The sequence below is a fragment of the Citrobacter sp. W9 genome (assembly GCF_026719375.1).
Classification (GTDB): domain Bacteria; phylum Pseudomonadota; class Gammaproteobacteria; order Enterobacterales; family Enterobacteriaceae; genus Citrobacter; species Citrobacter werkmanii.
The window spans coordinates 57,672-112,574 of sequence record NZ_JAPPTE010000016.1 but is presented as its reverse complement, the minus strand read 5'-3'; the positions used below and the strand labels follow the sequence as shown (position 1 = coordinate 112,574).

General features: G+C 51.7%; 67 protein-coding genes and 2 pseudogenes (2 of these 69 running past the window's edge). 19 read left to right on the top strand and 50 right to left on the bottom strand.

All coding sequences use genetic code 11. The features are described from left to right. Positions 1 to 132 carry the final stretch of a YjcB family protein gene (locus OOJ59_RS20395; protein WP_038636276.1) on the top strand. The gene continues 150 nt to the left of window position 1, outside the view, so only the last 132 of its 282 coding nucleotides appear in the window; its start codon lies beyond the left edge, outside the window; the stop codon is at positions 130 to 132. A 65-nt stretch (positions 133 to 197) separates the two neighbouring features. Here OOJ59_RS20395 and ssb1 read toward each other — a convergent pair whose 3' ends face one another. Next, positions 198 to 722 carry a single-stranded DNA-binding protein SSB1 gene (gene ssb1, locus OOJ59_RS20390; protein WP_003826621.1) on the bottom strand — a complete coding sequence of 175 codons (525 nt, stop codon included), beginning with the start codon at positions 720 to 722 and terminating at the stop codon, positions 198 to 200. 251 nt (positions 723 to 973) lie between these two features. Here ssb1 and uvrA point away from each other — a divergent pair, with 251 nt between their 5' ends. Then, positions 974 to 3,796 (top strand): excinuclease ABC subunit UvrA, encoded by a 2,823-nt coding sequence (uvrA, locus tag OOJ59_RS20385; protein WP_038636273.1) that lies wholly within the window; start codon positions 974 to 976, stop codon positions 3,794 to 3,796. An 85-nt stretch (positions 3,797 to 3,881) separates the two neighbouring features. Here uvrA and OOJ59_RS20380 read toward each other — a convergent pair whose 3' ends face one another. The 5 genes from OOJ59_RS20380 to dnaB form a co-directional block, all read right to left on the bottom strand. Continuing rightward, positions 3,882 to 4,238, bottom strand: coding sequence for an MmcQ/YjbR family DNA-binding protein (locus OOJ59_RS20380; protein ID WP_038636271.1), 357 nt, complete (start codon positions 4,236 to 4,238; stop codon positions 3,882 to 3,884). A gap of 126 nt (positions 4,239 to 4,364) precedes the next feature. Next, positions 4,365 to 5,078, bottom strand: a complete 714-nt coding sequence (gene aphA, locus OOJ59_RS20375; RefSeq protein WP_038636269.1) for an acid phosphatase AphA — start codon at positions 5,076 to 5,078, stop codon at positions 4,365 to 4,367. 245 nt (positions 5,079 to 5,323) lie between these two features. Then, positions 5,324 to 6,517: an aromatic amino acid transaminase gene (tyrB, locus tag OOJ59_RS20370; protein ID WP_038636267.1), complete on the bottom strand. Its 1,194-nt coding sequence runs from the start codon at positions 6,515 to 6,517 to the stop codon at positions 5,324 to 5,326. A 134-nt stretch (positions 6,518 to 6,651) separates the two neighbouring features. Beyond that, positions 6,652 to 7,731 (bottom strand): alanine racemase, encoded by a 1,080-nt coding sequence (alr, locus tag OOJ59_RS20365; protein ID WP_085049635.1) that lies wholly within the window; start codon positions 7,729 to 7,731, stop codon positions 6,652 to 6,654. A gap of 145 nt (positions 7,732 to 7,876) precedes the next feature. Then, positions 7,877 to 9,292: a replicative DNA helicase gene (gene dnaB / locus OOJ59_RS20360; protein WP_160956214.1), complete on the bottom strand. Its 1,416-nt coding sequence runs from the start codon at positions 9,290 to 9,292 to the stop codon at positions 7,877 to 7,879. A 64-nt stretch (positions 9,293 to 9,356) separates the two neighbouring features. Here dnaB and OOJ59_RS20355 point away from each other — a divergent pair, with 64 nt between their 5' ends. Further along, positions 9,357 to 10,340 carry a quinone oxidoreductase gene (locus OOJ59_RS20355; RefSeq protein ID WP_038642960.1) on the top strand — a complete coding sequence of 328 codons (984 nt, stop codon included), beginning with the start codon at positions 9,357 to 9,359 and terminating at the stop codon, positions 10,338 to 10,340. A gap of 164 nt (positions 10,341 to 10,504) precedes the next feature. On the opposite strand, the gene pspG is transcribed toward OOJ59_RS20355, so the two are convergent. Further along, positions 10,505 to 10,747 (bottom strand): envelope stress response protein PspG, encoded by a 243-nt coding sequence (pspG, locus tag OOJ59_RS20350; protein ID WP_016155352.1) that lies wholly within the window; start codon positions 10,745 to 10,747, stop codon positions 10,505 to 10,507. 134 nt (positions 10,748 to 10,881) lie between these two features. Further along, complete coding sequence (dusA, locus tag OOJ59_RS20345) at positions 10,882 to 11,919, bottom strand: tRNA dihydrouridine(20/20a) synthase DusA (RefSeq protein ID WP_085049634.1); 1,038 nt, start codon at positions 11,917 to 11,919, stop codon at positions 10,882 to 10,884. 87 nt (positions 11,920 to 12,006) lie between these two features. Between dusA and OOJ59_RS20340 the strand changes: the two genes are divergently transcribed. Next, positions 12,007 to 13,101, top strand: a complete 1,095-nt coding sequence (locus OOJ59_RS20340) for a tyrosine-type recombinase/integrase (RefSeq protein ID WP_047722298.1) — start codon at positions 12,007 to 12,009, stop codon at positions 13,099 to 13,101. A 31-nt stretch (positions 13,102 to 13,132) separates the two neighbouring features. Here OOJ59_RS20340 and OOJ59_RS20335 read toward each other — a convergent pair whose 3' ends face one another. Beyond that, entirely contained in the window at positions 13,133 to 13,522 is a 390-nt protein-coding gene (locus tag OOJ59_RS20335; RefSeq protein WP_268063477.1) for a HumD family translesion DNA polymerase, read from the bottom strand. 78 nt (positions 13,523 to 13,600) lie between these two features. On the opposite strand from OOJ59_RS20335, the gene OOJ59_RS20330 reads away from it, so the two are divergent. The 3 genes from OOJ59_RS20330 (at position 13,601) to OOJ59_RS20320 (ending at position 14,956) form a co-directional block, all read left to right on the top strand. After that, on the top strand, positions 13,601 to 13,843 hold the full coding sequence (locus tag OOJ59_RS20330; protein WP_187258585.1) for a DinI-like family protein: 243 nt from the start codon (positions 13,601 to 13,603) through the stop codon (positions 13,841 to 13,843). Between the two features lie 256 nt (positions 13,844 to 14,099). Next, on the top strand, positions 14,100 to 14,567 hold the full coding sequence (locus OOJ59_RS20325; RefSeq protein ID WP_061892489.1) for a Panacea domain-containing protein: 468 nt from the start codon (positions 14,100 to 14,102) through the stop codon (positions 14,565 to 14,567). 8 nt (positions 14,568 to 14,575) lie between these two features. Then, a complete protein-coding gene (locus OOJ59_RS20320; protein ID WP_097455877.1) occupies positions 14,576 to 14,956 on the top strand; it encodes a hypothetical protein in 381 nt (126 codons plus the stop codon). 159 nt (positions 14,957 to 15,115) lie between these two features. Here the strand turns inward: OOJ59_RS20320 and OOJ59_RS20315 are convergent, their stop codons facing one another. The 37 genes and pseudogenes from OOJ59_RS20315 to OOJ59_RS20135 form a co-directional block, all read right to left on the bottom strand. Next, entirely contained in the window at positions 15,116 to 16,489 is a 1,374-nt protein-coding gene (locus tag OOJ59_RS20315; RefSeq protein WP_268063476.1) for a phage tail fiber protein, read from the bottom strand. Between the two features lie 9 nt (positions 16,490 to 16,498). Next, positions 16,499 to 17,443, bottom strand: coding sequence for a DUF6453 family protein (locus tag OOJ59_RS20310; RefSeq protein ID WP_268063475.1), 945 nt, complete (start codon positions 17,441 to 17,443; stop codon positions 16,499 to 16,501). Positions 17,444 to 17,445: 2 nt separating this feature from the next. Then, a complete protein-coding gene (locus tag OOJ59_RS20305; RefSeq protein WP_268063474.1) occupies positions 17,446 to 20,655 on the bottom strand; it encodes a host specificity protein J in 3,210 nt (1,069 codons plus the stop codon). Positions 20,656 to 20,710: 55 nt separating this feature from the next. After that, complete coding sequence (locus tag OOJ59_RS20300; protein ID WP_044700334.1) at positions 20,711 to 21,313, bottom strand: tail assembly protein; 603 nt, start codon at positions 21,311 to 21,313, stop codon at positions 20,711 to 20,713. A gap of 56 nt (positions 21,314 to 21,369) precedes the next feature. Further along, positions 21,370 to 21,705: a hypothetical protein gene (locus tag OOJ59_RS20295; protein WP_086539093.1), complete on the bottom strand. Its 336-nt coding sequence runs from the start codon at positions 21,703 to 21,705 to the stop codon at positions 21,370 to 21,372. A 29-nt stretch (positions 21,706 to 21,734) separates the two neighbouring features. Then, complete coding sequence (locus OOJ59_RS20290; RefSeq protein ID WP_142972625.1) at positions 21,735 to 22,445, bottom strand: C40 family peptidase; 711 nt, start codon at positions 22,443 to 22,445, stop codon at positions 21,735 to 21,737. 1 nt (position 22,446) lies between these two features. Then, positions 22,447 to 23,202, bottom strand: coding sequence for a phage minor tail protein L (locus OOJ59_RS20285; RefSeq protein ID WP_044700338.1), 756 nt, complete (start codon positions 23,200 to 23,202; stop codon positions 22,447 to 22,449). Then, positions 23,199 to 23,546 (bottom strand): phage tail protein, encoded by a 348-nt coding sequence (locus OOJ59_RS20280; protein WP_268063473.1) that lies wholly within the window; start codon positions 23,544 to 23,546, stop codon positions 23,199 to 23,201. The genes OOJ59_RS20285 and OOJ59_RS20280 overlap by 4 nt, the downstream gene beginning before the upstream one ends. 3 nt (positions 23,547 to 23,549) lie before the next feature. Beyond that, positions 23,550 to 26,693, bottom strand: coding sequence for a phage tail tape measure protein (locus OOJ59_RS20275; protein ID WP_268063472.1), 3,144 nt, complete (start codon positions 26,691 to 26,693; stop codon positions 23,550 to 23,552). Further along, positions 26,686 to 27,057 (bottom strand): annotated as a pseudogene (locus tag OOJ59_RS20270) (phage tail assembly protein T); the annotation flags it as partial. The pseudogene OOJ59_RS20270 and the gene OOJ59_RS20275, both read right to left, overlap by 8 nt. Then, positions 27,000 to 27,431, bottom strand: a complete 432-nt coding sequence (gene gpG / locus OOJ59_RS20265; protein ID WP_047499062.1) for a phage tail assembly chaperone G — start codon at positions 27,429 to 27,431, stop codon at positions 27,000 to 27,002. The gene gpG and the pseudogene OOJ59_RS20270, both read right to left, overlap by 58 nt. Positions 27,432 to 27,441: 10 nt before the next feature. Further along, on the bottom strand, positions 27,442 to 28,185 hold the full coding sequence (locus OOJ59_RS20260) for a phage tail protein (RefSeq protein WP_047499060.1): 744 nt from the start codon (positions 28,183 to 28,185) through the stop codon (positions 27,442 to 27,444). A 9-nt stretch (positions 28,186 to 28,194) separates the two neighbouring features. After that, positions 28,195 to 28,596: a phage minor tail U family protein gene (locus OOJ59_RS20255; RefSeq protein WP_071681331.1), complete on the bottom strand. Its 402-nt coding sequence runs from the start codon at positions 28,594 to 28,596 to the stop codon at positions 28,195 to 28,197. Beyond that, the gene (locus tag OOJ59_RS20250; RefSeq protein WP_159137318.1) at positions 28,593 to 29,171 is read right to left on the bottom strand and encodes a phage tail protein; all 579 of its coding nucleotides are present in this window, start codon (positions 29,169 to 29,171) and stop codon (positions 28,593 to 28,595) included. Before OOJ59_RS20250 ends, OOJ59_RS20255 begins: the two co-directional genes overlap by 4 nt. 9 nt (positions 29,172 to 29,180) lie before the next feature. Further along, the gene (locus OOJ59_RS20245) at positions 29,181 to 29,456 is read right to left on the bottom strand and encodes an ATP-binding protein (protein WP_268063470.1); all 276 of its coding nucleotides are present in this window, start codon (positions 29,454 to 29,456) and stop codon (positions 29,181 to 29,183) included. Further along, entirely contained in the window at positions 29,449 to 29,775 is a 327-nt protein-coding gene (locus OOJ59_RS20240) for a DUF2190 family protein (RefSeq protein WP_047499162.1), read from the bottom strand. Before OOJ59_RS20240 ends, OOJ59_RS20245 begins: the two co-directional genes overlap by 8 nt. A 91-nt stretch (positions 29,776 to 29,866) precedes the next feature. Beyond that, complete coding sequence (locus OOJ59_RS20235) at positions 29,867 to 31,909, bottom strand: ClpP-like prohead protease/major capsid protein fusion protein (protein ID WP_181626625.1); 2,043 nt, start codon at positions 31,907 to 31,909, stop codon at positions 29,867 to 29,869. Next, on the bottom strand, positions 31,836 to 33,344 hold the full coding sequence (locus tag OOJ59_RS20230; RefSeq protein WP_044700357.1) for a phage portal protein: 1,509 nt from the start codon (positions 33,342 to 33,344) through the stop codon (positions 31,836 to 31,838). Before OOJ59_RS20230 ends, OOJ59_RS20235 begins: the two co-directional genes overlap by 74 nt. Next, positions 33,341 to 33,556, bottom strand: a complete 216-nt coding sequence (locus tag OOJ59_RS20225; RefSeq protein WP_001082414.1) for a hypothetical protein — start codon at positions 33,554 to 33,556, stop codon at positions 33,341 to 33,343. Before OOJ59_RS20225 ends, OOJ59_RS20230 begins: the two co-directional genes overlap by 4 nt. Further along, the gene (locus OOJ59_RS20220; RefSeq protein WP_136346106.1) at positions 33,553 to 35,655 is read right to left on the bottom strand and encodes a phage terminase large subunit family protein; all 2,103 of its coding nucleotides are present in this window, start codon (positions 35,653 to 35,655) and stop codon (positions 33,553 to 33,555) included. The genes OOJ59_RS20225 and OOJ59_RS20220 overlap by 4 nt, the downstream gene beginning before the upstream one ends. Further along, a complete protein-coding gene (locus tag OOJ59_RS20215) occupies positions 35,655 to 36,143 on the bottom strand; it encodes a DUF1441 family protein (RefSeq protein WP_044700360.1) in 489 nt (162 codons plus the stop codon). The genes OOJ59_RS20220 and OOJ59_RS20215 overlap by 1 nt, the downstream gene beginning before the upstream one ends. Positions 36,144 to 36,393: 250 nt before the next feature. Then, entirely contained in the window at positions 36,394 to 36,597 is a 204-nt protein-coding gene (locus tag OOJ59_RS20210; protein ID WP_044703081.1) for a hypothetical protein, read from the bottom strand. A 473-nt stretch (positions 36,598 to 37,070) separates the two neighbouring features. Then, positions 37,071 to 37,586 (bottom strand): DUF2514 domain-containing protein, encoded by a 516-nt coding sequence (locus OOJ59_RS20205; protein WP_213760569.1) that lies wholly within the window; start codon positions 37,584 to 37,586, stop codon positions 37,071 to 37,073. Continuing rightward, positions 37,583 to 38,131 (bottom strand): lysozyme, encoded by a 549-nt coding sequence (locus tag OOJ59_RS20200; protein ID WP_268063469.1) that lies wholly within the window; start codon positions 38,129 to 38,131, stop codon positions 37,583 to 37,585. Before OOJ59_RS20200 ends, OOJ59_RS20205 begins: the two co-directional genes overlap by 4 nt. After that, on the bottom strand, positions 38,103 to 38,381 hold the full coding sequence (locus tag OOJ59_RS20195; protein WP_016150433.1) for a phage holin: 279 nt from the start codon (positions 38,379 to 38,381) through the stop codon (positions 38,103 to 38,105). The genes OOJ59_RS20200 and OOJ59_RS20195 overlap by 29 nt, the downstream gene beginning before the upstream one ends. Positions 38,382 to 38,546: 165 nt before the next feature. Further along, entirely contained in the window at positions 38,547 to 38,786 is a 240-nt protein-coding gene (locus tag OOJ59_RS20190) for a hypothetical protein (RefSeq protein WP_149608276.1), read from the bottom strand. 200 nt (positions 38,787 to 38,986) lie between these two features. Beyond that, the gene (locus OOJ59_RS20185) at positions 38,987 to 39,676 is read right to left on the bottom strand and encodes a bacteriophage antitermination protein Q (RefSeq protein WP_268063468.1); all 690 of its coding nucleotides are present in this window, start codon (positions 39,674 to 39,676) and stop codon (positions 38,987 to 38,989) included. A gap of 21 nt (positions 39,677 to 39,697) precedes the next feature. Further along, the gene (locus OOJ59_RS20180; RefSeq protein WP_268063467.1) at positions 39,698 to 40,753 is read right to left on the bottom strand and encodes a DUF968 domain-containing protein; all 1,056 of its coding nucleotides are present in this window, start codon (positions 40,751 to 40,753) and stop codon (positions 39,698 to 39,700) included. Positions 40,754 to 40,763: 10 nt separating this feature from the next. Next, entirely contained in the window at positions 40,764 to 41,285 is a 522-nt protein-coding gene (locus OOJ59_RS20175; protein ID WP_268063466.1) for a hypothetical protein, read from the bottom strand. Next, the gene (locus OOJ59_RS20170; RefSeq protein ID WP_201286187.1) at positions 41,282 to 42,103 is read right to left on the bottom strand and encodes an antA/AntB antirepressor family protein; all 822 of its coding nucleotides are present in this window, start codon (positions 42,101 to 42,103) and stop codon (positions 41,282 to 41,284) included. The genes OOJ59_RS20175 and OOJ59_RS20170 overlap by 4 nt, the downstream gene beginning before the upstream one ends. Continuing rightward, complete coding sequence (locus OOJ59_RS20165; RefSeq protein WP_163208392.1) at positions 42,100 to 42,471, bottom strand: KilA-N domain-containing protein; 372 nt, start codon at positions 42,469 to 42,471, stop codon at positions 42,100 to 42,102. Before OOJ59_RS20165 ends, OOJ59_RS20170 begins: the two co-directional genes overlap by 4 nt. Before the next feature lie 86 nt (positions 42,472 to 42,557). Next, positions 42,558 to 42,956, bottom strand: coding sequence for a RusA family crossover junction endodeoxyribonuclease (locus OOJ59_RS20160; protein WP_268063465.1), 399 nt, complete (start codon positions 42,954 to 42,956; stop codon positions 42,558 to 42,560). Then, a complete protein-coding gene (locus OOJ59_RS20155; RefSeq protein WP_268063464.1) occupies positions 42,953 to 44,272 on the bottom strand; it encodes a phage N-6-adenine-methyltransferase in 1,320 nt (439 codons plus the stop codon). The genes OOJ59_RS20160 and OOJ59_RS20155 overlap by 4 nt, the downstream gene beginning before the upstream one ends. Beyond that, a complete protein-coding gene (locus OOJ59_RS20150) occupies positions 44,269 to 45,126 on the bottom strand; it encodes a conserved phage C-terminal domain-containing protein (RefSeq protein ID WP_121540626.1) in 858 nt (285 codons plus the stop codon). Before OOJ59_RS20150 ends, OOJ59_RS20155 begins: the two co-directional genes overlap by 4 nt. Then, entirely contained in the window at positions 45,116 to 45,295 is a 180-nt protein-coding gene (locus OOJ59_RS20145) for a DUF4222 domain-containing protein (RefSeq protein ID WP_003034732.1), read from the bottom strand. The genes OOJ59_RS20150 and OOJ59_RS20145 overlap by 11 nt, the downstream gene beginning before the upstream one ends. A 172-nt stretch (positions 45,296 to 45,467) precedes the next feature. Next, positions 45,468 to 46,019: a YmfL family putative regulatory protein gene (locus OOJ59_RS20140; protein WP_268063463.1), complete on the bottom strand. Its 552-nt coding sequence runs from the start codon at positions 46,017 to 46,019 to the stop codon at positions 45,468 to 45,470. Between the two features lie 28 nt (positions 46,020 to 46,047). Continuing rightward, entirely contained in the window at positions 46,048 to 46,245 is a 198-nt protein-coding gene (locus OOJ59_RS20135) for a Cro/CI family transcriptional regulator (protein ID WP_049015425.1), read from the bottom strand. 99 nt (positions 46,246 to 46,344) lie between these two features. On the opposite strand from OOJ59_RS20135, the gene OOJ59_RS20130 reads away from it, so the two are divergent. The 11 genes from OOJ59_RS20130 (at position 46,345) to OOJ59_RS20080 (ending at position 52,527) form a co-directional block, all read left to right on the top strand. After that, entirely contained in the window at positions 46,345 to 47,001 is a 657-nt protein-coding gene (locus tag OOJ59_RS20130; protein ID WP_071684310.1) for a LexA family protein, read from the top strand. Positions 47,002 to 47,585: 584 nt separating this feature from the next. Further along, positions 47,586 to 47,957: a hypothetical protein gene (locus tag OOJ59_RS20125; protein WP_001515608.1), complete on the top strand. Its 372-nt coding sequence runs from the start codon at positions 47,586 to 47,588 to the stop codon at positions 47,955 to 47,957. A 56-nt stretch (positions 47,958 to 48,013) separates the two neighbouring features. After that, on the top strand, positions 48,014 to 48,841 hold the full coding sequence (locus OOJ59_RS20120) for a YfdQ family protein (protein ID WP_268063462.1): 828 nt from the start codon (positions 48,014 to 48,016) through the stop codon (positions 48,839 to 48,841). A 128-nt stretch (positions 48,842 to 48,969) separates the two neighbouring features. Next, the gene (locus OOJ59_RS20115; protein WP_268063461.1) at positions 48,970 to 49,509 is read left to right on the top strand and encodes an HD family hydrolase; all 540 of its coding nucleotides are present in this window, start codon (positions 48,970 to 48,972) and stop codon (positions 49,507 to 49,509) included. Further along, a complete protein-coding gene (locus OOJ59_RS20110; RefSeq protein WP_268063460.1) occupies positions 49,497 to 49,673 on the top strand; it encodes a hypothetical protein in 177 nt (58 codons plus the stop codon). Before OOJ59_RS20115 ends, OOJ59_RS20110 begins: the two co-directional genes overlap by 13 nt. Further along, on the top strand, positions 49,670 to 49,924 hold the full coding sequence (locus OOJ59_RS20105) for a hypothetical protein (RefSeq protein WP_268063459.1): 255 nt from the start codon (positions 49,670 to 49,672) through the stop codon (positions 49,922 to 49,924). The genes OOJ59_RS20110 and OOJ59_RS20105 overlap by 4 nt, the downstream gene beginning before the upstream one ends. Next, positions 49,921 to 50,784 carry a DNA adenine methylase gene (locus tag OOJ59_RS20100; RefSeq protein ID WP_268063458.1) on the top strand — a complete coding sequence of 288 codons (864 nt, stop codon included), beginning with the start codon at positions 49,921 to 49,923 and terminating at the stop codon, positions 50,782 to 50,784. Before OOJ59_RS20105 ends, OOJ59_RS20100 begins: the two co-directional genes overlap by 4 nt. Position 50,785: 1 nt before the next feature. Continuing rightward, positions 50,786 to 51,205 (top strand): HNH endonuclease, encoded by a 420-nt coding sequence (locus OOJ59_RS20095; RefSeq protein WP_268063457.1) that lies wholly within the window; start codon positions 50,786 to 50,788, stop codon positions 51,203 to 51,205. After that, entirely contained in the window at positions 51,202 to 51,642 is a 441-nt protein-coding gene (locus OOJ59_RS20090; protein ID WP_268063456.1) for a hypothetical protein, read from the top strand. The genes OOJ59_RS20095 and OOJ59_RS20090 overlap by 4 nt, the downstream gene beginning before the upstream one ends. 1 nt (position 51,643) lies before the next feature. Further along, a complete protein-coding gene (locus tag OOJ59_RS20085; protein ID WP_163183993.1) occupies positions 51,644 to 52,216 on the top strand; it encodes a 3'-5' exonuclease in 573 nt (190 codons plus the stop codon). Between the two features lie 38 nt (positions 52,217 to 52,254). Beyond that, positions 52,255 to 52,527, top strand: coding sequence for a pyocin activator PrtN family protein (locus tag OOJ59_RS20080; RefSeq protein WP_161403133.1), 273 nt, complete (start codon positions 52,255 to 52,257; stop codon positions 52,525 to 52,527). Between the two features lie 35 nt (positions 52,528 to 52,562). On the opposite strand, the gene OOJ59_RS20075 is transcribed toward OOJ59_RS20080, so the two are convergent. From OOJ59_RS20075 to OOJ59_RS20060, 4 genes and pseudogenes are all read right to left on the bottom strand, one after another. After that, on the bottom strand, positions 52,563 to 53,003 hold the full coding sequence (locus OOJ59_RS20075) for a type II toxin-antitoxin system YafO family toxin (protein ID WP_161403134.1): 441 nt from the start codon (positions 53,001 to 53,003) through the stop codon (positions 52,563 to 52,565). Positions 53,004 to 53,011: 8 nt separating this feature from the next. Beyond that, positions 53,012 to 53,581 (bottom strand): hypothetical protein, encoded by a 570-nt coding sequence (locus OOJ59_RS20070; protein WP_161403135.1) that lies wholly within the window; start codon positions 53,579 to 53,581, stop codon positions 53,012 to 53,014. 232 nt (positions 53,582 to 53,813) lie between these two features. Beyond that, a pseudogene (locus OOJ59_RS20065) lies at positions 53,814 to 53,888 on the bottom strand (hypothetical protein); the annotation flags it as partial. Positions 53,889 to 53,994: 106 nt separating this feature from the next. Further along, on the bottom strand, positions 53,995 to 54,483 hold the full coding sequence (locus OOJ59_RS20060; RefSeq protein WP_038636260.1) for a cupin domain-containing protein: 489 nt from the start codon (positions 54,481 to 54,483) through the stop codon (positions 53,995 to 53,997). Between the two features lie 114 nt (positions 54,484 to 54,597). Between OOJ59_RS20060 and zur the strand changes: the two genes are divergently transcribed. After that, a protein-coding gene (gene zur / locus OOJ59_RS20055) for a zinc uptake transcriptional repressor Zur (protein ID WP_038636258.1) crosses the window boundary here: on the top strand, positions 54,598 to 54,903 show its 5' portion. Its footprint extends 213 nt past the window's final position; only the first 306 of its 519 coding nucleotides appear in the window; the start codon lies at positions 54,598 to 54,600; the stop codon falls past the right edge of the window.

Sequence of the window (54,903 nt, the reverse complement as noted above, 5' to 3'; positions counted from 1 at the left end):
GCCTGCTGGTTTGCAACCGGGCTGCTCGGCATAACCCTGGTGGATATGTCCGCAATCTGGAAGAACATTGAAAACGTGATGGTTGAAGTGATGAGCCACACACCGCCAGACTGGCCGATGGTGTTGAACTGATAAAAAATTACATATGGCTACCCCTGTTATGAGGTAGCCATAATTTTTCGTATAAAGCAGAAAAATTAGAACGGAATATCGTCGTCGAAATCCATCGGCGGCTCGTTAGACGGCGCTGCCGGAGCTGACTGCTGCGGGCGAGACTGCGCGCCGCCGCTGAACTGATTGCCACCCTGCGGCTGCTGAGGCTGACCCCAACCGCCCTGCTGCTGACCGCCGCCTGCCGGAGCACCACCACCCTGACGGCCACCCAGCATTTGCATGGTGCCGCCAACGTTAACCACAACTTCAGTGGTGTACTTTTCTACGCCGGACTGATCGGTCCATTTGCGGGTACGCAGCTGGCCTTCGATATAGACCTGAGAACCTTTACGCAGATATTCGCTGGCTACTTCCGCCAGTTTGCCGAACAGCACGACACGGTGCCATTCAGTCTGCTCTTTCATTTCGCCGGTCGCTTTATCACGCCAGGATTCGGAAGTAGCCAGCGTAATGTTGGCAACTGCGCCACCATTCGGCATATAGCGTACTTCCGGGTCCTGGCCCAGATTACCGACGAGAATCACCTTGTTTACGCCTCTGCTGGCCATGATCGTGTCTCCTGAAAAACGTTACTGAATAAGTGTAAGCGCGGGATTGTAGCATTTCCAATAGCGCTTTTACTACGTTGCGAGATCGATTCCAGTAAACAACCCCGGATAGACATTGTTGCACAGACACCTGCGTTTTGCATTCCAATACTGTATATCCATTCAGGTCAGGTTGTGTCATAATTAACCGTTTGTGATCGCCGGTAGCACCATGCAGCCAGGCAAAAAAGCGTTTAATCCGGGAAAGATGAATGGATAAGATCGAAGTTCGGGGCGCCCGCACCCATAATCTCAAAAACATCAACCTCGTCATCCCGCGCGACAAGCTGATTGTCGTCACCGGGCTTTCGGGCTCAGGCAAATCTTCGCTCGCTTTCGACACCTTGTATGCCGAAGGACAGCGTCGTTACGTTGAATCCCTTTCCGCGTACGCGCGTCAGTTTCTGTCACTGATGGAAAAGCCGGATGTCGACCACATTGAGGGGTTGTCTCCCGCCATCTCAATCGAGCAAAAATCGACATCCCATAACCCGCGATCCACGGTAGGTACGATTACCGAAATTCACGACTATCTGCGCCTGCTGTTTGCCCGCGTTGGCGAACCGCGCTGCCCGGATCACGACGTTCCCCTGGCGGCGCAGACCGTGAGTCAGATGGTGGACAACGTCCTGTCGCAGCCGGAAGGCAAGCGTCTGATGCTGCTGGCGCCGATAATTAAAGAGCGTAAAGGCGAACACACCAAAACGCTGGAAAACCTGGCAGGCCAGGGCTATATCCGCGCCCGTATCGACGGGGAAGTGTGCGACCTGTCCGATCCGCCCAAGCTTGAGCTGCAAAAGAAACACACCATTGAAGTGGTAATTGACCGCTTTAAAGTACGTGACGATCTCACCCAGCGCCTGGCGGAATCGTTTGAAACCGCGCTGGAACTGTCCGGCGGTACGGCAGTGGTTGCCGATATGGACGACCCGAAAGCGGAAGAGCTGCTGTTCTCTGCCAACTTCGCCTGCCCGATCTGCGGCTACAGCATGCGCGAACTGGAACCGCGTCTGTTTTCATTCAACAACCCGGCGGGCGCATGCCCGACCTGTGACGGCCTCGGCGTACAACAGTATTTCGATCCTGACCGGGTGATTCAAAACCCGGAACTGTCGCTGGCCGGTGGCGCTATCCGCGGCTGGGATCGCCGCAACTTCTACTACTTCCAGATGCTTAAGTCACTGGCGGAACACTATAAATTCGACGTCGAAGCCCCATGGGCCAGCCTGAACCCCGCCGTGCATAAAGTGGTGCTGTACGGTTCCGGTAAAGAGAATATCGAATTTAAATACATGAACGATCGCGGCGATACGTCCGTACGTCGCCATCCGTTCGAAGGCGTATTGCACAATATGGAGCGCCGTTATAAAGAGACGGAATCCAGCGCGGTACGCGAGGAATTAGCCAAATTCATCAGCAACCGCCCGTGCGCCAGCTGTGAAGGGACGCGTTTGCGCCGGGAAGCCCGCCACGTATTTGTTGAAAATACGCCGCTGCCCGCAATTTCCGACATGAGCATCGGTCATGCGATGGATTTCTTCAACAACCTGAAGCTTGCCGGTCAGCGAGCGAAGATTGCAGAGAAAATTCTTAAAGAGATTGGCGATCGTCTGAAATTCCTGGTCAACGTCGGCCTCAACTACCTGACGCTGTCGCGTTCAGCGGAAACGCTCTCCGGCGGCGAAGCCCAGCGTATTCGTCTGGCAAGCCAGATCGGCGCGGGTCTGGTCGGCGTGATGTACGTCCTGGATGAACCGTCTATTGGTCTGCATCAGCGCGATAACGAACGTCTGTTGGGCACGCTCATCCATCTGCGTAATCTGGGTAATACCGTGATTGTGGTCGAGCACGATGAAGATGCGATTCGCGCCGCTGACCACGTTATCGATATCGGCCCGGGCGCTGGCGTTCACGGCGGCCAGGTGGTTGCCGAAGGGACGCTCGACGACATCATGGCGGTGCCTGAGTCGCTGACCGGCCAGTACATGAGCGGTAAGCGTAAAATTGAAGTACCGAAACAGCGCGTGGCGGCCGATCCGGAAAAAGTGCTGAAGCTTACCGGCGCGCGCGGCAACAACCTGAAAGATGTCACCCTGACGCTGCCGGTTGGCCTGTTCACCTGCATTACCGGGGTTTCTGGTTCGGGTAAATCGACGCTGATCAACGACACGCTGTTCCCGATTGCGCAGACAGCGCTGAACGGCGCCACGCTGGCTGAACCTGCACCGTACCGCGATGTTCAGGGCCTGGAACATTTCGACAAAGTGATCGACATTGACCAAAGCCCGATTGGTCGTACTCCGCGATCCAACCCGGCAACCTACACCGGTGTGTTTACGCCGGTGCGCGAACTGTTTGCTGGCGTACCAGAGTCCCGCGCGCGCGGTTACACGCCGGGTCGTTTCAGCTTTAACGTTCGCGGCGGACGCTGTGAAGCCTGTCAGGGCGACGGCGTGATCAAAGTTGAAATGCACTTCCTGCCGGATATCTACGTGCCGTGCGACCAGTGTAAAGGCAAGCGCTATAACCGCGAAACGCTGGAGATTAAGTACAAGGGCAAGACCATCCACGAAGTGCTGGATATGACCATTGAAGAAGCACGCGAGTTCTTCGATGCCGTCCCGGCGCTGGCGCGTAAGCTACAAACGCTGATGGACGTGGGCCTGACGTATATCCGTCTCGGCCAGTCGGCCACTACGCTCTCCGGCGGCGAAGCGCAGCGCGTGAAGCTGGCGCGCGAACTGTCAAAACGCGGCACCGGGCAGACGTTGTATATCCTTGATGAACCGACCACCGGTCTGCATTTTGCGGATATTCAGCAGTTACTGGACGTGCTGCATCAGTTGCGCGATCAGGGCAACACCATCGTGGTGATTGAGCACAATCTGGACGTAATCAAAACCGCTGACTGGATTGTCGATCTCGGTCCGGAAGGCGGTAGCGGCGGCGGGGAGATTCTGGTCTCCGGCACGCCAGAAACGGTCGCTGAGTGTGAAGCTTCACACACGGCCCGCTTCCTCAAACCGCTGTTGTAATTGCGCAACACTTATCTGGCCTACAGAATATGCATAATTTCTTGTAGGCCGGATAAGGCGCTTGCGCCGCATCCGGCGAAACAGATCAGGGCTGCGCCAATATCCGACGTTTATCTTCCGGCAGCGTGTTTACCGCCAGCTGATAAGAGGCATCAACCAGATAATAAATCTGCGAATCCGGCAGCGAGCCGTCCAGATACACCGTGCTCCAGTGCGCTTTATTCAGATGCCTGCTTGGTCGTACATCGCTATGCTGCTGACGCAGTAATTCCGCCAGTTCAGGGCTGGTTTTCAGAGAGACCGCCGGGCGTTCTTCTACCTCTTTTACCATGGCAAAGAGTACATCTTCGACTTTGATTTGTGTGGCTTTCCAGTCACTGTGCACGCTCTGCTCCGCGCCCGTTTTTGCCATGCAGTATTGCAGCAACTCCGAATTCGTCATCTTTATTCCCCTTACCAGCACTCGCCTAATGAGAACATCGTTTATTCAGTGTGCAGCAAGTCCGCAAAAGGTAAAAGCCGGTAACGCAAATTTGTTTAAAAAACCACCAAACAGCAGCCTGCGCCTTTAATACTCAGAATTTACGATCACCTCTTCACCAAACGCGCCAGCCTGGGGTAGCGGTTTATAGGTGGAGTTGGAAGCACGTAAAATACGAATACCGCGAATACCCACGTCGCGAGCGGCGGTGATGTCATTGTCAGAATCGCCGTAGAACATGCGCACGTTTTTATCCTGTAACCACTGCGTTTTGGTGTTCTGGCCCGGCTTGTCGCCGGCAAAAATGACCGGATTCATATTGGCGGCCGGGATGTGAAAGTTATCAGCCAGCGTTTTCGATACCGTTTCAGTCTTCGTCGGGCTACGTCCGGTGACGAAGAAAATGCTATCGCCACGACGCACATGCATATCAATTAACTGGCGCGCCACTTCTTTTGGAATACTGAACTCGTCCCAGCCGTTGTTCATTTTCTCCCAGAAAGCCGGATTCTTCAGGTAATCTTCACTGTCCGGAGAGTACGTTTTCTTACCGCGCCAGAAGCCCGGACTGGAAAAAAGGACGGTATCATCGATATCAAACCCGACGGCCATCGGCGGGCGTCCAGTCAGACTGTTTTCAATTTGCGCCACGGAAACCCAGTGAATGGGGGCCTGCTCGGCGAGTTTTGCAACGTTGGTGCCTGGATTGAGCTGCGAGGGAGAAGAAACTAATGCCTGAGCAGGCTGATTTAACGTGAACAATAAACAAACGGCACTCAGTGCCAACGTAAACTTGCGCATATTTTTCCCTAAGTAGTCAGTTAGTTATCATTTTTTTATTAACAACTGGTCAAAAAACTATCTGACCTTACCCCCTGAGGGAAGGGAAAGGAAGGATTTTCTCTGGTTTTGTTACAGAAAAAGAGCACGATCACACAGAAAAGCGTGCCTGATGGCGCTACGCTTATCCGGCCTACAAACGATAAAAACCAATGCTCTTGTAGGCCGGATAAAGCGTTGACGCCGCCATCCGGCAAACCAGATTGTTACATAACGGCAGCAAAGGCCTTCGCCACGCGCTGCACGTTAGCGTGATTCAATCCGGCCACGCACATACGACCACTGGCAATCAGGTACACACCAAACTCATCACGCAGGCGATCGACCTGAGCGGCGCTAAGCCCGGTATAGCTGAACATTCCGCGCTGTTGCAGCAGATAGTCAAAGTTACGACCAGGGATTTCAGCGCTCAGCACGTTAACCAGCTCCTGGCGCATTGCCAGAATGCGGGTACGCATCTCTTCGACTTCCGCCAGCCAGCTGGCTTTCAGCGCGTCATCACCCAGTACCGTAGCGACCACCTGCGCACCAAAGTTCGGCGGGCTGGAGTAGTTACGACGTACGGTCGCTTTTAATTGCCCGAGAACGCGGCTTGCCGCATCGGCGTCTTCACATACCACAGACAGCCCACCGACGCGCTCGCCGTATAAAGAGAAAATTTTAGAAAATGAGTTGCTGACCAGAGCGGGTAATCCGGCGCTGGCTATAGAGCGGATCGCGTAAGCATCGTCTTGCATTCCGCCGCCAAAGCCCTGATAGGCAATGTCGAGGAACGGGATCAGATCGCGCGATTTCAGAATCTCAATAACGGCATCCCATTGCGCAGGGGTTAAATCTGCACCGGTCGGGTTATGGCAGCACGGATGCAGCAGCACGATGCTGCGCGCTGGTAAGGTATTCAGCGTGGCCAGCAGGTCATTGAAACGTACCCCGTTGGTTTCATTGTCATACCAGGGGTAAGTACTCACTTCGAATCCAGCCCCTTCAAAAATCGCGATATGGTTTTCCCATGTTGGATCGCTGACCCATACGCCAGAGTCAGGGAAATAGCGTTTCAGGAAGTCTGCGCCAATTTTTAGCGCCCCGGAACCACCCAGCGTCTGAATGGTTGCGACACGCTGTTGCAGGAGAACCGGATGATCCGCGCCAAACAGCAGCGGCGCAATGGTATTACGATACGTGTTCAGACCTTCCATCGGTAGATATAGCGAAGCGCCATGCGGTTGGGCATTGAGTCGGGCTTCCGCCTCCGCCACCGCTTTAAGCTGAGGAATAATGCCGTCTTCGTTGTAGTACAGACCAATGCTGAGGTTCACTTTGTCGCTACGTGAATCTTCTTTGAATCGCTCCATGAGCGATAAAATCGGGTCGCCAGCGTAGGCGTCAACTTTTTGAAACACGAGGTGGTTCTCCAGGTTTACAGGCAGAGGATAAGAACACAATAAACCGGAAGCGGAAGAAGATCGAGAGGATGTTGCAGTTGGCGAGCATATTGCCGGATGGCGGCGTTCCGCCTGTCCGGCATATCATGAACTTAGTCGATATACTTCATCGCCACCCTTGAGGTCAGGCGCGTGATAAGTTCGTAAGCACTTACTTTCGTCATTTCAGCAATGCGTTCCACGGGCAAACCTTCACCCCAAAGAATCACTGAATCACCGGCCTTATCCTGTGCCTCAGGGCCTAAATCGACGCAGATCATATCCATCGCGACGCGACCAACGATCGGCACTTCACGGCCATTGACCAGCACCGGTGTTCCAGACGGCGCCGCACGCGGGTAACCATCACCATAACCCATCGCCACCACGCCTAAACGCGTGTCGCGCTCGCTCTGCCAGGTACCGCCATAGCCGACCGGTTCGCCCGCTTTGTGCTCACGCACCGCAATCAGGCTGGAGGTTAGCGACATCACCGGCTGGCAGCCAAAATCGGCACCGATAGAGTGGTTTTCCAGCGGTGATACACCGTACAGAATCAGCCCCGGACGCGCCCAGTCGAAGTGAGATTGCGGCCACAGCAGAATACCACCGGATGCGGCAATCGAACGCTGCCCCGGTTTGCCTTCACAGAAGCTATTAAAGATATCGAGCTGCTTTTCAGTCGCGCCACACTCAGGCTCGTCCGCGCGTGCAAAGTGGCTGACGATATTGACCGGCTGGCGCACATTTTCACATTGCGTCAGGCGCTGATAAAACGCCTCGGCCTGCTCAGGACGCACGCCCAGGCGGTGCATGCCCGTGTCGAGTTTCATCCAGACGGTGACCGGCTCAGCCAGTTTTGCGGCCTCCAGGGCCTCGAGCTGCTCCAGGTTGTGTACGGCGGTATGCAGACGCTGCGCGGAGATAGTCGGCAGATCGGTGGCATCGAAAAATCCCTCCAGTAGCAGGATAGGCTGCGTGATGCCCCCCGCGCGCAGCCGCAGGGCTTCTTCAAGACGAGCGACACCAAAAGCGTCCGCATCGGGGAGCGTTCGCGCGGTCTCTAACAGACCATGGCCGTAAGCGTTCGCTTTCACGACCGCAACCAGTTTACTGGCAGGAGCCAGTTCACGCAGACGTTGCAGGTTGTGTCGCAGAGCGCGGCGGTTAATAACTACAGTTGCCGCTTGCATTTGTATTCCTTAATAAAAGAATCTCCTAAATCATTCGTGTTGCAGAAAGGCGACAAGCCTGAGAATCCCCGGAAGCTTAGTAAACTAAGTGACCGGGGTGAACGGGCGAAGTCAACGCATCTGCAGCATGAAGGATGACGGAGATTTATTCGTCGTCGTATTGTGGGCCCGCATAGTTGTCGAATCGCGACCACTGTCCGTTAAACGTCAGGCGAACCGTTCCGATCGGACCGTTACGCTGCTTACCAATAATAATTTCGGCGATGCCTTTTAAGTCGCTGTTTTCGTGATAAACCTCATCACGATAGATAAACATGATTAAGTCGGCATCCTGCTCGATGGAGCCGGATTCACGCAGATCTGAGTTGACCGGACGCTTGTCGGCGCGTTGTTCCAGAGAGCGGTTAAGCTGCGACAGCGCCACCACCGGCACATGCAGTTCTTTCGCTAACGCTTTCAGCGAGCGGGAAATTTCAGCAATTTCCAGCGTACGGTTGTCGGAAAGCGACGGCACGCGCATCAGCTGCAGGTAGTCGATCATGATAAGTCCGATACCGCCGTGTTCACGGGCGATACGACGGGCACGCGAACGCACTTCCGTTGGCGTCAGGCCGGAGGAGTCATCAATATAGATGTTTCGTTTCTCCAGCAAAATACCCATTGTTCCGGAAATTCGCGCCCAGTCTTCGTCATCCAGTTGACCAGTACGAATTTTTGTTTGGTCTACGCGTGAAAGCGAGGCCAGGGAACGCATCATGATCTGCTCTGAGGGCATTTCAAGACTAAAGATAAGAACCGGCTTATCCTGCAACATCGCCGCATTTTCGACGAGGTTCATTGCAAATGTCGTTTTACCCATCGACGGACGCGCGGCGACGATGATGAGGTCTGACGGCTGCAAACCAGCGGTTTTTTTGTTGAGGTCGTCATAACCGGTGTTCACCCCGGTGACGCCGTCGTGCGGCTGCTGGAATAGCTGCTCGATACGCGCGACGGTAGCGTCGAGCACATCGGTAATGTTTTTCGGGCCTTCGTCTTTGTTGGCGCGGCTTTCAGCGATTTTAAAGACGCGAGACTCCGCGAGATCCAGCAGATCTTCACTGGAACGTCCTTGCGGATCGAATCCGGCTTCCGCAATTTCGTTCGCGACCGAAATCATGTCACGGACAACGGCACGTTCGCGGACGATATCCGCATAAGCGCTAATGTTGGCCGCACTTGGCGTATTTTTCGATAACTCAGCCAGGTACGCAAAACCGCCGACGCTGTCCAGCTGGCCCTGAACCTCCAGCGACTCTGCCAGGGTAATCAGATCGATGGGTTTTCCCATCTCCTGCAGGCGATGCATTTCCATGAAGATATGCCGGTGCGGGCGGGTATAAAAATCCTCCGCGACCACGCGTTCGGCCACGTCATCCCAGCGTTCGTTATCCAGCATTAAACCGCCCAACACCGACTGTTCCGCTTCAATCGAGTGCGGCGGTACTTTCAGCCCGGCGACCTGGGGATCGCGCTCACGAGCATCAGTCTGTTGTTTGTTGAAGGGTTTATTTCCTGCCATAGTGAATGGAGTTACCGAGATAATGATTGGGTCGAAAGATTACCACATTTCTTTTGGAGGAAGCATGGCAACACGTATTGAATTTCACAAGCATGGTGGGCCTGATGTACTCAAGGCTGTGGAGTTTACGCCGGTTGACCCGGCGGAAAACGAAATCCAGGTCGAGAATAAAGCGATAGGGATCAACTACATCGACACCTACATCCGCAGTGGTCTTTATCCGCCGCCTTCTCTGCCCAGCGGTCTGGGTACCGAAGCCGCGGGCGTGGTCAGCAAAGTTGGCAGCAAAGTGACGCACATTAAAGCTGGCGATCGCGTGGTGTATGCTCAGTCTGCGCTTGGCGCTTACAGCTCAGTGCATAACGTGCCGGCGGATAAAGCCGCTATTCTGCCTAACGCTATCTCATTTGAACAGGCAGCCGCCTCGTTTCTGAAGGGGCTGACCGTTTTTTACCTGTTACGCAAAACCTATGAAATCCAGCCTGACGAACCGTTTTTATTCCACGCAGCCGCAGGTGGCGTCGGTCTGATCGCTTGTCAGTGGGCGAAAGCGTTGGGAGCGAAACTGATTGGCACCGTCGGCAATGCGCAAAAAGCGCAAATTGCGCAGCAGGCCGGGGCGTGGCAGGTAATTAACTATCGTGAAGAAAGCATTGTTGAGCGGGTAAAAGAGATCACCGGCGGTAAAAAAGTGCGGGTGGTGTACGACTCGGTGGGGAAAGATACCTGGGAGGCCTCTCTCGATTGTCTGCAGCGCCGCGGACTGATGGTCAGTTTTGGCAACGCGTCCGGACCCGTGACTGGTGTAAATTTAGGGATTCTGAATCAGAAAGGTTCGCTGTACGTGACCCGCCCTTCGCTCCAGGGTTACATCACCAACCACCATGAATTAACCGAAGCCAGCAATGAGCTGTTCTCGCTGATTGCCAGCGGGGTGATCAAAGTGGATGTCGCACCTGGTCAGACATTTGCGCTACACGACGCGCAACGGGCCCATGAAGTGCTGGAAAGTCGCGCCACGCAGGGATCGAGTCTGCTGATCCCGTAAAGAATTAGGGCTTCCCGCAGGAAGCCCTTTCTTTTTTTTAGTTCGGCTGTATGTAGGGTACAGCTCGATGAATTCGTTAACCAGGCAATAGTGACAGATTTGATAATCAATTCCTATTTGGTTCTAAAGGCAATGTTTCAGGTTGTGACGGACCACTCAATACCTTAGTAAAATCGGCGGTTATTGCGCTGATACTGTGGGACTTTTGGCGCTTTTATCGCCTTGATCACCCACACCACGGCAACGGCCAGTAACAGCCAGGGCAACAGTTTAATCATCAAGGCAAATAGCCCGCCCAAAAACATGACGACGGTGGCTACCACCAGCGCGGCCAGCACCCCCAGCAACGAGACGCCGGTGACCATCAGCATGATAAAAAATCCAATCACAAAAAGTAGTTCCAGCATGACTCTCTCCCGAAATAAAATACTCTCCATTCCTTTACAAGAAACATGCCAAAGTTAATCTACTGATTTATAAAACAAAACACCCTGTGACAACGCACAGGGTGTGGTGAAATTAACTAACTTTTAGTGAGAAACTAACGCTTATCAGCCACCAGCTTCAAAGCATGTTCCAGGACGTTAATATCGGCTCCGGCTTTATGCGCGTTCTCACTCAGGTAACGACGCCACTGACGTGCGCCGGGGATTCCCTGAAACAGTCCCAGCATATGGCGCGTCACATGCCCCAGATAAGTGCCCTGACTCAGTTCACGCTCAATATATGGGTACATGGCACGCACCACGGCGACCGGATCGGCATCATGAGTAGCGGCAGCAAAAATTTCGCGGTCGACCGACGCCAGAATTCCGGGATTTTGATAGGCTTCACGCCCCACCATCACGCCATCCATATGTTGCAGATGCTTTTTCGCTTCTTCCAGCGATTTAATACCGCCGTTGATCGACATCGTCAGATGCGGGAAATCACGCTTTAACTGATAAACACGGTCATAATCCAGCGGTGGGATCTCGCGGTTTTCCTTCGGGCTTAACCCGGACAGCCAGGCCTTGCGGGCGTGAATGATGAACATCTCGCATTCGCCGTTGCCAGATACCGTGTTGATGAAATCGCACAGGAATTCGTAGCTATCTTGATCATCAATGCCGATTCGGGTCTTCACCGTCACCGGAATCGACACCACATCGCGCATCGCCTTGACGCAATCGGCGACCAGTTGCGCATTCCCCATCAGACAGGCGCCAAACATGCCATTCTGTACGCGGTCGGAAGGACAACCCACGTTGAGGTTAATTTCGTCATAGCCCCGCTGTTCAGCGAGCTTCGCACACTGCGCCAGCGCAGCCGGATCGCTCCCGCCCAGTTGCAACGCGACCGGATGTTCTTCTTCGCTATACGCCAGATAATCGCCTTTACCATGAATGATCGCGCCGGTAGTCACCATCTCCGTATACAGCAGCGTCTGGCGGGACAGTAAGCGCAAAAAGTAGCGGCAATGTCTGTCCGTCCAGTCGAGCATAGGAGCAACACTAAACCGACCATTCCAGTGATTGTCAGTATTTTCAGGCATTGCGCTGGTTTGGCTGGTTTTTATCATTTTAAGATTACCGTGCATTTTTTGACATTTAAGTATATTTTTCTCTTATCAGGTTCCCACTCAGGCCCCCATACGTATGGGAACCTGAAATGACGAGACAGAGTAATGGCATACTATAACATAGAGAAACGACTAAAATCTGATGGCACTCCACGCTACCGCTGTACCGTGCTTATTAAGGAAAAAGGCGTTATCACATTCAGAGAAAGTAAAACCTTCCCAAAACAGGCGCATGCTAAAACATGGGGATCCCAGAGGGTTATGGAACTGGATCTTTATGGTCTCCCATCATCTGATGATGCAACCGGAATAACAGTCCGTGATTTGTTGCAAAAATACATCAATGATCCAAACGCTGGTGGCAAAGCAGGGCGAACAAAAAGCTATGTTCTTAATATGCTCGTTGACTGCGACATTGCAGCTATCCCCCTGCTGTCATTAACCGCAAATGACGTAATAGAGCACTGTCGATTGCGAAATAATGCAGGAGCCGGGCCAGCGACCGTAAGCCATGACGTCAGCTATCTTGGGAGCGTGCTTGATTGTGCAAAGCCAGTGTATGGCATTAACTATACTAGCAATCCGGCAAAAGAGGCGCGCCCTCACCTCCTCAAATTGGGGTTAATTGGAAAATCAAATCGACGCAGTCGTCGACCAGCATCTGAAGAACTAAACATGCTGATCGAAGGCCTGAAACAACGTTCTCAAAGGCGGGGATCAAAAATCCCATTCGTCGATATTCTGATGTTTTCTGTTTTATCGTGCATGCGCATTGGCGAAGTTTGCCGTCTGCGATGGGATGATATCGATGAAAAACAAAAATCAGTGCTGGTGAGAGACAGGAAGGATCCACGTAAAAAAGAAGGGAACCACATGAATGTCGCTTTACTCGGAGAAGCCTGGGATATTGTCCAGCGCCAGCCGCGTAAGTCAGAGCTAATATTCCCTTATATAAGCAGTTCCGTAACGGCAGGATTCCAAAGGGTAAGAAGTGCTCTTGGAATTGAGGATCTAAGATATCATGACCTTAGAAGGGAAGGCGCCAGCAGACTTTTTGAAGCTGGATTCAGTATAGAGGAAGTGGCCCAAGTTACTGGCCACAGATCACTGAATGTACTGTGGCAAGTTTACACAGAGCTATTCCCTAAATCACTTCATGTAAGGCTTGAACAATTGCAAAAGTCCAGAAAAAATGACTAAGCGAAAGCCCGTATAAACGGGCTTTTTTTCCTTACATAACTGGGCAATCGTCGAACTCTCCATTCCTGGCATCATTAATGATGTACGTGATCACCCCGAATATAGCAGGTGCAGAACTGTAAGCGTCATCATCTACTGGCATCGCTTCCCTTCTCCCGTTCTCTAGATTTATCAGGTGAGGCTGAGGGTGAGTTCGGTATCGCTTGATCCTGAATTCCCCGTCGATTCCGCATATCAGCAGTGAACCATCGCAGGCAGTAAGTGACGCATCCACAACAAGCAACGCCCCCTGGAGTATTCCTTCCCTGAAATGTGAACGCGATGCCCGCATGAAATAAGTCGCTGCTGGCTGGCTGATTAGCTGCTGATCGAGGGAAATCCTTTTTTCAACATAATCAGCCGCAGGTGAAGGGAATCCCATGTTTACGCCCTCTCTTGAATACTGGATAAAAACACAGTATAAATACTGTATATCTACCCAGTAAAGGAGCAATGAGCAATGTTCGTGGAACTCGTTTATGACAAAAGGAATTTTGATGGTCTGCCCGGTGCAAAAGATATCATTCTGGGCGAATTGAGTAAGAGGGTTCACCGGATTTTCCCTGATGCTGATGTTCGGGTTAAGCCGATGATGTCCCTGCCTGAAATTAAGACTGACGCCAGCAAGCATGAAAAGGAACAGATAAGCCGTACTGTTCAGGAAATGTTTGAAGAGGCTGATATGTGGCTGGTTGAAAACTAACCATAAACCGCAGCCCAAAACACCTGTGAACAACTACATTTAGTGTTGCAAAATGAAAAACACAACTACATGGAACTTTTATCATTAAAATGTGTCTAATTTTTTATAATCTACTATCAGAAACTAATCTTTAGTAAAAAATGCCATCTGATTACAAGTGACTGATGTGTATAAACTCATTAATATGTACTAAAGGTTACCTATACGGTAAACTTGTTGCAGCATCTGAAAAACTACCAACCAAAGGGGGCATGTTATGGCGTATCCAACATTAGCTGTGGCTAATGCCTTCATTGAAAAAGCGTTAGCCAATGAATTATCCGATCTGACGCCTATGAAACTTCAAAAATTGATGTTTTATGCTCAGTCATGGCACCTGAAGATTTACGACGAACCTTTGATAGACGATTTTTTCTCCAAATGGCAGTATGGTCCGGTAATACCATCCCTGTACCATGAGGTTAAAAGCTATGGTTCTTCGCAAATCAATAGTCTGATAAGTAATCTAATGCACACTCCGCAAGGCGTCATGATTGCTACACCAAACGTACCAAGGCAAGACACCAAAACTCGTCAATTGATTGATAAGATTGTTAGTGTTTATGGTCCACTTCGTGGAACTCAATTATCTTACCTGACTCATCAACCAGGTACGGCTTGGTCAAGAACAGAAGGTTATAGTTCAGTTATTGGCAATAACCTTCTCAAAGAGTGTATTGAGTAGTTTATTTAATGGCGCAGCGTTCTTCACTCGAAGATATTAGCCTCCCGGGATCGGCTGACGCGATCCCGGATTCAACATCTGTCACTGATGAACAAGCCTCTCCCGAAAAGCATCCGGCGTTAGTCCTTCAGGAAGTGGAGGACCGCATTGCAGATCGTGCACTGCGCGAGAAATTTGGAGACAAAGCATATAAAGTTGTCAGAAAGACCTTATATGGATGGTGCTGGCTTCTGGCAATTTATGCTGCATTAAAATTCCGATTTCAAGTGGAAATATTTTCAGACAATGTACTTATAGCTATAACTTCCGCAGTTACGCTAAACGTTTTTGCAGCATTCCTTGGTGTAATACGAGGTCTCTTCCCGGCGACAAAGCCAACCAAGGATTAGATATTCCTGCAGTATCTAAACACGGTGTTTGGTTTGTTCGTTAATCAACAGAAAAACTCCACTGCGATTGGCAATCATTCAATACTCGCACTATCGAACGTTCGCCAGTCGGCCGCAATCATGCTCTTGCATACGGCAAGGTTGCGGCAGCTGTAACTTTTACGACTGTATATCCTGCTGCTTTTGCTGGTGCTCCTGCTCAGCTTTTTCCATGGACTTCCTTATTTCCAGTTGCTTCTGATTCCAGAGACTGTCCTCCGGCATCTGAACGCGCACATCAACCCACCGACCTGCAGGAATATCGACGGGCTCACCATCCTTCACTGTTTCAGTAAATGAACCGTCATTATTCTTAATGCCAATCAGGTTTCGCGCGAATTCCGGCGCGCCGGGGTGGGTGCGGTGATACGTTTTCAGCAGGATAGCACCGTCAGGTTTCACACTAAAATCAGCCCAGACCAGCGGCTGGTTATTGATATCTGTCGGTATCACTACACCACCATCAATCCCGCCCCAAAGCGGATCGGCGTTAAGCCCAACAACACCAGAGATCAGGTACACCCCGGTTGACTCGCGTTTTACAGTAACGCCTTCCGATTCATCATTCAGTTCTGCAGACCCGTTGCCAAATATTTTAACTATCGGTGATGCCGGTTTCAGAGCCCCGTTTGCATCAATTGTTGTGTTTGCCCGTCCCCACTGTTTAATCCAGGGACTATCTACTATTCCATTTTCAGTACTGGATGTCGTTCGCAGATAAATCTCATTGGTATCTGCGATAAATACCCAGCGATTTACCTGTCCGAGAGCGAAATCATTTAACTCGTTACCTGAGTTATTTAAGCTTAACAGCCCCCCATACGGAGCAGGCGTCCAGGTATTAGCAGCAGCCTGCCAATAACCACAACGAGGGGCATACTGTGCCCCACTGATATTCTTCTCAAGAATATTGGACGAAAAAGAGTTCCAGATACTCGCTGCCTGTATATTTACTCGAGCACCGGCAGCATTATTTGAGCCACTGCCCCCCTGCTTCAGGCTAAGCGGCGTGGTTAGTCCCGTTATGCTGGTTATATCGGAGTTTTCTCCGCTCCCGGCTTTCCCTTGCAGAGCCTGAGAAATATTACTCAGTGTCGTGGTAATACCTCCCCAAGCAGGCCCGGTAAAAGAACTGCCATCGGGAAGTTTTACTGTCACATCCCCACTACTACTGAATATCATTTGCCAGTTCTGTTTATCGTAATTCAGTCCACGCAGGGCTTCAGCGCTCTGAGCCACCAGCGCGGCGGTAACCATATTAAGGGCTACACGCGGAACGGCTGACCATGCCGCGCCTGACTGCGTTGGTCCGGTGAAATTACTCACCAGTGTCAGTGATGTATTGCTGTTGACTATTTTAACCGGGAGGGTGTAAGGAATACCGCCGACCGCAACGACAATAAAGTCACCGGCTGCCACCTCGGTAGTAAACGCAGTCCCGCTGCCAGTGATAGCAGCAGAGTTATTCGTCAGGGTTAAAGTTCCTGCTGACATAGTTTTTCCTCAGTACATGTTCGGAAGAATAAGAATGGGCATGGCGATATTTCTGTTTCGGGTCATATCCCATGAACCGGAATAGCGGTCCGCAAACACTTTGTTGTAGGCTGACCTGACACTATCACCTGACATGACCACGCCTTTGGTTCTGATATTTCCCCATCCACCAATCATTCGTACCTGAACGCCGGTATAGACTATCTGGCATAACCCGCCGCCTATATCCTGAAAGGCATCGGTGATCTGGATTTGTCGGTCATACACAAAGGGGCGTTTCAGCGTGGAGAACGTGACCTGGCCTGCAGCGTTGGTCATCGTGATACCGTCGCCGCCGACAGGTGCTGTCTGATTGAATATCACCAGGTCAATCGTCGCCGTTCCGGCCACGTCGTCCCGCCCGGAGTAGGAAATATCGCGAACGATGATGTTGCTGCCATCAAACCCCACAGACACATTCGGGTTATCCCATTTGCCGAAAGGAATACCGCTCACCGGAAGCGGCGCGCTGCCGTTAACCGTAATGCGCCCGGAATAAGCGCAGGTCATCAGCGCGGCCTGATTGGAGATGGCGGTAAAGTCTGTCGAGTTTGAAATAAACAGCCCTTCGTTATAAGTCGCCGCGGGCAGCAGCTCCATGACGTAGCCCGACCAATCCGGAGTAAGGGCTTTACCACCGATTGTCTCAGCACCAATGATGACCCCGGCGTCCCCGTTTCGGGTGACCCCAGTCATAATGGCCACATCAAATTCAGCGAAGGAATAGATGTAAATGGGATTGGTGGGCACCACGATAGCCAGTGAGCCGGGAACAAGTGGCGTATTGACCGGGTACTGCATTGACTGAGATGACCAGCCCGAGAATGATGTACAAAAACTGGGGGCTCGCAGCCCCGCAGTAATTGCCATTACCGGACGTCCATCGTTGTAATTAATAAATATCCCTTCCGGCATTATTACCCCCTCCATGTTCCAATCTGAACACTCCCACCATTTGTCAGATTAACGAGAAGTCCATAACCATCGATTACGACTTTGTTATTTATCCCGTTAAAAGAGAAGTTCCCGCTGTCGGCATAGAGTTTCCCATGCAATTCAGCGTTTCCATTTTTATCAATACGCCAGCCAGTTGAGCCTGCAACGAAGTTATTCGACTGGATAAAATTACCAATTTTGGCATTGGTAATGCTGCCATCCTGAATAAACGCATCGCTGATAAACACCTGACCATTAACAACAGCAAAAGGTGAATATTGCGTATCACCGCTGCCACTCATCAGGACGAACTGATTGGCGTTAAATCCGACACGAGTGACTACTGGCTTGCCCGCCTCCGCCAGCACCGCAATTGATATACCGGCACTGTAAAAAATACCGTTGATGCGCACGCCGGCTTTCAGGGTATGAATGGCCGTAGCACTTGTAGCGTCAACGGTGGCTGTGAGCTTATCCTCAAGCGAGGCGGTTACATCTTTAATCTGCGCCTGGACCTGAGTGGACATTTCAGCCATCGCTTTATCAACATCTGCAATGGTCGTTTTAACCACCAGAATATCCGCGCGCACTTCGCCGTACTGCGCCCACTGGTGTTCCACCGTTCCATGGTTGGCCAGCGCATTCTGCAACGCGGCTTCCAGGTTGGTATCAATGTCGCCTGTTAGGCGGTCACCGTCTGCAGAAGTCAGAAAATCATCGGCAATATCGCCCAGGTAGTCGTCAGCATTCGCGTTGGATACACCACGAACCCAGTCGGTCCAGCCTGATTCATTACCCGTTCTGTCAACCAGCTGCGCGCGGTACCAGAACTCCTGTCCCGCCTTCAGTCCCAGTTGGGTGTATTCGGCTGACGGATAAGGCACATCCGACAGCAAAAGAGGATTAGAGAAATCACTGTTCGCGGTGTACTGAATTTCCGTTTTCAGTGTATCCCCGGTGTTAGCCGGGAATCCCCAGTTCAGGCGAATCCCCCAGTTGATCGGCGTTGTCGCAAAGCCGACAGGTTTCGGTGGATTTCCCACCTTGCCCGTCAGCGTTTTCTCTTCGGAGTAGCCCCAGCCAGAGGAAATTTCAGCGGCATTAATGGCACGCACACGCACGAGGTAGCGCCCTGCATAAATACCCGATACATCAAATGAGGTGGTGGAGCTGCGCGGCACGTTTACCCAGTTACCATCATTGCGGCGCCACTGTGCCTCGTAGGCGATAGCATTCTGCGCCTGGTCCCAGCTCACACGCATGGTTTCGACGCTGATATTCTGCTGCACCACTGAAAACGAGCTGATCACAATGTTAGCCGGCGGCGACTGGTTACCCGGCGGGATCACACTCACCGGCCGCTGGTCAATGATGGCTCCGGTATCGATACGGGCATATTTATCCGGGTCGTGCCATGCGCCAGTAATCGAGAAGGTACCATCATTGTTATCGGAGACACTGACAACACGATACTGCTGGGCGTAGAGCTCGTCTGACTCAACCACCCATACAGCTTTGGCCTGTGGTGTCTCACTGTATGCCGTGGTGACTGTGACAAATTCCCCGTTAACTGCCTGAATGGTCCTGCTCTGTGACGCTCCTGAAGGAAGGTTGAGAATCAGTCGATCGCCTGCAGCTGCATCAGCAACGCGGTCAAGTTTGATAACGCGACCATTAACGGCGCTGATGCGCCCCCCCATAACTTTGCCGGACAGAAGCTCGTCTGATACAGCGATGATGTATCCCGGCTGCGGAATGTTTCCGTCCAGGCCAACATTAAACGAAACAACGCGATCCTTATTGTTGGTGAGAATACCCCAGCGCCCCTTTCGGTTCGCTTCTGATTGCCGGGTGCAGCCGATGGCTGTCATTTCCAGCTGATTAAATCCGTACCGGGCCACCAGAGGCTGCTCAAACACCGGCTCCATCGCATCCGCATAGGCGTTCCCCGGATCAGACCAGGAAACCAGCGCTGTGGTATACCGCGTTTTTGTCGTGCTGCTGGAATAGGTAAAGCGTCCGTCGATAACGTTAGCGCGGGTGTAAGCGTAATCCACATCTCTCGGCATATCGGCAAGCGCAACAATCTGATCGCCGCCCCAGTACGTCATACCCCGGAATATAGCCGCAAAGTCACGCAGCACAGTGTAAGCGTCATTCCTGTCCTGAACATAGACGTTACAGGTATAGCGTGGCTCTGTCCCGCTTCCACCCTTTCCATCCGGTACCGGCTGATCGCAATATTGCGATACCTGGTACAACGTCCATTTATCGATGTTGGCTGCACTCAGGCGATTACCCAGACCAAAGCGATCGGTAATAACCAGATCGTAAAATATCCACGCCGGGTTATCGGTCCAGGCCCACTTAAACGCGCCCTGCCATGTACCACTATAAGTCCGCGTATCGGGGTCATAGTTATCAGGCACTCGGATCACCCGGCCACGTGGTTCACAGGATATCTGTGGAATCGAACCATTGAACTGACTTGAGTCGAATTCGATGTACAGCAGCGCGGTGTTCGGATAGCGCAGCTTGGCATCAATCACCTCCGTGAAGCTTTGCAGCGTCATCGTGTCGCCGATCTTGGCGCTGTTTGCGTCAGCGGTAATCTTACACAGTCGGATTGTCCAGGTGCTGCCAGCCTGCGGTAAATCAATACGGTGGCTGCGCTCATAACCAGACGTCGTTTTGCCGGTTACGCTGGTATTAAGAACGGTTTGCCAAGTCCCACCATCAGTTTGCAGGTCTATTGCATAATTGATGGAATACCCTACCAGATCGCCGTTGTCCTCCTGCTTAAACAGTGAAGGCCATTTCAGTCGCAGGCGAACGGCTGATAGTTGGGTGTTGGTGAAGGTACGCGTCCAGGCTGTTGCGCTTGATACCTCAGTTCCAACGTTGATTTCGTTTTCGGTACCGGGAATACCCTGAATATATTTTTGCGCCTGCGTTCCTGCGCGAAACTCCCACGTCACTCCGCTGAAATTTTGGGAGCCGTCGGCATTTTCCAGAGCCGTTCCGTCCAGATAGATATCTTTCGCCGTCAGCTGCCCTGCAAATTCGCCCTCTCCCAGCGCAACGAGGATTTTTGCCTTCGCTACAGATTGCAGATCATCAGGCTGTTCGGTAGGGGTTCTTGAACTGGAACTGCCGCCCTTGCGGCCTTTAATCGGGGTTGCTGTAGCCATATTGCGCCCATAAAAAAAGCCACCATATGGTAGCCTGAAAGGAAGATTACTTTGGTTATTGCTGGTCTTCGACGTATATACCAGCAGAGATGATCGCACCGCCAATACGCCTGCGTCCGTATAGAAGCGGAACTGGATTACCCTGAGCAGTAGTGTTAGTTACTCCACCGAATGCATACGAAGCCCGGTTGTCTGCGCTTTGTTTGCTAGAAAGTCCTGCTGGCTGTGGCGAAAGCATCTGTATAACACCACCTAAGGCCATTGAAGCACCAATAGCTCCCACGCTAAATGCTTGAGCTCCTGATAAAGCAGCCATACCTGCTGGCCCAGCAATAACAGCAGCCGTCACAATCACAACACCAAGAATGGTTTGCAATAATCCAGCCTTTTTGCTGCCAATAATAACGGGGACAATTCTAATTATTTCCCCCGAGACTGGATAACCCAAGTCATCCACCCCTAAATTTTTTTTCCCTTTAAATATCGCATACGTTAACCCGCGACTTTTGCTGCTTATCATGTATTGCTCAAAGCCTTGAATAGTTGCAGCTAAAGCTTTACCTGCTTCTTGAGGGGTTGAAATTATACGCTGATGTGTTTTCCCAAATACCTTACCTAATACACCACCCAATTCAATTTGCGTCATTACCTCAGCCATTTTATCTCCTACTATAAAAAAAGCCGCTAAGAAGCGGCTTGGTCATATTCAATTCTTTAAAGGCAATCATTTACCCAATCTGCATACTTTTTGTATGGAGCATCAAACATTGAGCTTTTTTTATACAATAAAACTTTTGACCCACTACCAACAGCATCGATATCAGCAATCTCCCATTGACCATCAAGATAAACAGTAAAGCCAGTACCTCGCGGTTGCATATAAACATTAAAGACAGTTTGTTGCTGCCATTTTTGTAAAATGCACTGCGCTAATACAGAAGACGCCTTATCACTTGAAGCGGCGATGATTGGTTTAGTCGCTCGCAAATCTTCCATACTTGCGCACCCAATTAAGCCTAAAATAACCAGCGCTAACGATAACTTTTTCATATCCCTATCCCCTTTGGTTTTGCAAAAGGTTAGCACAGAGATTTATAGCGTAGTACCTTCATTGTCCGTTCTTGCCAGTATCCCCCATACGGCACTCGCTGGCTCAGATGCCCATACAGATGGTGGAGCAGCATGTTACCCTCCAGCAGTATCCCTGCATGGTTCCACTTGTTGGCCTGGACCTGCATGATCACCATATCGCCGGGTTTCGGTGGCCCCTCGAATTCACGGAAACCGCATTCATACCAGCAATCCTGATAGAAGTTGTCCGGATAGTCGTTTTCCCACCATGGATAATCAACACGGTAATCGTGGAGTTCGATACCATGCGTTTGCCGGAAATAGCTCATCACCAGCCCCCAGCAATCGAAATGGCCGAGCACGAACGGACGTTCCAGCAGTGGTAACTCGCCGCGCGGCTGAATGGTGCGTAAATCCCCTTCCGGCCAGTTGACGATATGCCAGGGAAGTAACGTAGCGTCACACTGTGCTTTATCCAGTTCGCTCGCCTGCGTCGTGGCATCCGGGTGGCTGTGGACAATGGCAATCACTGTTCCCCAGTCTTCAGCAGCGGTGTAATCTTCCGGCGACAGGTGGAAATGCTCTGTCGGATCGGTTGCCAGATTACGGCAGGGAATGTACCGCTGCACCCTGCTTTTTTGCACCACTACGCCGCAGCATTCGCGCGGATATTCAGCAGCAGCATGCGCCATAATGGCATCGATAATTTTCTGACGCATATCAGCTCCTGATCAACGATGTACCCACGAAGCCCCCATGAGATAGCTCGTTATCTTCTCCGAACCTAAGTTTGCAGGCCGTCAGCGTTCCGTTGCATTCATCCAGCGACGGATCGCTCACCGGGTTGTTGTGCTTGTCGAAATAGCGCGTTCCGGCATAGTCGCATCCATCACCGGAGCGGTATTTGTTACGGATACACCAGGTACAAAGCGAATGTAGCTGGCGCGTCGGGATCATCAGCCCCTGCAGGTCCATCGGGCTTGAAAGCGAGAATTCAACGGACTCGTTTGTCTCACCGCTTTTGGCATCGATGTAAAATACCTTCACTTTTTCCTGCGTAGGGTCTGCCGTGGCGTTCCCGTCCGTAAAATTCCGCGCATCAAGGTATTTGGCCAGCGTGTCATGGATAGTGACCTTCGCCTGCAGCAGATCGTCATAAGCAAGACACAAAGCAGTAATTGAGCTGTCGAGATTAGCAACTGACAGTTTCGGCTGGGCCGAACTACCATCAGTTGAAGCCTCGATACCTTCAATCTGACAAGGCCAGGCTTTATATTCCTGTCCCTGCCACCAGATCGATTTCGCCTGTAGCTTATTTTCATCTCCACCAGCAGTGGCGATCTCATCAGCAGTGTGGGCAATATTATGGGCGTGGAAGCGGAGAACGTCGGAAACACCAAATGCGGTGCCATCGACATCAAAAAGCCGGACAGCATTGCCCGGCTCAAGTTTCTGATAATCACTGTTTAAGCTCATGGTGCAAATGCCTGTTCAAACGTTGCAGTTACGGTTTCCACTTTTTTATTCAGGGTGACTCGCTGCAGACTGTCTGCCTCAACACGCCAGAGGGCTAAATCACCACCAGGTGGAGTGAATGTGAAAGACTTGGTTTTATGCCTTCGTAAAAATGAATAAATCTCTCTGGCTATTACCGGATCACCAGTAAAAGAAAAGGCATAATTTAGAACCTCATCGTTCAGGCCAGAACCACTAATCTGCTTGTATCCATCACCGAACTGAGCTGTTCTGACAGTATCCTTGCTGCTGAGAGTGGGTTGGCTCGCAGCCTGAATACGCCAGGTAAAGTGTTCTACAGCCATCACTTACCTCTGTTTGTTGGCGCTCCAGATGATTCCCCCGGGACGAATCTCCCTGGCGATACCATCACGAATGGAGCGGTCGATCACTTTCTGATATGCCTTAGTCAGCGCATCACCACTGCCCTGCTGTTGTTTCTGATCGCCGGGCTGAGCAGTAGCGACTGAAACAGGTGCGTAAACGCTAACCCCACCGATGCCAGCCGCGGGGACCTTACCACCACCGACAAGACCGCCAGAGGCATACCCACGCATAAGTCGGTACAGGTTGGACACGCCGATACGGCTGGTAGATTCTTTGGTGAAAACAAACTCGCCGCGGTGAACAATACCGGCAGGCTCATATTTGCCACCGTGCCCGGTATAACCACCTACGTCATAGCCCGAGGGGCGGAAAGACGGTACCGCAAAAGACTGGCCTGACGCTGGCGCTTTAGCACCGCCACTCACCCAGCCCATCGCGCTCTGGATGGCGTAAGCCACCAGCAACTGATTAATCACGGACACAATCATTTTGAGGATCGAACTGGTAAAGTCCTTAAAGCTGGCTTTGCCGGTTGTCACCAGGCTGGTAAGCTGGCCCGCCAGTCCGCTGAACGTTGCCTGTGAAATCTGCTGAACCGAGCTGAAGACGTTTGTCGCTGAATCCTGATATTCAGCCCAGCCCTGTTTGGCACCGGCCAGCCAGTTTGCGCGCAGGGCATCTTCAGCCTCGAATGTCGCCCTTTGATCTTCAAGAACCTTTCGCTGCTCTGCCGGATTGTAGGCATAGCTTTCGCTGAGACGCTTCAGGGTTGATTCTCTCCCAGCCTGCCGGCTGGATACCCCCTCTGACTGTGCCTGAAGACCGGCCCTCGCCGCACTCTGCTGCTGATGGAATTTAGCCGCCTGGTCGGCAAGCTGATTGAGTTTTTGCTGTTGAGCAACCTTATCGCCCAGGTCGGCCAACTGCCGCTTGTACTCAAGCGTTTCTTCCTTGTGCGCCAGCAGGGATTTTTCCTGCGCCGTAAGCTGACGACGACCAGCAGCCTCCTGCAGAACGGTGAACTGATTTTCAGTCTGCCAGAGGTCCTGACGCTGTTTGCTTATGACGTCGTTTACGCTGGTATGTTGCTCAAGCGTTTTAAGCTGGGCCTGAAGGGTGAGAAGTTCGGCCTGCGCCTTTTCCTCGGCTTTGTCCCCGGCAGGCGTTGAATAGCTTTTGCCTTTTGGGGTTTTGACGTCCTTAAACTGCTTTTCGATCCCTGCCCGCGCTGCAGCAATGTCCTTGTCAGTCCACAGCGTGGCGATACCGTCTTTCGCATCCTGGCGGTTTTTCTCAATAAGCTGACTGAGCTTTTTCTCTGCTGAAGCCCGCTTTTCTGCCGCAGTCGCGCCGGATTCCACCAACTGGTTAAACTGCTGCTGGCTGCGGATTGCCTGAGTCTGCTGGTCCGTCCGCATTTTTTCCCGCGCGGCTGTCAGTCCTTCCTGGGCATATTGCTGATCAGCCAGATCATAAGCCTGCTTTTTAAGTTCCACCTGCTGGCGCGCGTTTCTCAGCCTTTCCGCATCAGCTTTCTGCAGAACGTTGTTACCGGCATAATCTGGGTCGACTTTAAGATTGCTGGACAGCGCGCGGTACTCTTTCTCTGCTGCCTGCCATTCAGCGAAAGAGTCCTGGCGCTTCATCGCGGTGTCAGGATTACGCCCTACGCCCAGCATCGCATCCCACGCCCCGGAAGCAGCATTCTTCACCCAGTTCCACGCTTTTTCGAGAGAGCCAAGATTGTCCTCTACAGCCCCCGCTCGTTGTATAACGGCGTCAGAATATGCCCGCATTGCCAGCTCGGCTGCTTTCTGCGAATCCCCCAGCGCCTGAGCAGAGGCAATCTGTTCATACTGGGTAGCCGTCAGAAAATGAAGGGAATCATTGAGCGTCGCGACCGCGTTAACCGGATCATCCTTCAGGCGTTTAAACTGATTTATGGTTTCGTCGACGGCCTGCCCGGTAGCCTGCTGCAGCCTGGCGGCGACATTGCTGACCATGCTGACGTCATTACCGCTGAACGCGCCGCTTCCAACGACCTGCGCCAGCACGCCTGCAGCGGCATGCTGCGTGATACCATTACCGGCCAGCGAGCGCGCCAGCGCCTGAAGCTGACCGGATGTTTTACCCGCGTAGTTCCCGGTCAGGATTAGCTGTTTATTAAATTCCTCAGACTCTTTGCTGCCGTCATACCAGGCTTTACCCAACCCAACAACCGCCGCAGCAATCCCCCCGACCATGCCGGCCATGCCCAGCCCGCGTAAAGTCATCAGCTGATCTATCCATCCGGCGCGGTTGGCCAGCGTAATACCGGAACCACGAAGGGCACCAAAGTTACCGCGCATGACTTCGCCCATCAGAACGCCAAGTTCCCGACGCGCCGCAGCACTTTGCAGACCCAGCCCGTGCGTGGCGACTTTAGCCGCTTCAAGCTTACGGATATAAACTTCTGCGGCATCACTGGCTCCAACCTGTGCAGCCTTCATTCGCAGCAGTTCGGTACCGGAGAGCTTTTGCTCCACAACCTGAGACTTCAGTTGACGGAGAAAACGTGCCCGTGCAATCCCTGCTTTCTCTTCGACAATCTGAAGCTCTTTCTGTCGGGCTGTCGTATGAGATATCAACGCAAGGTAATCCTGCTGTGTAATATTTCCCTGAGCCCTTGCGGCACGAAAGCGTGCCTGCACATTAGCGAGAGATTGTGTTTCTCCGTTCAACTGGCGAACACTGTCTATCTGGCGAAAAAAAGATGCAGCAAGTTCATCCTGCCGCCTTGCGAGCACTGCCGCCTGGCCGTCATTCTCACGCATGCGCTGGCTGAGGTCTGTCACCCGGCGGTGTGTTTCATCAACGGATTTAGATACTTTTTGCCAGTTTTGAGCCAACCCTTCCGTGGCGTCTGCCTGGCGTGATTTGATTTCCGCCGCTGCAGAAGCTCCTGCATCCCCCACACTTTTTAATGCTGCAACCTGTCGCTCTGAGGCGCGCTGCATTCGCGTCTGGACTTTTTCAGAATCATCAGCCATCCCTGTGAGTTGGCCCTTTATGCGGGCAACCTGCTCGCTGAACGTGGCGCTGTCGACATCAAGGTTGATGACCAGATCGCTAATCTGCTGGGCCATATCGGATACCTCCTGTGATCCCCTCAGCTGCGGCCATCAGCGTGTCATCATCCGGTTCATCATCACTGATGATGCTGCCGGAAGGAGAAAGCAGGCTGAAATGTGCGGGGGTAAGTTCCGGATCGCGGAAGAAAATAGAAGAGATGGAATAAAGCAGCCCGGAAAAATGCGCATCGAGCTGCGCGTCCTGAAAATAATGTTCCCGGTAGAAATGGTGCCAGTCACCCAGCTCACCAGAAGTCATTCCAGCCAGCATGGCGCGCCAGTCGGGTCGCCCGAACTCGCGCGCCAGATTCAGGACAAATTTCAGCTCGCTGGCAAGGGCTTTTCCGCCGTAACAGCTTCTGCGCCTTCGGCCTCTGATGGGGCACCTGGATCGTCAGTGTTGTCATCATCAACCGGAACGAGCATGCCGGAGAGCAACTTAACCTGCATTTCAGCCTTGCCGATCGCTTCCGGCGGCCAGCCTTTGAGAACCTGCTGGTAAAGCGCTTCTTCGTCGGGACCTGCGGGGTCATTATGCCAGAGAGAAAGTGCGATCACGCGCGCACCGCAGCGGATGTTTGAACCCACCAGACGGGCAGTCATTTCCTGATCGCTGATGCTGTCGCTTTCATGACCAAGTGTCTTTTCTTCCGCAGCCAGAAATTCAAGGTACTCAATACGCTGAAGCGCTGACAGTTCATTCAGCGTGGTGGATTCGCCAAGGTAGTTAAATGGTTCTTTTTTGAGGAACATATCCCCCTCCTCAGGAAGCGGTGACAGTGACTTTGCTGACTGCAACGAAATTGCCGTCGCTGGTCATAACAATAATGTCAGCGTTACCGGCTGCTACACCCGTTACGGTGATCGTGTTGCCGCTTACAGATACCGTCGCTTTTGCCCCATCAGAGGTTGCCACGCGGAAAGAAGGATCCGATGCACTGGCAGGATTAACCGTCACATTGAGCGCGATGGTCGCTGCAACGGCGACGCTTGCCGTGGATTTATCCAGCGTAACGCCTGTAACAGCAATGGACGCAGAACCACTTTCTTCAGCCAGTTCGGGCTTGCCGGTATTGGTGATTTTCGCTGTGCGGGTAATGACCTCTTTTGCCGGGATAGCTTTACCCAGGCTGCTGCACCAGCCGCGGAAAACGTCGACGGTACCATTCGGATATTTAATCTTGTACACCCGGACAGAACCATCGTTAAACCAGGTGACCAGTTCTTTCTGTCCCTGTTCTCCCGGCTTCCAGGCAAGCGTAAGTGATGTATCCCCTGCCGATTTTGCACCCTGAGCGGTCGCGTTCCAGTCGGCGTCCTCATCATCAAGGTAGGTGTCGTCATACGATTCGGCGGTCATTTCGCCCGGCGTCAGCTCTTTAATTTTCGCCAGACGGTTCCAGTCGATATCCGAGAGTGGGTTAGCGAAAGCGTTACCCGTTCCTGTGTAAAGCCAGAGTGTGGTACCGGCGCCTTTCACGGGTGCCAGTGGATTGGGTGTAGGCATAAGTACCTCTTAAATTGAATAGGTGATTAAGTACGTGAAATCGACTGAACCCCAGGTGGCCATTTCATCATCCCGCTGATAGTCATAACCCTGCGGGGTGAACGTCTCGACCAGTTCGGTCAGACCCGGGATGAAGGCCATTGCCGGATACACTTTCTCTTCCATCCAGGAATCAAGCGCGCTGTCGGGGCTAGAGGCTTTAAGAAATACCTCGATGTGAACAACCGCCTGCCACGAATCTTCATCAAGCGAATCGCCGGTGTACTCCGCGTCAGAAAGGTAAACAGCCAATGCAGGGAGATCCTGCTCTTCCAGAAAAACAGGGCGCCCGTCAAACCAGGTGACGGTGTCGGTGATATCGGCTTTCAGTTTTGCCAAAATGGCTGCACGAATTGCGCTGTGTCTGTTCATCGCTTCAGGTGGATCCTCAGTTGGTTTTTCAGAGCTGCGGAAAGTTCTTTGGGCATATCGCTTTCAATAAGGCGCTTGGAAATAGAGGTGAATGCCACGGTGAGCGGTGTCTCAAGAGGAACTTTGACCACATCAATCGGATAACGGGCCTGACCTACGCGCCGCATGACCTGCCAGCGCCCGTTCGCCAGTTGTTGAATAAACGCATTGCGAAAGGTATAGGGTCCGATTTTAAGGACACTGCCCGATCCGTTTCTGGCCCCTTTTTTACGCGACAGCCGGACGCGCGCCGTGCCGAGCTTTATCGCGGGGAGATTACCGCGGTTGATTTTTATCGATGCGACCGGACGATCGTGGCGGGCCTTGCGTAAACGGGAACGCTGCCGGACCAGACGAACCGGAAGCCCCGTTTTCCGGTTATCATCCACCTTTGCCTCTTTCGCTACAGTTTTGCTGCCCTGACTTATCGTTCTGCTGGCCACACGGTTAAGTGCTTTCGCAGTTGCCTCAGGAACGATTAACCGGCTGAGGCTGTTAAGATTCTGAATAGCCCTTTCCAGGCCTTTAACCGACATCCCCCCCTCCTATTCGATAAAGATGCGCGGCTTACCGTTAAAGCGCTCGTGACGGGTCAGATGGAATTCCTCCCCCTCAAAAATCACCACATCATTACGGCGTGGCTGGTAGCCAGCGGTAAACACCACCAGCGACCGCCCTGTTCCGCTTAAAGGCCCCATTTCTTCCAGAAACTCAGCCGGAATAACAATCATGGGCTCCCCGTTGATGGTCGCTAGCTTGCCCATTTTGTTCACCGTGACCGCATCCATGCGACTGACAAGTCTGTCAAAGGGATTAGGCATTGATTTTCACGGCTACAATTGCGGAACTGGCAGCAGCATCTTCCCAGGCAACCCCGGCCAGATCGGCACCTGTCGCGTCGTTCTGCACTTTTCCATCTTTGATATGAACCTGCTCACCGATGGTGATCGCATCGGTAGTCAGCTTAGGCAGCAGGAAAACACCTTCGGAAAAACCGTCCCCTGTCTGGCCTGCCGCAATATCAGTAATGGCAATCGCCACGACTTTCCCCACCATCACCGGCGAACCACTCAGGATCGCAGCGCTGCCCGTGTTGGCAATCTCAATAGTTTTGCCATGCTGTACAAAATTCTTCGCCATAAATTCAGTCTCCATCCAGCCCCATACGGGGCCGAATTCAGATACAAAAAAAGCCCTGATGGGCTGTGATGTGCTGCTTGAGTGGAAAGGATTATTTCCCGGTTGATTTCGCCATGCCGCGATAATCCAGAGGTGATACACCGGCATCGATGCGCACTTTGGTGGCAATACCGTCGGTAGTGAAGCCTTCCTGTTGATCGATATACGGAGTATCAACGCCGTTCAGGTAAGCCACTTCGATGGTGTCCGTGCCCTTAGCGGCGGCCAGATACCAGGCGCTGGTGTCTTTGGCGTCAAGACGCGGCTCCGCGATAACTTCAGCAAAGTTCTGAATTGGGTTCATGATACCGGCGTTGATATCCGCCCCTTTCACACTGGCAGACTTGATCGTCTGGTTTGCCAGGGTTTCGAGCGCGACTGGCACCAGCATGAATGCCGGGCGAATATTCAGGGGACGCTCACCCTCTTTCTGCAGACGCATCATCTTGCGCGCTTCATCAAGGCTGGCTACAGAAATCGCGCCTGCGGAAATATTACCGTGATCAGCATGGAACAGCGGCTTACCATCAGACAATTTCGCGTTTTCGGTCAGAACGGCATACACCAGGTCGCCAATCGTCCCTTTTGCTGCACGGCCCATCTTCATAGGTACATCGGTTAACTGATTCAGATCGTCGTTGATGATCGCCTGACGGGTAATAGAGAAGATTTCACCGTAGGTGGCCAGCGCGATGCTTTCACCTTTATCTTTGGTGGTCACATACTTATATTCAGCACCTTCGCGTACCTGACGCAGGGATGAGAAGCCGCCCAGACCGACACGATGCGCCGTTTTAAAGTCAGACAACTGGCCTTTCTTGGTCCACTGCTCAAAAGTTTCTGCCGCTTCCTCCCAGCCCTGCAGTAACGCTTTATTAGCAACGTCGAGCAGGATATTACCGAAGTCAGACGTGCTGTGCGTCAGTGCCATACCGACCATTTGCATCGGGTTATAGCTGGAAACGCCGATGCCGCGTTCGGTCAGTGCCATACGGGCATATTCGCGCAGCGTCATGCCGTTATAGACGTTGTCCCGCTCCAGGCTCTCGAAGCCAGCGCGCGCCATCAGTGCCTGGCGAACTCCGTCGCCAACAAAGTTACCGTTCCCGGCGTAAATGTGCGCATCCGTGGTTTTATTCGACGGTGTGGCATTTTTGCCCAGCGCCGCCAGCAATTCATCTTTAGCCTGAGCCACTGTGCATTCCGGATCCGCGATGCATTTATTCTGCAACTCATGATGCTTGCCACCGAACATCGCAAAGAGATCGTTAATTGCGTTAACACGGTTCTTTTGCTCGGCAAGCACCTGTGCACGGATAGTGGCTTCATCAGAAGTGGACGCTGGCGCTGGGGTCGTCGTTGCCGCCACCTGTGGTTGCGGTTGCTGCGGTTCGCGCTGGGTAGTATTGCGCGGCGGGGTGATCATGTTACGAATGCTGTTTGGCATCTTTTCAAAGTCCTCAATACGTTTTGATTGAATACAGGCCATCGCCTGCAGAGATGTAGTGACCTGATCGGCAAAGCCATGCGCTAAGCATTCTTTACCATCCATCCAGGTTTCATCGTCCAGCATGGCGGCGATTTCATCGGTCGTTTTTCCTGTTTTCTCCGCGTACGCCGGGATCAGGACAGACTCGACCTTATCCAGCAGATCGGCATAATCCCGCATGTCGTTGGCATCGCCACCTGCGAATCCCCATGGTTTGTGGATCATCATCATCGTGTTTTCCGGCATAATTACCGGGTTGCCAACCATCGCAATCACCGAAGCCATTGAAGCTGCCAGACCATCAATGTGAACGGTGATCGCCGCGCCGTGATGCTTCAGGGCATTAAAAATGGCGATGCCATCAAAGACATCGCCACCGGGCGAATTGATATGAAGGTTGATATGGGTAATGTCGCCCAGCGCCTTCAGGTCATTCACAAACTGGCGCGCCGTCACCCCCCAGTAGCCGATCTCGTCGTAGATATAAATATCCGCTTCGTTGTCGGCGCTGGCCTGCATACGGAACCAGGAATTACTTTTTGCGCTGGCTTTCGGACGGTGGTGCGCCCGGTTCTTTGGCTTCGGCACTTGTGCCTCCTTTGTCATTGGCAGGGTCAGTGTCAAACACCAGCCCCATCTCTTTGTTTTCGTCGATCTCTGCCTTCCGGCGCGCCTTCACATCGTTCGGGTTACGTCCGCTGGCGCGGACCCAGTCGGATTCCGTTGCCGCTCCGCCCCGGATCTGTAACTTCCAGGCATTGGCCTCTTTAACCGGATCGATCCACGGCATAACAGGGCCGGAATACACCGCCGAGTACAGCGACTCCATATCCAGACCGCGGGGTAATTTAATCTCGCCGGCGGCCACCGCCATTTTCAGCCAGGCGCGGTACATTGGCCGGGTCACCGCGCCAATAAACCAGTCCTGTAAAATGAGATAGCCATCTGTTGATTCCACCAGTTCCTGCCGCTGCGCGCTGTAGGTGCCGTTGTAGTTTCTGGCTGTGCTTGAAAAGCTGAGTCGGCTGCCTGCTGCGACAGCGCGAAGTTGCCCATTTCGGAAGGTTTCAAGGTTAGGATTGGGCCGGTCAGATTTCACCATGCCGATATCTTCACCAGGCTTCAGATCGTCATAAATGATGCCTGGTTGAATCATCACTTCCCGATCATCATCATCGGAAGAACTGTTACTCTCTTCGAAGCTTTGCCCGTCTCCCTTTTTGATGTACATACCCAGCGCAGCAGCAATACGTGCGGCGGTGAGCTCAGCATCTTCATACTCTTTAAGTGCGCTCAGACGCATCAGTACACCGGATAGCATCGATACGCCCCGGGTCTGGTGCAGACGGCGGACAAATTTAAGATGCAGCATGTTTTCCGCATCCACTTCTTTGGTATCAAGCTGACGGCCTGAAACGGGCAGGCTTTTATAAACCTGATATTTCCTTGGTCTGCCCCAGTTGTCGACGAATACCCCCTGATTAAGCTGGCTGGCAGCATCGCTGTTCATGGGAATAAAATCTGGTTCAAGCGCTTCAAGCCAGAAAGGGATACCGGCTGCTGGCGTAAGACCATTCCCGGTTCCACTGACAAGCTGGGCAAACACTTCGCCATCCCGCAGCCAGGTGCGCAACATCAGGCGCTCAAGCATCGGGCGGGTAAACTGGTTCGTGACATCAGGCCTGACAGACCATTCTGCCCATTTATTACGGATCTGATCTGCCAGCTTTTTGGCGATTTTACCGTTCATCAGTTTGGGATGGGGTTCAACAATAATTCCGGCTTTCCCCACCACCCGCTCTTCCAGCTTATCGAACACCCCAATCACCAGATCGTGATTGTTATCGAGCCACCGGGCCTGCTCCCGCAGTGATACCGCCCCCATTTTGCTGAGCTGATCAGCTGAACGATTTTCACGGCGCCCTTTGTGCGTTCTGGTCGGGGTAACGGCTTCATATGCCCTGATTTTCGCGCGCGCCTGAAGACGGGCTGCTTTCCAGCCTGGCGAAAAGACCCCAATCGCATCATCTAAAAGGCTCATTCAAACCTCGCCAGTCGGTAACCGGGTCGCCCGCGGCGATGAGAAATAAGAGAAGAGAGCCGACGCTCCCACTCCTGACGCCCTTTTCGGATTTCAGACAGGTTCTCCATCGTCATTTCCTGCCCATTGAAACGGATAGTTTTGCCATCCAGCACCGCCATTTCGGCTTCGGTATATCGCTGGATCATGGCTTCAATATCAACACGGTTCACAACCATCCTCCTGATGTACTCCAGGGGTTAGAATCATCGGTTACGGGCTTTTTCCGCTTCCGTTTTTTGGTGGGTACTGGTTCTGGTGTCTGGGATGCCGCTTCGCCAGCTTCCGGCGGCGCGTTCTCCAGCCAGGTTTCCCGCCTCGCCCACTCAGGAGCAGCGGGCCATTTGATTTTCTCGTAGCCGTGGAGGATGGCGAGCGCATCAGCGTAGACCAGCAGGTCAAATGCTTCGTTTGCACCACGTCCCGGCTTACTCCATTTGCCATCAGTCGATCGCTCCTCATAGGTCAGTTCATCGTAAAACCAGCTGCCGAGCCAGTCAGGGAAATGCACATAGCCAGGGCCTGGTGAATCACGCCACAAAGCGTTGTTCACCCGGTCTTTCAGAGCATCGGTCTGGATCAAGTAAAGCGGGACATCACCAGAAGCCTGTGCCCGTCGGCTTGAACGTCCGGTATTATCAGGAAAGGTTCGGGAGATAAGTTTGGATCGGCGGACACTGTCGCCTTTGAACAGGTAAATCTGTTTTCCGAGTCCTTCACGACGACACTTACGCCAGAATTTATAAGCGTTGTCGGTCACACCATCCTCACCGCCGGAGTCAACGGCCATCGCCATCAGCCGCATACACCTAGTCGGATCCGATGCCATTGGCCAAGCTTTGTTAAACACATCGGTCAGCAATAAATCCCAGTCTTCCGGATAGCTTGCCGGGTCAATCTGTTGGCTCTCGCCATTGGCGTCATAGCGCATCGACTGCCTGATATTGTAGCGGTCCACCAGCCAGCGCTCTCCCATGCTGCCGTAGCCAGTAACCTGAACAACAAAACGCCGGTTGCGCCCCGCCTGAACATCGACGGTCGCCATAAGGAAACAAACCCCGTCCGGAACAGAGCGCTTTGGTACAACCTCCGCACGCTGCTCAAGCAGTTCACTTTTGCGCTGTTCCATGCTGGAGCGAGGAAGATACGGACGCCCAAAGTCGGTGTTGATTACCGTCTTCAGTGCTTCCTCGCTGCCAGTGGCCTGATAGTCCTGCTCAGCGGTAAGAAATTTATAGATGAGCTGCGCCCAGGTCTGGTACGCGGCGGCAGGGCCTTCCATCCAGAAGGAGGCAATGCGCGAGCGTCGCCCTTCCCCAGTGATAACACCATCGTTGTCGATGGTTTGCCCATCCCGCAGCCACTTCCCTTTCATATTGAGCGAACGCTTCATATCCGCAGTGATGCGCTCTTTACAGGCAGGGCATTGAAGACAGGCTTTCTCGCTGGCCTGAACAGGGTCCGCGATATCGCGGTAACCTGTCATATTGTCCATTTCAGGCTGGAAATATTCACCGCAATGTGGGCACGGCCAGTAAAGGCGACGGCGATCACCACGGTTGTACAGCGCCAGAATCCCCGTTGAAGGAGGTGCTTCATGCGGTGAGCTACGGCGCCATTTTGTGTCACGTATGTCGCGGCCCGGCGAACTCTCAACCAGTGTCATACCTGACGACATGAACGTTGTTGTTCGCTTTGATGCCAGTGAAAAGGCGTCACCTTCCCCGTCAATGTCTTCCGGGAAACGGTCATAGTCGGTCAGTGCCACGCATTTATAGTCCGATGAGGACATGATATTGACCGATGGCCAGCCGATTTTCAGGTAGTTCCCGGCGCGAAACGTGCGGTCATATACGTTGTTATCATTACGCCGCGGGCTCAGTCGGGATTTCACTTCAGGGCTGCAACGGAATGTACGATCAAGACGCTTTTTGGAGTGCTCGCGCGCCTTTTCCTCAGTCATCTGAATCAGGAGCATATCAGCCGGATCACAGACAACGTTGTAAACAATCCAGCCATCAATCAGACCAATGGTTTTACCCGTTCGCGCCGGACCAACAAACACTACCGCGTCATATTCACGCGATGCCAGGCAGTTCATCGGTTCAATCACGTAAGGTGCCAGATCCGGATCCCATGGAACGGAGTTACCTGCCCCCATCGGCACGCGCATATAAGTACTGACCGCATCGGCCACCTGCATTCGACGCGGGGCACGTAAGATACCGGAAACATCGCGGCGGATGCCTCTGGCGGATGCCCGCTTTGCCATCAGTCCTCCTCTGGCTCTTCCTCCTCTGCTTCAGCGTCCTGCACCCTCTCCGCCATCTGATCGCGCAGGTCATCAATAACGCTCTGCACGCGAGAAACCGCAACAGGCGTTAATGCACAGTCACGCTCAAGTACATCAGGGAGGGTTTCAAGTACCATGACGACGGCCTTCGCCATCAATGAGAATTCGCGCGCCACTTCATCAGCGGGAATGAGCTGCCCCGTATCCTGCTCAAACTTGAGTCGCTCATTCTCCGCTTTCCAGTGGGAAAGCCTGTCCGATGGCAGCATGTCATCGATATTGGCTGACACAGTGGGGATCATCAGTTCGGTCAGAATGTCGGTGATCAGGTAAAGCTTTAATTTGCTGTTGCTACCTGGTGCCGGTTCAATATTTTTCAGCCTGGCGGCGACCGTCTGACGGTGTACGCCAGTGATCCCAGCCAACTGGTTGATATTCAGTTTTAAAGTGGCAATTTCCTGGTCCATGATGGTGAACACTTTTTAAACGATTCGACATCTGCACGAAATCGCCTCCAATGAGATCAATAACCTGCGCAAATGATGATGATGACCTTAGATCTGAAAAACTAGCCGTTTTCCGCGAGCACGCCGCCCCGTGGCAGGCCAACCCGCCAGGAGGACCCATTTAATAATAATGATTATCACTTGCGATGATAGGTGGCGGGCATTAAAAAGCCCCGCTTTTGCGAGGCTTATTCGATGTGATAGCTGAGTATCATTCGTCTTTTTTAATTACCACTTCTTGTGGTCTCATCTGCTGGATAGCACGACAGATGCAATATGGGATTACCGCCCATGCAACGCCCATTGCTGCACCAGCAGCCTGCTGAGGCGCACTAACAGCACCGAACACCCCGATAATTCCCTGCACAAACCCAATAACTCCGCAAATAATGCATACAACCCAGAGAAATTTCATTACCAAAACTCCTTTTATCAAAGAGTCACCATGATAAACCCATGAATTATTTAGTAAAGAATGATCGCAGACACTCAGTGAATGCCGGTGGCGCTGATTAACGCAGCTTTGTTCAAACGAAGCGAAACCATTTCCATATCTCCTGTAATGAATCTTTTAAAGAGTCGCAATCTTTACGACTCACTAATGGGAAGACCTATTAGGCCCTACAATAGATGACTGAAATCCTCAGCCATCTCCACAATTTTGGTTTGAAGGAGATACAATATGACAGACACAACTCTAATTGACTTTCTTAACGCACTTTCCCCTTATGCGGCTCCCATAATCGGGTTCCTTATGCACTGGGCGAAACTTGAATTGCAAAAGCGATATACCAGTAAAAAATTAAAGTAATCGTTACCCAAAGCACTTTAAGTTTTTCCCTCTTCTCGTCAATCCTACCATCAAGCATAGCCACTGCACGTGGGCGTTCATCGTGTAACCCTGTTGTTATTCGAATGTCTCACCGAGTCGTAAACACGCTCACATGTCATTCCAGCCCGGTAGCTTTCGTCAGATCGCTCAGCATAATATCGAGCTTCTTCTGCAATACTTCCGAGCATGTCGGCGAGCATTCTGGCGTCGGCTCCGGCTGTTTTGCTTCTGACGGCAGCGGCAAGATCTGAGGTGTGCTTTGCGGCGTCCAGGCGGGCGGCAAACTTTGTTGCTTCGGTGCGCAGCTGGCTAACAGTGGCAGACAGGCCAGCAGCATTCGCAGCAGATTTAGCGGCTTGTGCTTGTGCATCTTTTACAGCCTCATCACGGGCAATAATTCGCCCTTGTTCAATCATGCGGGCGGCGGTCTGCGCGTTCGCTGTTTGCGAGGATTTCGCGCTATCACGTTCCGCCCACTTTTTTTCCCAACCGCGGTTACTCCACTCGTTTCCGGCGATAAATGCGACGGCCACCAGCACCGAAATAGCAATGAACTGATAGCGCAGGCTCACTGGTCTATCCCCCAGCACGTCAGCGCACTTTCCTGATCTCGTCGTTCTACCTGCCCATAACAGCCATTTTTCTGGCCTTTGGTCAGGCGACAATCGCGGCCACCGTCTTTAATCCACCAGCGAATAGCTTCACACGCGCCTTTTGTGTCGCCGGCGTTCATTCGCTTATAGAACGTGGACGGGAAACATTTTCCGGGGCCTATGTTATATGGGCAGAAAGATGCGATCCCGGCTTTCTGTGGTTCGCTCAGCGGTACCCTGATATTTCGCTCAACCCACGCCAGCGCCTTGTTACGCTCAATGGCATTGATCTGGGCACACTTAGCTTGCGTCAGTTTCATCCCCTGAACGACTGGCTTACCATCAACCATCGTGGCGCCACGGCAAATAGTCCAGATTCCGCCGCCGTCGCGATATGCTGTCAGGCTGTTACCCTCCTTCTCATCCAGAAACTGATCGAGAATCACGGGCGCGGAAGCCCCCGCAAGAATCAAACCAACGACCGCTGCGCTCAGTTTATTCTTCAGCTTTGGTGGCATAGCCATTGCGCCGATCCTCCCGTTCTTTCCAGCGGAAATACCAGTTCACTGCACAGGTGATAACTGTGCATGCGATACCGACAATAATTGCCCAGTCGCTCAGGCTTAACCCTGCAATTCTGTCGGCCAACATCCAGGACACCTCTTTTGCTGTTTTAGCTGTTTCTGCATATGCCTTCGCTGATACACCGCAGCCGGCAAGCGTGGTTCCTGATCCATATGAAAGTCTGCTGTAAATGGTGCTCATTCTGGTCATAGCCTCACCTCCGATTTTTCGGATGGCGCTGTGTGATGAAAGGAGGTTCAGGCTTCTGGGCTCTTATGAAAAGGTGAAAGTAAGGGTGATTCCCAGAGCCTGAAATAGAAAAGGCCACCAAATGGCAGCCTATAGATTATGTCCCGCGTTTTACTAGAGAATGATTTAAGCCTCTAGTTCATTTAAATAGCGATCACCCTTTGACGTGATTTCAATCGCTATCCACCCAGCCTCATCAGACTTACTTTGAACAGCATTTACCAATCCAAAATCAGCAAGATCTGAAATGGCAAAATCTACCGTTCTCGCAGGAATGTGAGGAAGATCAGAAGATTGAATTGTTTCACGTGGACCAAGTGCACCTGCTCGACGCAGAATTTCGAAATGTACAGGTGTGATTTTCATAGCACTGCCTCCGGTGGATTGTTTTGACCAGAGGAATTATAACATATTGATTTTGACGTAGATTGAGTGCCAAAAGAGGTAAAATAAAACCCGCTCATCGGCGGGTTTATATAATTTTGGCAACATATCGAATATGCTTAAAATATGGCTCATTTTGTTGCATTTTGCAAGCGCGTTTGAAGGAGATAGTGAAATTTACTTCACATTTCTGCCACTTTGAGGGTTTCTTCTTCCTCATAGTATTCAAGTGCCATGGCCAACGCAGATTCGTCAAGCTGGATAAAAGCGGCCTTTAACCCAGCCCAGTGCCCTGAATAAACACGCAACCATGTTGAACGGTCAACGCTAACCATGCGGGCTAACGCTGCACCAGCATAGTCTTTATAGGTTTCATTATTTCTGGTTGCGGCAATTTCCTGCCCTGCCAGCCATACCAGACCTATCAGTTTCTTTACTACACGCTCCTGAAGCGAGTTTTCACCCAGGCATTTCTGATAAGTTTTCCAGACGTATTCACACATCATCACCTGGTGCTTATAGCTAAGGTCAAAACCGTAGCAGTACTGCAACCAGGCCTGCTGGTATCCACTAAGCGCGGACACTGCCCTACGCCACGGCGCGGACTCAAATTCCGCATCTTTTATCGACGGCATTGGCCTGCGGCGGCTGCGTGTTTCCAGTACATACAGTGGCGCGGAAAGCGAGTTAACAAAGCGTGGCCCCTTCTCTCCTTCGAGTTCGACGAGATGAATTCCACGGCGCGGGGTGGCATTTTTGTCTGCTGGAGGGTGTTCACTGAAAGCCTCAAGCTGCCCTTTTGTTCCCCCAGAGAGGTCAGGTAGCGCGCGGCGTAATTCTATTCTTACAAAATTCAGGTCTTGTTCATTCATGCTTCTTTGCGCTCCATACACTTAAGCTTTCGCAATTACGCCGATCGCCAGCGCCCGATCCATAAAACGCAGTAGCAGCTCAAGCTGCGTACCATGCTTCTGCTCGAATGCCGGTACATCGGCGTGTAACTCGTCGTGGCACTCTCTGCACAGAGGGATCACGAAGAGGTCATGGGCTTTTGTTGCTGTACCACCCATACCGTGCCCTACGATATGGTGCGGATCATCTGCTGGCCGTCGGCAACACTCACAGGGTTGTGTTTTAACCCAGCGGGTGTACGTCTCATTTATCCAGCGGCGACGTTTTGGCCTGAGCATAAAAGACTCTGGCGACTCCGGATCGACGGTTAACGTCAGTATTGGCTTTTTGGTTTCCACATCCAGGCTGTCTGACCGACAAGTTGGTAACGTATCAATCGGCCTGGCTTTTTCCTGCATAATGCTGGTGGCCGGCGGCATAGGCACGATGTCACTTTCCCGGTAAACAGATAATAATGGTTCGTCTGGCAACCGTAGTGCCCGTTGCGCCATTCCTTCAGTGACGGCATCAGCGACACCAGACTGAACCGCCCACCAGCAAAGCTCGGCTAAAGAGAGGGAGCGCTCTTTGTTGTAGCCAAGCCCAACCAGTACGGTATCAACAATCCATTCGGCAACATTGCTCAGGGCAAGCGCCTGCAGCCTTTCCGTAGTCTGCCCACGCAATTTGTTATCACAATGCCAGCACACCACCAGCGCGCCAGGCGGATGCCATAGTGTTGTGAGCTCGGCATGATGGTAGTCAGAAAAAGGGTACTGGCACTTTTTAACGCGCTGACGAAGCCAGTACTCAAGCCCGGCCATTCCACCAGCAGCAGTAATGACCCGTTCATCGGTGAAGAAAGTATGAAGGCAGGGATCCTCCAGTAGCGGTTGCCGTGCATCGGGGATTCGACCAGACGGAAGCCGGGCCATGTTTTCTGGCTCACGCTCAACGAGCACACGACCTGATGCAAACAGATGCATCAGCTCCCGCCCTGGCTTGAAAAGCACCACGCCAAGGCGTGGCACCATTTCAGGGGTAAGTAAGGCTCTCAATGCCAACCCCTTATACCGTCAGATCTTTAAATTTCTGTACGGCCTTCCCCATATCCGCCATTGCATCCACAAACTCATCAAACTTACGGCTTGCCATTCCATAAGCCTGGAGGATTTCAAGCTTCAGAGGATCGAGTTGTTTTTTGATTTCAGCACGGTCACCTGCCTTTTTTTCAGCTTCTTCAGCGGCGCGGATGAGGGCTTCGGCCTGCTTGCGTAATTCTTCAGGGGTCACGGTTGGCTTATTCATAGTGGCTTCCTTTAATGGCTTCGACGACGCAATAACCGGCGCCACGGATTTATGACCAAACTTAGGGTGATGCAGGGTTGTTGTCCTGCCGTCATCAGTGATGCAGAGCAGACTGTTTTCGCGGATGATTTCGATCAGGCTTTCTTTATCCTTCCGACTCAACGAGCTATATGCTGATACTTTGTGTGTCAGATGGGTAAGAGTTGCTCCATCTGGTTGTTTCTCAACAAACCGTTTAACCCTGGACAATACTGGCTGAAGGTGCGGAGGGGTCACTCTCACTGGAGACCCCCAGCTAAATCTTTATCGTGGGTAAAACTACCGTTCCAGGTGACCTTCATCGGAAGCTTTCCCTTCAGGTAGTTTTTGTACAGCCAGACAGCGCCTTCACGCAGCAGGACTGGCTGGTAGGTAGTAAAGCTCACCGCAGAGTTTGGCGATACTTTACTGCTTTTCTCGGTGAGGTATTTGTCGCGGGCATACGAGCGAACACGCCACTGTGCGCTGCGGCCTTCGGGATTGTCATCGTACAGCCAGTTAGCAGAGACAAGCCAGGCACTGATCTTGGAGGTATTCACACCATTCAGACGCTTACAGAACTGCACAGGGGAAAGCCCGTCAGTGAAGAGACTCTCGAGATGCTCGATATATTCGGCCTGCTGGTGGGTAACTGTTTCCGCGCGCTGCCTGGCCTCAAATTCATCAGCCCATGCTCTCGCAGCCTGTGCCGGATCAGAGAAATTTGGTAATGACGGTGTACCAACTCGCATTTTCGCTTGTTGTTCGCATGTAATGAAATAACGACGAACCTGACGCCCCTTCTCGTTTCTCTCCACCATCGCCAGTTCTTTACCCATATCAATGGTGATCAGGTAATCAACGGTTGGACGTCCACCGAGAGGGTTTTCGCCAGAATTGGCGTAAACCACATAATCAGTATTTTCAGCAAAACCATACTGACTGATACGCCCTTTAATCCAGTTGGTGAAATCACGCCTCACGCCGAGAAAGGCATGTAACCTTTTAGCGCTGACCATCGGGGTTATGTGGTTGCCAATATTGCCCTGAGTAATCGGGATGATCTGATGTAGCTGACTCATTTTGCCTCCCCGTTGCGCAGATCGCTGATAAAAGGGAGATTGCTCAGAACGCGAACATAAAAGTCAGGGCTCAACCAGAGGGCATAGGCAAAAACCAACTCCTGAGAGGCGAAAGTCCCCTGTAAGACTCCACCGCGAATAACATGCAACTTTTCCCAACGTTCACCAGGGAGAGCATTTAGAATTCTTTTTGCAGTTAGCGTCCTGAGATAAAACGCAGGTTTTTTGGACGCAGATCCACCTGAAGCCTTATGAATATCATTGAGACTATAAAGATTTGGTTCGAATGAGTTGATTAAACATCCATCAACAACAAGATAAGAGTCTTTTTTGGGCGTAGCAGTGCCCATAACATGATGATTGCTCATATTCTCTCCATACTCTGATTGTTGCGAAGGGCCTGCACGCCCTTTTCGCTTGCACTTTCCGACATTACTGCCATAACGACCAATATTCAACCCACAGCTGGACATATAACCACCTCTTTTTTATATGCCGTTATGGTTATCTCAACTTTTCCCTTCGGTACTATCGGTCCCCATTCCACCAGCATGCGCTTAATCTGGCTGTCGTCTTCCCAGACACCCGCATGTGTCAGCGCGTCAAACAGGGCTTTGTTGTAATTATCGATATCCCGGCGGCGCGCATCCGGCGGGTACAGAGTGATTTCTACCGCTGCCAGTTCAGTCGATGGCTTCGGGAGACGTCGTAATTGCTCAATAATCGCCACGCAGGCAGCGCTCTGGTATTTACGACCATCAGCGCTAATGAGGTGACGACCGGCCAGCGGCCCCTTGTTAGGGGCGCGCCAGTAAATGTTCACGCTCGGAGGAAAAGGCAGGACCAGTTTCACGCGACCTCTCCCCGCATATTGCGAACAAGTTCAGAAGCAGCAGTAATGATTTCGCTGGTGGCAGTCCGCTCCAGCCAGAGTTGATTGATGTTGGCTTTCAGCTTGTTCTGCTGTGATTCATCCAGCATGTCAGCGCCGTCTACCTGGTCGAATACAATTCCAACCTCCAGCGGCCAGATACGGGACTCGGGATGCAGATCGGCTACTGGTTTAGCTTTATCACGGATGTGCATGCGGATCTGGCGAATATTGGACCAACTGGAAACATCCAGGCTTCCCATAGCTGCAATGAAATCAGTACTGTTCATGCCATATTCACCGGATGCTTCAAGGGCAACAGTGCGAATACGTTCCGACATATCCAAGCGTGTAGCGGAGTCATCGAATTGAATCGACAAAAGCCACTCATCCACACCGAACAAAATGCTTTCGCGGATGAGCAGCTTAGCCTTGTCGATCGTTAATGGTGATACCTGTGCAAACTCAGGTGCATCGACCGAATCAGCCGCCCAGGTATGCCCGAACTTCGACTCACTAAAGGTGTATTCTTCTTTATCGCCGAACGCAGCTCTAACGCATGCCCACGCCTCGACACCGCTGATAGCAAAAATATCTTTTTGGGTTAGTGGCAAATCTGCTACTGACTTATCTGCTACAGGTGGTGTGACAGTTGCAGGTTGAGACTTGCTGGCAGCAAATTGTGCCAAAGCCATAAATGCCCGACCTTTTGCCTCCAGTTCTGTGCGGTTGATATAGCTGAACCGCTCACCACGCCACGACTTATCGAATACAGCTATGGCACCGGCAAAAAACGCGCTGGTGGGTTTCTGTTTTTCGTCAGCAGGTACAAACCACACAGGCAGATCGAACCCAATGCGCCCGCGAATGAATACAATGTGATCGGCATCTTCCGGCCACCACGTTTCACTCGGCGCGGCTTTTATCAGGAATACATAGCGACCGCCCTTCTCGCGCTGGGCTGCTGCGTATTTCATGATGTGCGTCATACCAGTGATCGCCTGTTTCTCGTGGTACTGCGAACGGCTATACGGTGGGTTGCCATAGCCAGCGCCACCCAGTTCTGCCAGACGTTCAGACCAGTCCTGCGTCAGCGCGTTATCTTCGGCGGTGTACCATGCCGGGCATTTCGCGTTGTCGGCGTCAGCAAACAAGTCCAGAACTAATGGACCAAATAGCGCGTTGATCCCCCAAAAAAGCAGATCCGGTGTTCGCCACTGATCGCCAACTTCTTTCAATTCGTGGGCTGGTTGGCTACGTAGTGCCGCCAGCGACTGGCAATATTTGTTTAACGTCATCCTCTGAACCCCTCTGGAATCGTTGTATCAACCGGACCAAAAGCCATCACATCGCGCTTTTTCGCACCCCAGTCAGCGCGTTTAGGCCGTCCCTTCTGCTCCCAGCGGGTAGCGCTTTGCAGATAGCTCTCGAATTTCTTCGGGCCGAACAGCGTTTCCGGGCGCATGTACTGGTACTGCTCGTCGTTCTCGTGCCAGTGCTCATGCTTCAGGTCGATAACCAGTTGCAGGTCTGCAACGCTGTATCCCTCACGCAGTCGGGCACGGATGTTCTCCAGGGATGTTTTTGATTTCTGATACCGGGATCCGCTGATCTTGTTCAAATGGGTCAGAACCAAAATTGCCTGATCAGTAATCACGACTTCAGGGTCTGGTTGCGCCGCAACCGGACAAGAGGGTTTTGAAGTTACTTGTGGATCTTGTTTTGATTTTACTGACGGATCCCCGCCAGATTCTGACGGGTCAAAACCGCCGTTTTTGACGGATTTCGACGGGTCAGTTTTTGAGGCGTCAAATTTTGATGCGTCGGATTTTGACGTGTCAGAATCTGACAGTTGAGAAAATGCGGCAGCCTGAAGTTTCGCCACATTCAGGCGGTACACGTTCGAAGCATTACGGTTACCATTACGGCGCTGTGTACGCGTGAGCCAGCCATCTTTTTCAAGCTTTGCGATTGCCGTTCTGATCGTGCTCGGCCCTGCGCCAAGCTGGCGAGCAATAGTTTCAATGGACGGCCAGCACACGCCCTCATCGCTGCTGAAATCAGCGAGGCGTGCCATGATCGCGACACTAGACAATTTCATGCCCGACGCCGCGCAACCATCCCATACGTAGCCGGTTAATTTAGTGCTCATGATCGTCCGTTATCTCCCTGAACTTTTGCCTGAAATGCTCAAGTGGGCTAAAGCATTCGTGCGGGTAGCCATCACGCAGATAGATAACGCGCTGTGTTTCTGGCTCCCAGCGGATAACACGGACTGGCACTCCGCGGTGATCTTTGAACCTTCGGTTAAGTTCGCGCACAGGCGTTTCGCCCTCCGGTTGTAGACCCCCACAATTGAAACCGCCCTACTGTGGTTACACGGAACCCAGCGGTTTGATAATCTGCGTTCATACCGAAACAACGGAGTACCCGAAACCGGGATCATCCTGAGTTGCGGTAGACGGTTAAAAGCCGTTACACTGCTCATGCGGATTATTTCTCCATACTCGAAGAGTTGTTCGCCAAGGCGCCCGGAGCTGCACACTCGCGGGCGTCACTCTTTTCAGCGACACAAAAAACTCGATAAAGAAGCGTTACGTGCTCCTGGAACTTAGCGATAACCTGATAGCTATTTTCCTCAATCTGAGCACGCTCATCTGCGTCAATTACCCCATCAGCCGTGGCTTTACGTACAAAATTAGAATGACGGCCTATCCATTCGATGGACTCCATCAGACGCTGGTTTATATCGGCGTTATCCAGATCATCAACATCTGCCAGCGGTACAAATACGCCCTGAGAATGACGCGCAACGGCATCAGCGATATGAGTTGAACCACCAGCACGTTGTAAAACCATTGCCCAGCCCAGCGGGAAGATCTGGTCGCCGTCAACACGAAGGCGGTTAAATAATGCGTTCTCTGTCACACCCAACCATTCCGTGGCCTCGGCATACCCACCAGGCAGATCGGTAATCGTCTTTTTAATCGCGGCCACCAGCCAGGCAGGCTGACGTTCAACTTTCCAAATAGGTTCGTTACCCACGGTTAACCCCTTAATTCTGTGGTTTTAATCACGCAGCCGAGTGGCTACGCTTTTCATAAAGTGATTGGTCAACTTTCAATACACCTTTGGTCAGCGCTTGGATCTCAAAAGCTCGTCCCTTTGGAATAATTTCATCCCATCCCGACACGGACGCATGAGAGATATTCAAAGCCTTAGCGGTTTTCCCTACGCCACCGAAGTAAGAAATAACGTCATTCTTTTTCATTTTTCCCTCTGGAGTTAAGTAATGCAGTGCACTGATAGTAGGATATCTTACATTAAGTGGTCAAGCACTCCTACATCAGATAATGGTAGGATTACCTACATGAAAATGAATGATCGAATCCGAAGCAGACGAAAAGAGCTAAAGATGACGCAATCCGTCCTGGCAAAGCTCGTCGGGGTTAATCGCGTCACTATCACCGGTTGGGAATCCGGTGACTACAAACCGGGTGGTGAAAACCTCCAGGCGCTTGCGGCTGCATTAGAAAAGACACCGCAGTGGTTACTGGATGGAAAGGATGATGGAAGTCAGCAGCCACCAACTATGGACCCGGAGCAAAGATTCGGAATTAGGTCAGTTCCCGTTCTCACATGGGTACAGGCCGGGGAATGGACGGCCAATTGCGTAGCGATCACAGAGCGGGACATCCATGACTGGGTCTATACTTCGGCTGCCGTTTCTGAAAGTGCATTTGCACTTATTGTTCGCGGCGACTCGATGACCAACCCTACAGGTGCACCAAGTATTCCCGAAGGTTCTATTGTCGTTGTAGAACCTGATTTTGGTGATGCCAGTCAAGCTAATGGTAAAATTGTTATTGCACAGCTTATGGGCAGTGATGAAGCCACTATTAAAAAATTCGTCATCGATGGGCCGCTGAAATACCTAGTACCTCTTAACCCCAATTACAGGACTTTAGAAGTCAATGGCAACTGCCGATTGGTAGGATTAGTAAGACAAGTAATAATGGATTTATAAGAAAACCGGGAATACCCGGTTTTTTTTTCGCCCTTCAATGTAAGTTATCCAACATTTTCACTTGACCCCAAATAGTAAGTTATCCTACATTAATCACATCAACAGCGAACAGGCAGGACGTCCACGAAGTAGCCGCCGGTGGCATATGAATAACCGGATGATTCGCTGACAGGTGTCTTCGGGAGGGGTTGCGAAGCTGGCTTGACCACCAGCAACAGAAACTCAGCCACGATACGGAGCCGTTAACCCACGGCGTGGAGTGTAAATACCGTAGGGGTTGTAGCTGGTTGGTCGCCAGCGCCCCGCCCGAAGATACCTACCACCGCGCCTGATGTGGTTAAAAGCAGGCCAAAGCAATAACAAGTAACTCCCTGTTCTGGCGGCCCGGTGTTTTCCCACTTGTCCGGTAACCGCCAGCCTTTTTCAGGGCACAACAGAAAAGGGCATCACCGGGCGACGGGCTCATAACCCAATCCACCCGGGCAAGAGGATGGCGGTTGCAGTCGCCTACAAATGCAGGTGCCCTTCTCTGTTGTGTATGGAGAAAGTTCGGCGGTTGCAGCCGCCTTAACGAGGGTAAAACCATGAGTAATGACCGCATGACCGTAGTGCCAGATTTTCTTGGCGAACTGGATGCCGGCGTGTTCATGAACAAAATCGCGGCAGCACTTAACACCACCGCGCTTGGCGTTCTGAACAACGGCAACAAAGGCAAAGTAGTCCTCACATTTGATTTTGAGCGCATGGGTAATTCCGTTGAAGAGAAGCGCGTCAAGATCAAGCACAAGCTGAACTACAGCACCCCAACACCGCGTGGTAAAGCCTCTGAAGAGGACACAACCGAAACACCGATGTGGGTCAACAAAGGCGGGAAGCTCACCATCCTGCAGGAAGATCAGGGTCAGCTGTTCGGGATCACTGGCGCGGTGGATGGAAAGCTTAAAGCGGCTCAGTGATCCGCAACAACAAACTCACTGATACCACTTTGATCATCAGTTAATAAGGAATTTTTATGTCTCAGTTAGACAGCGGTACCTTCAAGCAGGTCAAAGACCTGGTTCTTTCCGGTTATCACCTGAATGATATTCATGGCCTGGCTTGCCCGACCGCATTACTGCCAGAGGGTACTGGCGTTGAAAGCCTTGAGCGCTTTTCTCTGGAGCGTTTCCGCTTTCGTGGCGCAATGACCACAACCAGTATTGACGACTTCGCACGTTATTCTAAAGGTTACGCCAGCGACAGTGAGCCAGCTCGTTGCTTCATTGACGCTGACAACATGACCGCCCGTTCAGTGTTCAACATCGGCACCCTAGATAATCCCGGTCACGCCGATAACGTTGCTTCAATCACCCTGAAGAAAACCGCCCCGTTCCGCGCGTTACTGCAAATCGATGGCCAACGTCTGAAGCAAAAGCAAATCGCTGAATGGCTGGAAGACTGGAGCGATTACCTGCTGGCGTTTGATGCTGATGGCAATGCGATGCAGATTTCCCAGGCGGCTCAGGCTGTGCGTCGTATCACTATTCAGCAAGCAACACAGCAGGACCATGAAACTGGTGATTTCGCTGGTAAAAAATCGCTGATGCAAAGCGTTGAAGCAAGCAGCAAAGACGTAATGCCTGTGGCGTTCGAGTTCAAATGTGTGCCGTATGAAGGTCTGGGCGAACGCCGCTTTAACTTGCGTAACAGCCTGCTGACCAGCGATGAACCCTGCTTTGTTCTGCGCATCATCCAACTTGAAGCCCAGGAAGAAGAGATCGCCAACGAATTCCGCGAGTTGCTGATCAGCAAGTTCGACGGTGAATCAGTGGAAACTTTCATCGGTAACTTTAAAGCCTAATTGCTCTGCATTAAATCCCCGGCGCCGCGGGGATTTATTGAAGCGTAATTCCATTAATTATCGCCACCCGGCGAGGGATTCGTGCAACCAAAATCTGCGCGGTGCAGCGCGCTAATATGGAGAAAACCATGAGTTACATTCAGACATTATCCGGTAAAAAATTTAACTACCTGACCGCCACAATCGACGATATCGATGTTGAGGATATCGCGACTGCTCTTTCCAACATCTGTCGATTCGCTGGGCATCTCCCAGAGTTCTACAGCGTGGCCCAGCACTCTGTGCTTGTAAGCCAGATTGTGCCGCCAGAGTTCGCCTTTGAAGCGCTGATGCACGACGCTGCGGAGGCATATTGCCAGGATATCCCAGCCCCGCTCAAAGCCTTGCTGCCTGACTACCAGCGCATGGAAACTTATATTGATGGTCTTATCCGCTTTAAATTCGGTATCTCTCTTGAACAAGCTGCTGTCGTGAAATATGCCGATCTAACCATGTTAGCTACCGAGCGCCGTGATCTGGAAATCGATGACGGTTCGAAGTGGGAAATTCTCGAAGGTATTCCCTGCTCTGATCTCGTTCAGATTATTCCTCTCCGTCCTGGTCAAGCCTATGGCCTGTTCATGAATCGCTTTAACGAACTGGTGGAGCTGCGCCAATGCGCCGCATGAAGGTAAAAGAACTCGTAGCGGAGGCTTTTGCCTCCGTTGCTGAATTGCCACCAAAACATGCGCCGCTTATGCGCGAAGTCGCCACCAGACTGGACGCTACGTTCTCGGCATTAAAAGAGTCTCTGGTGAAACTGGAACAGGAACGTAAAGGTAAAACGCCATGACTGTATTTGAATATCTCCAGGCTCATCCGAATACCACCAGCAGTGAAATCGCCAAAGGCATGAACAAAAAGACACCCGCGGTAGCTGGCGCATTATCGCAACTCTATGGTACAGGCCGGATCGTGAAGTCTGGTGTTCGCAAGGGAATTCCAACATACCGCATTAACGATATGCCGTTTGGTTGCAGTAACAGCCTAACCATGATGTTTAACCAGCTCTTGAGCAGAGCCAGACAAGGAGCAGCCCAATGACAGCACTCAACAAACAGGAGCAGATCAAACATCCCGCAATTCGTTATCACGGCGGTAAGTTCCGTCTGGCTCCGTGGGTTATTGAACATATGCCAGAGCATACTTGCTACGTTGAACCATTCGGCGGTGCAGCTGGAGTGCTACTGCAAAAGCCCAGAAGTTATTCAGAGGTCTATAACGACCTTGATGGAGAGGTGGTGAACTTGTTCCGCGTGCTGCGTGACCCGGAAATGAATCAACGCCTGCGCGATGCTTGCGCATTAACGCCTTACTCACGTGATGAGTTCTGCACAGCAAGGGAGGTTGTCACGGAGTCCGTAGAGCGCGCTCGCCGCATGGTTGTTCGTGCCTGCATGGGTTTTGGTTCTGCATCCGGCATTGGTGGCAACTCGGGATTTCGCAGCGACAGTAAGCGCAAATACGCCACGGCGGCGCACCTGTGGGAGCGCTATCCCGAAAATCTGTCGGCGGTCTGCCAGCGCCTGCAGGGAGTCATCATCGAAAACAAAGACGCGCTAGCAGTGATGCGCGCCCACGACGCCGATACCACTCTGCATTACATAGATCCGCCTTATGTGCCGGAAACGCGCGTACAGGGTAATCGCTATTACAACCACGAAATGACCGTTGAAGGGCATGAGCAACTGTTAGCTGTGGCCAGAACGATGACCGGCATGGTGATAATCAGCGGCTATGACTGCGAGTTGTACAACGACATGTTGCCGGGTTGGACCAAAACCAAAAAGGCATCACGTATCAGTGCAGGGCGCGGTACGAAAGTGCGCACTGAATGCCTCTGGTTTAATTCGGCAACACATCGTGAAGCGGCCGCAGCTGGCATTGGCGTGAAGGGGGGGTGAGATGGCGCTGACGAAAAAACAACGCGCAGAGCTACGCATGAAGTTTGGCGGTCGCTGTGCTTATTGTGGATGCGAACTACCAGAGAAAGGCTGGCATGCTGACCATGTTGAGGCTGCATTGCGGAAGTGGGAATTTGGCGAACGTCAGTCCAATGGAACCCGGCGTGCTGTTGCAACCGGGGAATTCTGGCGACCTGAGAATGATGCTATCGAAAATCTTTTCCCGGCTTGCGCACCGTGTAACCTGTTTAAAGCCACATTCAGCGTGGACTTGTTCCGGGAAGAAATTACTCGGCAGGCAGAACGTGCTCGCGCATATAGCGTCAACTTCCGCACTGCTGAACGATTTGGCCTAGTTGAAGTTGTCGAAAAGCCGGTTGTGTTCTGGTTTGAAAAATATCAAGAAGGAGTGTCAGCATGACAACTAACAACCACCCGGCGAACGGTCCTGTATCACTCGACCGCCTGCACCAGATACGCGAACACCTGCAGCATGATACCCAGTACTCAAACGGCGGGAACAGAGCTTACATTCTCGCTGATATGTTGAATGTGATTGATGAGGTGCTAGCATCGAGGAACGAAGAGCCAGTATTTTTCATCGAGGTTGACGGAGACGACTGGATTCAGGCTGGCAGGATTCCGGGCAGTACGTTTGATTTTAATAATCTGCCGGATGGCGTCAATAAGCTCTGGGCCGCCCCGCAGTCAGCGCCAGTAGTGCCGGATGAAAAAATGATGCCAGAAGCGTCGAAAATGCATGCCATAGACGCTGTAGTTGCAATCGCTGAAGTCAGGGGATGGAACGCCTGCCGCGCCGCAATGCTTAAAGCAGCACCAAAACAGGAGAATATTTAACGTGAACAATTTAATGATCGACCTTGAGTCTATGGGCAAAAAACCGAATGCCCCTATTGTCTCCATTGGTGCCGTGTTCTTTGATCCGCAAAGCGGTGATCTTGGTCAGGAGTTTTACACCGCCGTTAACCTTGAAAGCGCTATGGAGCAGGGAGCGGTGCCGGATGGTGACACTATTCTGTGGTGGTTAAGACAAAGCTCAGAAGCGCGATCAGCAATCTGTGTTGATGATGCGATGCCGATATCGTCTGCCCTATCTGAACTGAGCCATTTCATTAATCGGCATTCTGATAACCCAAAATATTTAAAAGTTTGGGGCAATGGAGCTACTTTCGACAACGTTATATTGCGCGGCGCATATGAGCGCGCCGGCCAGGTTTGCCCGTGGCAATTTTGGAACGATCACGACGTCAGAACCATCGTCACATTAGGCAGAGTGGTGGGTTTCGATCCAAAGCGAGATATGCCTTTCGATGGGGTTGCACATAACGCACTGGCCGATGCGCGACATCAAGCAAAATACGTGTCCGCGATCTGGCAGAAGTTGATTCCGGCCACCAGCAGCGACCTGTAATTTCCCCTGGGTGCAGCCAGGTTGTATGGAGAACGTCTATGAATACTTTGTTTTTACTTATGGCTGAGTTCAACACGCCTAACATCGAGCTGTCAGCGGTATGCCAAAAGTATTTCGGTATGAGCCCTAACACAGCAGAAGCGAAAGCAAATGCCTGTCAGTTACCTATCCCGACTTATCGTGTAGGAACATCACAGAAAGCGAAGCGCTGTATCAACATTCAGGATCTTGCTGAGTATATAGACCAACGGCGAGAAGAAGGCAGAATTGAATGGGAAAAGGTAAGAACATCAAAACAACAAAGCTGCTGACAAAATAAAAAACCCACCGAGGAGGTGGGTTAATTTTAACTATAACGGAATTCTCGAGCGTAAGAAGCCAGCGTTCTCATCCGATCATAATTTTGGGCATTGAAATGAGCAACTGGATGAAACAAAGCTATGAGTGAATAGCTGTGCTCATCAAGCAGATTTTGAGCATAAACGAGAGCGGTATTAGAAGTTCGATACCACTGAACCGTTTTAGGGTCTCGCTGGTCAGCTCCTTTCGGAGGAGCATCAAATTGCTTGCCATCTAAACATAGGTGAATATGCATCAGACCTGAATCCTTAATGTCATCAGGCCTGTCATAAGCAGTATCTCGGCCAAAATAATCCGGAAGAGTGCCAGTTGCTTTGTACCTTGCAAAATCATCAAGCAAGGTTTGCTGAAGATTTGGAAAATCCACAAAAACCGGAGAGAAAAAAAAGCCAAAACTCTTTTGGTTATACTCTACGGAAACGTGCAATTTTCACCTCAGTGGAATTGACTAGAAACAAAGGTAGTTGTTCCATGCTTAGCTAAAGCACGTAAACCGTCCATATCGATGGAACTCGCAAAAGTCTCAACTGGCTTCAACATTTGACCGATAAGATCATTCAGACGCGAGGCTGCTGAGCGCGCCTGTGCAGTAGTTACTAAAACAGGTTTAACAACTCCTTTGAGCTCATCGGGACATTCTTTATAAATGTTCTTAATAGCTCCCTCAAGACCACGAAGATGAAGCTCAATGAGGTCTGACTTTTCTTGATCGAGAGTTTCGATGATTTGAGCACGAGCATGTTCGTCATCAGAATTGGCAAGCATAAAATATGCCCTGCTAAGGGTGCTAGTTAAGTCACTAATAACACCAAGAGCTTCCTTAAGCTTCAATGAACTCTCATACTCATCAGCCACAGACATGTTGGCAAACGTCGCTTGCTTAACATTAGGCACATCTTGGCAATACATCGCCGTGGTGTGCTGCATAAGCAGGCCCACTGCAGCGGCTGTCTTAAAAGTATCCAAAAACGGCATTTTATGTTTCACATCACTATGTCTGCGCATAACGAACTCCTTTTGTTTCAGGAGAACCTCTGACCAATACGGCCTCAGGCCGGGGGGTGTTGATCAATAGCCTCGGCTATTTGGAGCAAAGTCTATAACCGCAGTTGTAATTGGTCAATCAGATACGGATACAAATGATGCGGTATGAATAGAAATGAATAGACTGTAAATCAGGTCATCAGGTTCCCAATAGAACCCCATGATACATTAAAACCCGCTAATTTGCTAAACTATCCGTCCTATCGAGCATCGGCGCGATAGAAAAACGATGAGCGGGAAAAGCGGTAGACTGAGATTCAGGCAGCATGGCGAATATTCAAGCATCCGGTTAAAAAAGGGGCGCTACTATAGCATAGACCGATGCGATAGTGCGCCCCATCATCGTGGCTCGCACAGCATATTCTCACAGAGCGTTATTTGCGCCCCGGCTTGCCGTCATGTGGGCCAAAAAACTGCGGCGGATGGTCAACCCAGCGATCCTCGCGCGTGGCGGCATAGACCGGGTTAAGCGGGTAATAAATGCGATTATATTTTTTGTTTGCCTCACCCACGACCAGCAAGCGCACCTCTTCACTGGTGTTATTGATAAAGGTGTGGCATACCCCGGTTCCTGCCGGAAAACCGACGCTGTCGCCAGGTTCGAGCTTCCATAAATAGCCGTTAATCCAGGCTTCCGGATAACCTTCCAGCACATAGATAAACTCTTCTTCATCGCTTTCGGCATGAGGATAAGATGTGCGACGCCCCGGCGGCAGGCGTTCATGATGAATACCTAGTCTTCCTAACCCCAGTTTACGGGCAAGCGGCGCGCCAATAGCAAAAAGTTCATTGCTGTCGGGGTAGGTGGAGTCATCAGCCCCCTCCACCTCTCGCCAGTGGCGAATACAGTCGGGTCTTTTCATGTGGATTCTCCAGAATACGATGCGTCAGGTATAGCACACGGCGGCGGATCTCGGCGTTTTAAGCAGAACATGATAAAGTAAGGGATTAACCTTTCACACAAATCGAGGCGCCAAATGGACAAAACCACCACGCAGGAGTTATTGGCTCAAGCTGAAAAACTCTGTGCGCAACGCAACGTGCGGCTAACGCCACAGCGCCTCGAAGTGCTGCGCCTGATGAGCCTGCAGGAAGGCGCTATTAGCGCTTATGACCTGCTCGACCTGCTACGGGAAACCGAGCCGCAGGCCAAGCCACCGACCGTTTATCGTGCGCTCGATTTTCTGCTGGAACAAGGTTTTGTACATAAAGTGGAATCGACCAACAGCTACGTGCTGTGTCACCTGTTCGATCAACCGACCCACAGTTCTGCGATGTTTATT

Excerpts from the sequence above, each read along its gene's own strand:
- ssb1 (WP_003826621.1), bottom strand. The coding sequence starts at position 722 with ATGGCCAGCAGAGGCGTAAACAAGGTGATTCTCGTCGGTAATCTGGGC.
- uvrA (WP_038636273.1), top strand. The coding sequence starts at position 974 with ATGGATAAGATCGAAGTTCGGGGCGCCCGCACCCATAATCTCAAAAAC.
- OOJ59_RS20380 (WP_038636271.1), bottom strand. The coding sequence starts at position 4,238 with ATGACGAATTCGGAGTTGCTGCAATACTGCATGGCAAAAACGGGCGCG.
- aphA (WP_038636269.1), bottom strand. The coding sequence starts at position 5,078 with ATGCGCAAGTTTACGTTGGCACTGAGTGCCGTTTGTTTATTGTTCACG.
- alr (WP_085049635.1), bottom strand. The coding sequence starts at position 7,731 with ATGCAAGCGGCAACTGTAGTTATTAACCGCCGCGCTCTGCGACACAAC.
- dnaB (WP_160956214.1), bottom strand. The coding sequence starts at position 9,292 with ATGGCAGGAAATAAACCCTTCAACAAACAACAGACTGATGCTCGTGAG.
- OOJ59_RS20355 (WP_038642960.1), top strand. The coding sequence starts at position 9,357 with ATGGCAACACGTATTGAATTTCACAAGCATGGTGGGCCTGATGTACTC.
- pspG (WP_016155352.1), bottom strand. The coding sequence starts at position 10,747 with ATGCTGGAACTACTTTTTGTGATTGGATTTTTTATCATGCTGATGGTC.
- dusA (WP_085049634.1), bottom strand. The coding sequence starts at position 11,919 with ATGCACGGTAATCTTAAAATGATAAAAACCAGCCAAACCAGCGCAATG.
- OOJ59_RS20340 (WP_047722298.1), top strand. The coding sequence starts at position 12,007 with ATGGCATACTATAACATAGAGAAACGACTAAAATCTGATGGCACTCCA.
- OOJ59_RS20335 (WP_268063477.1), bottom strand. The coding sequence starts at position 13,522 with ATGGGATTCCCTTCACCTGCGGCTGATTATGTTGAAAAAAGGATTTCC.
- OOJ59_RS20330 (WP_187258585.1), top strand. The coding sequence starts at position 13,601 with ATGTTCGTGGAACTCGTTTATGACAAAAGGAATTTTGATGGTCTGCCC.
- OOJ59_RS20325 (WP_061892489.1), top strand. The coding sequence starts at position 14,100 with ATGGCGTATCCAACATTAGCTGTGGCTAATGCCTTCATTGAAAAAGCG.
- OOJ59_RS20320 (WP_097455877.1), top strand. The coding sequence starts at position 14,576 with ATGGCGCAGCGTTCTTCACTCGAAGATATTAGCCTCCCGGGATCGGCT.
- OOJ59_RS20315 (WP_268063476.1), bottom strand. The coding sequence starts at position 16,489 with ATGTCAGCAGGAACTTTAACCCTGACGAATAACTCTGCTGCTATCACT.
- OOJ59_RS20310 (WP_268063475.1), bottom strand. The coding sequence starts at position 17,443 with ATGCCGGAAGGGATATTTATTAATTACAACGATGGACGTCCGGTAATG.
- OOJ59_RS20305 (WP_268063474.1), bottom strand. The coding sequence starts at position 20,655 with ATGGCTACAGCAACCCCGATTAAAGGCCGCAAGGGCGGCAGTTCCAGT.
- OOJ59_RS20300 (WP_044700334.1), bottom strand. The coding sequence starts at position 21,313 with ATGGCTGAGGTAATGACGCAAATTGAATTGGGTGGTGTATTAGGTAAG.
- OOJ59_RS20295 (WP_086539093.1), bottom strand. The coding sequence starts at position 21,705 with ATGAAAAAGTTATCGTTAGCGCTGGTTATTTTAGGCTTAATTGGGTGC.
- OOJ59_RS20290 (WP_142972625.1), bottom strand. The coding sequence starts at position 22,445 with ATGCGTCAGAAAATTATCGATGCCATTATGGCGCATGCTGCTGCTGAA.
- OOJ59_RS20285 (WP_044700338.1), bottom strand. The coding sequence starts at position 23,202 with ATGAGCTTAAACAGTGATTATCAGAAACTTGAGCCGGGCAATGCTGTC.
- OOJ59_RS20280 (WP_268063473.1), bottom strand. The coding sequence starts at position 23,546 with ATGGCTGTAGAACACTTTACCTGGCGTATTCAGGCTGCGAGCCAACCC.
- OOJ59_RS20275 (WP_268063472.1), bottom strand. The coding sequence starts at position 26,693 with ATGGCCCAGCAGATTAGCGATCTGGTCATCAACCTTGATGTCGACAGC.
- gpG (WP_047499062.1), bottom strand. The coding sequence starts at position 27,431 with ATGTTCCTCAAAAAAGAACCATTTAACTACCTTGGCGAATCCACCACG.
- OOJ59_RS20260 (WP_047499060.1), bottom strand. The coding sequence starts at position 28,185 with ATGCCTACACCCAATCCACTGGCACCCGTGAAAGGCGCCGGTACCACA.
- OOJ59_RS20255 (WP_071681331.1), bottom strand. The coding sequence starts at position 28,596 with ATGAACAGACACAGCGCAATTCGTGCAGCCATTTTGGCAAAACTGAAA.
- OOJ59_RS20250 (WP_159137318.1), bottom strand. The coding sequence starts at position 29,171 with ATGTCGGTTAAAGGCCTGGAAAGGGCTATTCAGAATCTTAACAGCCTC.
- OOJ59_RS20245 (WP_268063470.1), bottom strand. The coding sequence starts at position 29,456 with ATGCCTAATCCCTTTGACAGACTTGTCAGTCGCATGGATGCGGTCACG.
- OOJ59_RS20240 (WP_047499162.1), bottom strand. The coding sequence starts at position 29,775 with ATGGCGAAGAATTTTGTACAGCATGGCAAAACTATTGAGATTGCCAAC.
- OOJ59_RS20235 (WP_181626625.1), bottom strand. The coding sequence starts at position 31,909 with ATGACAAAGGAGGCACAAGTGCCGAAGCCAAAGAACCGGGCGCACCAC.
- OOJ59_RS20230 (WP_044700357.1), bottom strand. The coding sequence starts at position 33,344 with ATGAGCCTTTTAGATGATGCGATTGGGGTCTTTTCGCCAGGCTGGAAA.
- OOJ59_RS20220 (WP_136346106.1), bottom strand. The coding sequence starts at position 35,655 with ATGGCAAAGCGGGCATCCGCCAGAGGCATCCGCCGCGATGTTTCCGGT.
- OOJ59_RS20215 (WP_044700360.1), bottom strand. The coding sequence starts at position 36,143 with ATGGACCAGGAAATTGCCACTTTAAAACTGAATATCAACCAGTTGGCT.
- OOJ59_RS20210 (WP_044703081.1), bottom strand. The coding sequence starts at position 36,597 with ATGAAATTTCTCTGGGTTGTATGCATTATTTGCGGAGTTATTGGGTTT.
- OOJ59_RS20200 (WP_268063469.1), bottom strand. The coding sequence starts at position 38,131 with ATGGCTATGCCACCAAAGCTGAAGAATAAACTGAGCGCAGCGGTCGTT.
- OOJ59_RS20195 (WP_016150433.1), bottom strand. The coding sequence starts at position 38,381 with ATGACCAGAATGAGCACCATTTACAGCAGACTTTCATATGGATCAGGA.
- OOJ59_RS20190 (WP_149608276.1), bottom strand. The coding sequence starts at position 38,786 with ATGAAAATCACACCTGTACATTTCGAAATTCTGCGTCGAGCAGGTGCA.
- OOJ59_RS20185 (WP_268063468.1), bottom strand. The coding sequence starts at position 39,676 with ATGAATGAACAAGACCTGAATTTTGTAAGAATAGAATTACGCCGCGCG.
- OOJ59_RS20170 (WP_201286187.1), bottom strand. The coding sequence starts at position 42,103 with ATGAGTCAGCTACATCAGATCATCCCGATTACTCAGGGCAATATTGGC.
- OOJ59_RS20165 (WP_163208392.1), bottom strand. The coding sequence starts at position 42,471 with ATGAGCAATCATCATGTTATGGGCACTGCTACGCCCAAAAAAGACTCT.
- OOJ59_RS20155 (WP_268063464.1), bottom strand. The coding sequence starts at position 44,272 with ATGACGTTAAACAAATATTGCCAGTCGCTGGCGGCACTACGTAGCCAA.
- OOJ59_RS20150 (WP_121540626.1), bottom strand. The coding sequence starts at position 45,126 with ATGAGCACTAAATTAACCGGCTACGTATGGGATGGTTGCGCGGCGTCG.
- OOJ59_RS20135 (WP_049015425.1), bottom strand. The coding sequence starts at position 46,245 with ATGAAAAAGAATGACGTTATTTCTTACTTCGGTGGCGTAGGGAAAACC.
- OOJ59_RS20130 (WP_071684310.1), top strand. The coding sequence starts at position 46,345 with ATGAAAATGAATGATCGAATCCGAAGCAGACGAAAAGAGCTAAAGATG.
- OOJ59_RS20125 (WP_001515608.1), top strand. The coding sequence starts at position 47,586 with ATGAGTAATGACCGCATGACCGTAGTGCCAGATTTTCTTGGCGAACTG.
- OOJ59_RS20120 (WP_268063462.1), top strand. The coding sequence starts at position 48,014 with ATGTCTCAGTTAGACAGCGGTACCTTCAAGCAGGTCAAAGACCTGGTT.
- OOJ59_RS20115 (WP_268063461.1), top strand. The coding sequence starts at position 48,970 with ATGAGTTACATTCAGACATTATCCGGTAAAAAATTTAACTACCTGACC.
- OOJ59_RS20110 (WP_268063460.1), top strand. The coding sequence starts at position 49,497 with ATGCGCCGCATGAAGGTAAAAGAACTCGTAGCGGAGGCTTTTGCCTCC.
- OOJ59_RS20105 (WP_268063459.1), top strand. The coding sequence starts at position 49,670 with ATGACTGTATTTGAATATCTCCAGGCTCATCCGAATACCACCAGCAGT.
- OOJ59_RS20100 (WP_268063458.1), top strand. The coding sequence starts at position 49,921 with ATGACAGCACTCAACAAACAGGAGCAGATCAAACATCCCGCAATTCGT.
- OOJ59_RS20095 (WP_268063457.1), top strand. The coding sequence starts at position 50,786 with ATGGCGCTGACGAAAAAACAACGCGCAGAGCTACGCATGAAGTTTGGC.
- OOJ59_RS20090 (WP_268063456.1), top strand. The coding sequence starts at position 51,202 with ATGACAACTAACAACCACCCGGCGAACGGTCCTGTATCACTCGACCGC.
- OOJ59_RS20080 (WP_161403133.1), top strand. The coding sequence starts at position 52,255 with ATGAATACTTTGTTTTTACTTATGGCTGAGTTCAACACGCCTAACATC.
- OOJ59_RS20070 (WP_161403135.1), bottom strand. The coding sequence starts at position 53,581 with ATGCGCAGACATAGTGATGTGAAACATAAAATGCCGTTTTTGGATACT.
- OOJ59_RS20060 (WP_038636260.1), bottom strand. The coding sequence starts at position 54,483 with ATGAAAAGACCCGACTGTATTCGCCACTGGCGAGAGGTGGAGGGGGCT.